This is a genomic window from Variovorax glacialis, assembly GCF_051216375.1.
GTDB lineage: Bacteria > Pseudomonadota > Gammaproteobacteria > Burkholderiales > Burkholderiaceae_C > Variovorax.
The window spans coordinates 1-56160 of sequence record NZ_JBPJZT010000024.1 but is presented as its reverse complement, the minus strand read 5'-3'; the positions used below and the strand labels follow the sequence as shown (position 1 = coordinate 56160).

Sequence of the window (56160 nt, the reverse complement as noted above, 5' to 3'; positions counted from 1 at the left end):
GACCAGCGCATCCGCGATCTCAAGGCGTTGCGCCTCGCGCTGCAGCGCTACCAGGACCCGCTCTCCCGCGCGATGAGCGACGACTTCGGCCGCCGCTCGGCGTTCGAATGCAAGATGCTGGACGTGCTGGGGCCTGCGGTCCAGATCGACCACGCGCTGTCGCACCTGAAGCGCTGGATGAAGCCCCAGCGCCGCAGCGTGGACTGGATGTTCCTCACCAACCGCGCCAAGGTCGTGTACCAGCCGAAGGGCATCGTCGGCGTGATCGCCGCGTGGAACTTCCCGGTGATCGAATCCATCGGCCCGCTCGTGACGGCGCTGGCCGCGGGCAACCGCGTGATGATCAAGATGTCGGAGTTCTCGCCGCGCTGCACCGCGGTCCTGCGCCGCATGCTGGCGGAGGTCTTTCCGGAAGAGCAGGTCGCGATCTTCGGCGGCGGCGTCGAGATCGGGCAGGCTTTCGCGGGCCTGCCGCTCGACCACATCGTCTTCACCGGCTCGCCGGAAATCGGCCGGCACATCATGCGCGCCGCATCGGCGAACCTGACGCCGGTCACGCTGGAGCTCGGCGGCAAGTCCCCGGCGATCGTCGGTCGCTCGGCCTCGATGGCAACGGCCGCGCGGTCGATCGCGCACGGCAAGGCCTTCAACAGCGGACAGGCCTGCGTGGCACCCGACTACGTGCTGGTGCCGGGCGAGCGCATCGACGAATTCGTCGCTGCCACTGCGCGTGCCTTCGCACGCATGTACCCCGATCCGGTCGCGGACCCGAACTACACCAGCATGGCCTCTGACCGGCATGCGGACCGTACGCGCGAACTGCTGGCCGATGCCGTGGCCAAGGGCGCGAAGGTGACTTCCTGCGGCACGGGCGATGGCGCACGCATCATTCCGCTGCAGATCGTGACCGGCGTGACGCCTGCCATGCGCATCATGCAGGAGGAGCTCTTCAACCCAATCCTGCCGGTGCTGGCCTGCGATTCGATGGACCAGGCTGTCTCGTTCGTCGCATCGCGACCGCGTCCGCTGGCGCTCTACTACTTCGGCACGGAGCCCCCCGAACTGCGGCGCTTGACGCGCGACGTGCATGCCGGCGGCATGACGGTCAACGACTGGGCCTGGCACGTCTTCCAGTGCGACCTGCCTTTCGGCGGCACCGGCAATTCGGGCATCGGAAGCTGGCGCGGTCCGGAGGGATTCCGGTCGCTGTCGCATGCGAAGGCTGTCTTCGCGGTGCATCGCTTCTTTCCCATCCAGCTGTTCCATCCGCCGTACGGGTCGTGGGTCCAGCGGCTGACGCTGAAGCTCTTCCTTGGCCGAGGCCAGCACAGTTCGACATCCGCCGAGGCCACGCCGAGTACGGGGAGTGCGACGACATGATCGCGGCAGACATCCATGCGGCGCCCTCCGGCGACGAGGCGACACGGTCGGCCGGCGCCTATGCGTGGACCGTGTTCGCGCTGACCTTCGGGCTGATGCTCTCGGACTACCTCTCGCGCCAGGTCATCGGTGCCGTGTTCCCGTTCCTGAAATCGGACTGGGGCGTGTCGGACTCCCAACTCGGTGCGCTGGTCAGCATCGTCTCGGTGGTGGTCGGCGTGCTGACCCTGCCGATGTCCATGGTCGCCGACCGCTGGGGCCGGGTGAAGAGCATCACGCTGATGGCCTTCGTGTGGTGCCTGGCGACCATCGCCTGCGGACTGGCCACCAGCTACACGCAACTGCTGGTCGCACGCGCCATGGTCGGCGTGGGCGAGGCCGCCTACGCGGCCGCGGGCGCAGCGCTGCTGGCGCATACCTTCCCGATCGGCAGGCGCGCCGCGATCCAGGGCGCATTCCAGTCGGCGGGGTTGTTCGGCTCGGTCCTGGGCGTGGTGATCGGCGGGGCCGTCGCAAGCCAGTTCGGCTGGCGCACCGCGTTTTTCGTGGTCGGCGCGCCGGGCCTGCTGTTGGCGCTGCTGTATCCCTTCGTCGTGCGCGACTACCAGCCGCCGAAGCTCGTGGCAGGCGATCGCGGCAGTGCGGCGCTCCCGCTGGGCCAATTGGTGCGGCAGGTGTTCGTCTCCCGCTCCGGCAACCTCACCTTCCTCGCATTCGGCCTGCAGATGGCCATCCCGTCCATCCTGATCGCGTGGATGCCGACCTTCCTGGTTCGCTCCTATGCGTTCGATCCGCGCAAGGCGGCGCTCATGGCAGCGGTGGTGGTGCTGGCTGCTGGCATCGGCGTGCTTTTCGGCGGCGGCATCGCGGATCGGCTGAGCAAAGGTCGCCCCCGGTACCGGGCCATCGTCCCCGCCGCCTACACGCTGATCTGCGGCGTGATGCTGGCAGCGGGCTTCGCGTTGCCGCCGGGTCCGCTCGCGCTGGGGCTGATCCTGGCGGGCGCCGTGTTCGCCGTGGCGCACGGCGGCTGTGCGGTGGCCATCGTCATGGACGTCACGCACCCGGCCGTGCGTGCCACCGTGACCGCCACCGCGGTGCTGGGCGCGAGCCTGCTCGGGCTGGCGCCCGGGCCCTTCGTGGTGGGCCTGATCTCCGACATGAGCGACCTGAAGACGGCACTCACGGTCGCGCCGCTGGTGTCGCTGGTCGCGGCGGGGCTCTTCCTTCTCGCCTCGCGCACCTACGAACGCGATGCCGCCAGGTTCAGCCGCGTGGCGGCGCCCGACCCCTCTTCGTCGGTGCCTCGCGCGTCGATGAAGACGGCGACCCCCTAGCGTCGCAACGCCTGCCTGCCCGGTCGGCATGTTCGACCGGACCGGCGAAACCTCTGCAATGACCTGTCGCCGAAGGGTGCGACTTCTAGCATCCCTTCATCGACTTCAGGACCACTTCGCCGTGCGTCCCGACCCCCGCCGAAAGCGGACCCAAGAGAGACATCATGAAAGACGACATCCTGCTCATCGAAGCGCTCGGCCCCGTTGCGCGCATCACGCTGAACCGCCCCAGGGCCATGAACGCCCTGAACCTGGCGACCCTCGCCGAACTGGAGCGCGGTCTTGCCGACATCGCGCGCAACGACGAAATCCGCGTGCTGGTGATCACCGGCAACGGTCCCGCCTTCTGCGCCGGCGCCGACCTCAAGGAAGTGCTGGCCGGTGCGAATCTCGCGCCCGGTGAAGCCGACTTCCTCGATCGCGCCAACGTCGTGTTCGGCGCCCTGCGTGCCTTTCCCAAGCCCGTCATTGCAGCGCTCAACGGCGTGACGATGGCCGGCGGGCTCGAACTGGCCATGTGCGCCGATATCGTCGTGGCCGGCGAGAGCGCCAGCATCGCCGACGCGCACGCCAACTTCGGCGTCTTCCCGGGTGCGGGCGGCGCCGCCATCCTTCCGCGGCTGATCCCGCTGAACATGGCGATGTACCTGCTGATGACCGGCAAGGCGCTCTCGGCCGCGGAGATGAAGGCTTGCGGCCTGGTGTGCGAGGTTCATCCCGACGCGAGCCTCGCCGAAGCCACGCTCACGCTGGCCCGCCACATCGCGCAGAAGAGCCCGATCGCCCTGCGCCGCATGAAGCAGGTGGCGCGTGCAGCGGCAGACAAGACAGGCGCCGATGCGCTCCTGCACGAGCAGGTGATGCTGCGCCAGCACATGCGAACCGCCGACTTCCACGAAGGCCTCACCGCCTTCGCCGAGAAGCGCGCACCGAATTTCCCGGGCCGCTGAGCTGCCCGATCACACGAGGACTCAAGCAATGAACGATATCTACGTGGTTGGCGTGGGCATGACGCCCTTTGGCCGCCTTCTGGACCGCACGGTCTACGACATGGTCGAAGAGGCCGTGCTGCTGGCCCTGACCGACGCGGGCTGCGTCATCGAGGACATCGGCTCGGCCTTCTACGCCACGCTGACCAACGGCCAGTTCCAGGGGCAGACCGCCATCCCCGGGCCTATCGCGATGCGTCGGCTGGGGCTGGAGGGAGTGCCCGTGTTCAGCGTCGAGAACGCCTGCGCCTCGGGCTCGTCGGCATTCAACCTGGCGACGATGGCCTTGCGCTCGGGCAGCTGCGACATCGCGCTGGCCGTGGGCGCCGAGAAGATGAACATCGCCGACAAGGCCAAGATGTTCAGCGCCTTCGACGGCGGCTGGGACGTGTCGACCGCGGACCAGAACAAGGCGACATTGATGGCGATGGGGCACCGCGTGGTGCCGCCGCCCGGCACCATGTCCGAGAAGCCCTACAGCGTCTTCATGGACGTGTACGCCGCGTTCTGCCGCCAGCACATGCAGACCTATGGCACCACGCAGCGGCAGATCGCCGCCGTCGCGGCCAAGAATCACCAGCACTCGGTGCACAACCCGCTCGCGCAGTACCGCGAGCCCTGCAGCATCGAGCAGGTGCTGGCGGCGCCGCCGATCACCTATCCGCTGACGCTGCCGATGTGCTCGCCCATCAGCGACGGCGCCGCGGCAGTCATCCTCTGCAACGCCGAAGGCCTGAAGCGCCTGAAGGGTGCAGGCGGCCGCGCGGTGCGCGTGCTGGCCAGCGTCGTGCAGACCGGCAGCACGCGCGGCATCGACGAGCCGCACAAGATCGTGGCCCACCTCGGCGCGAAGAAGGCCTACGAGCAGGCCGGCGTGTCGCCCGGCGATGTCGACGTGGCCGAGGTGCATGACGCCACCGCCATGGGCGAGATCCTGAACGCGGAGTCGCTGATGCTGGTCGGATTCGGCGAAGGCGGCCCGGCTGCCGAACGCGGCGACTTCATGGTCGGCGGGCGCATCCCGATCAACCCGTCGGGCGGCCTGGAATCCAAGGGCCATCCGATCGGCGCCACCGGCCTCGGCCAGTTGCATGAACTGGTCACGCAGTTGCGCGGCGAGGCCGGCAAGCGCCAGGTCGACGGTGCCCGCATCGCGATCCAGGAAAACGGCGGCGGCCTCTACGGCATCGAGGAAGCCGTCGTGGCGATCACGATCCTGGCCCGGCAGTAACTCACAGAACAGATACGGAGCAATCAATGGGACATGTCATCAGAACCGAAGAGCAACAGGCAGCCATCGACGGCCTGAAGCGCTTTCTCGACGCCGAGATCGAACCGATCTTCAGCAAGGAATACCGCGACAAGTTCGTGCCGAAGGAGCAGATGCGCACGATCATGCGCGAGCTCTCCCGCTTCGGCCTGATCTCGGGCACGGTCGACGAAGCCCACGGCGGCATGGGCCTCGACTGGCTCACGATGATCATGCTGTTCGAGGAAGTCGCCACCACCTCGGCCGACCTGTCGGTGCCGGTGCTGATCAATTCGTTCGGCGCCTACATGCTCCAGCAGCTGGCTCCCGCGCACCTGCGCGAGCGCTACCTGCCGGGCCTGGTCAGCGGTGAACTGTTCTGCAGCATCGGCATCTCGGAGCCGGATGTCGGCTCCAACGTGCTCGAGATCAAGACGCGTGCGCGCCGCGATGGCGACCACTTCGTCCTCAATGGCGAGAAGACCTGGATCAGCAACGGCTCGTACTCCGACTTCCTGATCTGCACCTGCCGCACCGGCGATGATCCGCGCCGCGGCCTCACGCACTTCCTGCTCGACCGCAAGGAGCATCCGTACGAGGTCCGCGACATCCACAAGATCGCGTGGAACAGCCAGTCGACCGCGCAGATCTTCCTGAACGACGTGCGCGTGCCGGCGAGCAACATGATCGGCAACGAAGGCGAGGCACTGAAGAACACGCTGTCGATGTTCGAGCGCTCGCGCGTGTTCGTCGCGGCGCAGGGCCTGGGCATCGGCCGGCGCGCGCTCGAGGAATCGGTGCGCTACGCCACGGAGCGCAAGCAGCACGGCAAGGTCATCGCGGGCCATCAACTGATCGCCGCGATGCTGGCCGAGATGGCGACCCAGGTCGATGCATCGCGCCTGCTGGTCTACCGCGCCGCTTCGATGATCGAGGCCGGCGTGCCCGCGGAGATGGAAGCCGCGATGGCCAAGTACTTCGCCTGCGAAGCCGCAGTGACGATCGCCCGCCAGGCCGTGCAGATCCACGGCGGCAACGGCGTGACCCGGGAATTCCTGGTCGAGAAGCTGGCCCGCGAGGCCATCGTCGCGCCGATTCCCGAAGGCACCACGCAGATCCAGCAACTCCTCATTGCGCGCGCGCTCACCGGCGTCAACGCGTTCTAAGCCTCCCACAGGACACACGTCATGCGAATCAAGGACAAAGTCATCGTCATCACCGGCGGTGCATCGGGCCTCGGCCTGGCAACGGCCAGCTACATGGTCAAGGAAAAGGGCGCGAAAGTCGCGATCTTCGACGTGAACCTCGATGCCGGCCAGTCGGCCGTGGCGGACCTCGGCGCCGACAGCGCGATGTTCGTGCAGACCGACGTCAGCGACGAGACCTCCGTGCAAAGGGCCGTCGATGCCGTGATGGACCGCTTCGGCGCCATCCACGTCTGCATCAACGGCGCGGCCATTCCGACCGGCTTCAAGGTGCTGGGCAAGGACGGCAAGGCGGCACCGCTGGCCCGCTTCGCGCAGACCACCGCGGTCAACATCAACGGCGTCTTCAACGTGATGTCGAAGTGCGCCGAGCAGATGGCGAAGAACGAGGCGGAAGTCGGCGAGGAGCGCGGCGTCGTCATCAATGTGTCCTCGGGTGCCGCCTACGAAGGCCAGATCGGCCAGGCCGCCTATGCCGCGTCCAAGGCCGCCATCATCGGCATGAACATGCCGGCCGCCCGCGAGCTGGGCGCCATCGGCGTGCGCGTCAACGCCATCGCCCCCGGACTCTTCCTGACCACGATGGTCGCCGGCCTCGACGAAAAGGTGCTCGCGTCGCTCAAGGAGCAGATGGAAGCGCCCCGACGCCTGGGCGACATGCGCGAGTTCGCGCATTGCTGCGCGTTCATCGTCGAGAACGCCTACGTCAACGCCGAAACGATCCGCCTGGACGGCGCGGCACGCCTGCGTTCGAAGTAGGGCGTCGCCTCGACGGCGGCAGGCCCATCAATCCATAACGAGAGACATACACCATGAGAATCGCTGACTACTTCGACGGCGCCGCTGCGCAGTACCCTGACAACCTGGCCTTCGTCGATGGCGAGATGCGTATGGACTTTGCGCAGGCGCAGAAGACCTCGCATGCCATCGCGAACGCGCTCAGCCGCGAGAAGCAGGCCGGCGCCGGTCCGCACGTGGCGATCTACAGCCCCAACGACTACCGCGTCACGCTGCTGCACCTGGGCATCAACCTCGCGGACATGGCGTGGCTGTCGGTGCACATCAAGAACGCCGTCGAGACCAACGCGGAAGTGCTGGACTACTTCGATGCCGACATCGTCTTCTTCCACAGCCACTTCGAAAGCAGCGTGCCGCTGCTGAAAGCCAGGTTGTCGAAGGCCAGGCTCTACATCTGCATCGACCGTGCCTCCGAGCATGGCCGCTCGATGGACGAATGGATGGCGGATTGCTGGCATTCGTTCCGCAACGAACAGGAAGATCCCGAGACGGTGGCCTTCCTCCAGCCCACCGGCGGCACCACCGGCCCGTCGAAGGGCGCGGTGCACACGCATCGCACGCTCGAGATGATGGGCCTCGCGGTGTCGATGGAGTTCGAAGTGAATGCCGAGTCGCGGCACCTGGTGATCGCGCCCCTGACGCATGCCGCCGGGTTGATCGTGCTCGGGTTGGCCGTCCGTGGCTGCGCGACCATCATCCTGCCCGGATTCGACGCCGAGGCCGTTCTGGGCCTGATCGAGAAGGAGCGGGTGACGCATCTCTTCCTGCCGCCCACCGCGGTCTATGCGCTGATGGCCCACCCCAGGACGAAGACGACGGACTTCTCCTCGCTGAAGTGCTTCATCGTGGGTGCGGCACCGATTGCGCCGGAGAAGTTCAAGGAGGCCGTGCGCGTGTTCGGCCCGGTCATGTACGAAGGCTTCGGCCAGACCGAGACGCTGATCCCGATCCTCGTGAAGCGTCCCTCGGACTACCTCCTCGGCGACGGCAGCTTCGATGAAGACGCGGTGCGCGCGGCGGGCAAGCCGGTCCGTGTCGTGCGCGTCGGCATCATGGACGCGGAAGGCAAGCTCCTGCCTGCCGGCGAGCGCGGGGAGATCGTGGTGCGTTCGTCGATGACCATGCAGGGCTACTACAAGAAACCCGAGGACACCGCGGCCGCCTCCACCTTCGGCTGGCACCACACGAGCGATGTGGGTGTCATCGACGAGCGTGGCTTCGTCACCATCGTCGACCGCATGAAGGACATGATCGTCTCCGGCGGCTTCAACATCTTCCCGGTCGAGATCGAGAAGCTGATCCAGGGCCACCCGGCGGTGCTCGACTGCATCGTCGTCGGCGTGCCGGACGAGAAGTGGGGCGAGGCGGTCAAGGCGGTCGTGCAGCTCAAGCCCGAGCAGACGCTCGACGAGGCCGAACTGATCGCCCTCTGCAAGGACCAACTGGGCAGCGTCAAGGCGCCGAAGACGGTGGAGTTCTGGGACACGCTGCCGCGCAGCGCGGTCGGCAAGCTGCTGAAGAAGGACGTCCGGGCGAAATACTGGGGTGACCAGTGGCGGGCGGTCTGATGGGGGATTGCGCCGCGAGACCTGTCGCGGCGGTCGATCCGGCCGAGGTGGTCGATGAGGCCATGCGAGGGCGCCGATCGGTTCGTGCCTTCGCGTCGACACCGGTCTCGCAGCAGACGGTGGCCGAGATCCTCGACGTCGCGGCGTCCGCGCCCAGCGGCACCAACACCCAGCCATGGCACGTCATCGCGCTGGCGGGCGCCCCCAGGGATGCGCTCTGCGAGCGCGTGCTGCACGCCTTCCACCACGAGCCGGGCCAGCACGCGCCCGAGTACGACATCTATCCACCCGAGTTCGTGGAACCCTACCTCGGCCGGCGTCGAAGGAACGGCTTCGAGCTCTATGCCTTGCTCGGCATCGCCAAGGGCGACAAGGCCGCGATGCAGCGACAGCACGCACGCAATTTCACCTTCTTCGACGCGCCGGTCGGGCTCATCTTCACGGTCGACAGGCGAATGGCCCGCAGCAGCTGGGTCGACTACGGCATGTTCATGCAGAACATCATGCTGGCGGCTCGCGCGCGCGGCCTCGACACCTGTCCCCAGATGGCGTGGGCCATGTATCCCCGCATCCTCGGCGACGTCCTGGAACTGCCGGAGCACCACATGGTGGTATGCGGCATGGCGCTCGGCCACGCCGACACGGCCGCGGTGGAGAACCGCCTGCGTGCCGAGCGCGAGCCGATGGAAAGCTTCAGCCGGTTCTTCGGCTTCTAGGCGACGCCGGTCACGGCCGGTTGGCTGCCGAGATCACGATCTCGACGCGACGGTTCTTCGCCTTGCCCTGCGGCGTGGCGTTGCTCGCCACCGGGCGCGCATCGCCGAAGCCCTGGGCCGAGATCGAGTTCTGCGGCACGCCCTTCGAGGTGAGGTAGCGCGCGACGCTGTCCGCCCGTGCCGACGAAAGCTCCAGGTTGGACGGGAAGCGGGCCCGCAATGCCGGCCCGATCGGCTCGTTGTCGGTGAAGCCCTGGACGATGATCTGCTGGCCCGGCAGGTTCGACAGCGTCGGCGCGATCTTGCCCAGCGTCTCTTCGCCCTTCGGGCTGAGCGTCCAGCCGCCTTCGGGGAAGAGGATCTCGTTGACCATCGTCACCTTGAGTTCGTTCTGCATCTGGGTGATCTGCGCCTGGTCGGCGCTCAATTCACCCGAGAGCTTCTGGTTGAGCGCTGCGTAGGTGTTGGCCTTGCTGACTTCGGTGTTGTAGGTCTTGTCCGTTACGCAACCCGCGGCCATCAGGGCGGCGCAGAGCACCAGGCTGAGCTTGATTGATTTCATGCTTTTTCTCCACTTGGTTGAACAAACACGATGCGACCCCCGGAGGGGCCTCGACCGGCCCTGTCCTATGCCCGGGCACCCGGTATCCGCATCGGATCTTTACGCGATCTGCGGCCCTTGAGAATGGGGTCCTGGGGCAAAGCCGTTGCCCTAAAGGGCAAGTGGACTTGCGGGAGCGTTGCGTGGATCATGCAAAGTCCGACACTTGCGGCGCGATCGAACGATGGGCAGTCAGACAGCGGAGGCTTCACGGGGCGATCCTTGCGCAGGGCGCACGGCCGCACCGAATCGGGGCAGACGCTGGCATGGGTGGCTTGTCGCCATTTGTTGCGTTCTGGTCGCCCCGGCGGCGGCCGCCGCCGACGCCCGGAACGTGCTGGTGCTCTATTCCAATGGCCGCCTCGTGCCGGCCAACGTCGACGTCGAGCGCGGGTTGAGGGGCGCGATCCTCGATACCGCCGACCGGCCGGTGGAGATCTTCACCGAGTTCCTCGACTACCCCGAATTCGCCGGCGAAGACTACGACGACACCATTGCGACCTACCTGCAGCGCAAATACGCGGGAAGGCCGCCCGATGTCGTCATCGCCGTGGCAAGGCAATCGCTCGACTTCGTTCTGCGCCACCGCGCGCACCTTTTCCCCGGGGCTCCCGTCGTCCACACGGCCGCGTTCAGGGCGTATCCCGATCCGTTCCCCACACTCCCCGCCGATGTGATCGGCGTGCCGGTCGAGTACGACCCTGCCGGCACGGTCGAGCAGGCGTTGCGCTGGCATCCAAAGGCGCACCACCTTCTGGTCGTGACCGGCGCGGTCCCGCGCGACCGCGAATGGGAGGTGGTGCTGCGCGACGCCTTCGCCCGTTTCGAAGGCCGGGTGGCGATCGAGTACCTGGCAGGGGCGTCGACCGACAAGATCCAGGAGCGCCTTCGCGGACTCGACGAAGACTGGATCGTGTTCACGCCCGGCTTCTACCAGGGCAGCGACACGCTCAAGTACACGGCGCGCGAATCGGTCGAGATGATCGCCAAGGCGTCCAGGGCCCCTGTCTACGGAACCTACAGCACCTTCATCGGCACCGGGGCCGTGGGCGGTCGCGTCCCGAGCTTCGAGGCCACGGGCCGGCAGGCGGGGCAGATCGTCAACAGCCTGCTCGACGGCGTGTCGCCCGCTGCGCTGCACCTGCCCAAGGCCATGCCCAACGAGTTGAATGTCGACCTGCGGCAGACGCGCCGATGGGGCATCGCCGACAAGGACATACCTTCGGACGCGGTGGTGCAGTTCAGGCAGCCCACGTTCTGGGAGGCGTACCGGTCGGTCGCCCTCGTTGGCGGCACGATCATCCTGCTGCAGGCCGGGCTCATCGCCTCACTCCTGATCGAGCACCACCGTCGCCGCAAAGCCGAGACGGCGCTGGTGCAGCGCGGCAGCGAACTCGCGCACGCCTCGCGCCTGGCGATGGCCGGCGAACTGACGGCTTCGATCGCGCATGAGATCAATCAGCCGCTGGCGGCCATCCTGACCAATGCCGATACCGCTGAACTGATCCTCCAGTCCGGCACGGATCGGCGCGAGGACCTGCGCATGATCCTGAGCGACATCCGGCGCGACGACCTGCGCGCCAGCGATGTCATTCGCCGCCTGCGCACGCTCCTGTCCAACAAGGAGATCGAACGCCAGGCCTTCGATCTCGGCGGGGTCGTGAGCGATGCGTGCGGCATCCTCCAGGCCGAAGCGCGGCGCAGGGAGGTGAATCTCGTGGTGCGGGATTCCGCGGCGTCGGGCCGCGTCTTCGGCGACCCGGTCCAGATCCAGCAAGTGCTCATCAACCTCGTGCTCAATGCAATGGATGCTGTCGCCGGACTGCCCGGGGACCGGCGCACGGTCACCGTGTCGGTCGAGTCGCGGGCCGGGGGACTGGCCATGACCGTGCGCGACCGGGGCCCGGGCATCGCGCCCGAACATCTTCCCAGGCTCTTCGATTCGTTCTTCAGCACCAAGCGCCGCGGCATGGGGCTAGGGCTGTCGATCGCCCGGACCATCGTCGAAGCGCACAAGGGCGGCATCCGCGTGGAGAGCGATCCCGACCACGGCACCGTCTTCACCGTCTCGTTGCCCGTGCACGATGAGAGCAGCATTCCGACCACCGCCCCTGCATGACCACTTCACCGCTCATTCATGTCGTCGATGACGACGAGTCGCTGCGCATCGCGTTGCTGCGCCTGCTCGAAGCGGCGGGCTTCGAGGCGCGCGGGTATGCGTCGGCTGGCGAGTTCCTCCTGCATCGACCGCCCGATCGTCCGAGTTGCCTCTTGCTCGATGTGCGCATGCCCGGTCCTTCGGGCCTCGACCTTCAGGGCGCGCTGGAGGAAAGCGGCATCGCGCTGCCGATCGTCTTCCTGACAGGGCATGCGGACGTGCCTTCCACCGTGCAGGCCCTGAAGGGCGGGGCGGTGGACTTCCTGGAAAAGCCGATCCAGCGCGATGCCCTGCTTGCGGCACTCGGGCGCGCACTCGAGCGCGATGCGGCGCGGCGGGCTGTGAGCGCCGAGGCCGCGCGTCTGCGCGCCCTGTTCGCCACGCTCTCGACGCGCGAGCGCGAGGTCTTCGACCGCATCGTCGCAGGCAAGCTCAACAAGCAGATCGCCGACGAACTCGGCATCAGCGAACGCACGATCAAGACGCAGCGCGCGCAGTTGATGGTCAAGCTCGGCGTGGACTCGGCGGCCGAACTCGGCGCCCTGGCCGAAAGGCTGAGCCGCAGCGCTCCCTGATGCAGGAACCGAGTGCCGGCTGCCCTTTCGGGCAGTCAAACTGCCCCTTTCCCGGATGGTCGTCCATCGGGTCCAAGGCGACGATCGTGAAGGCGCCTCGCGCCGACGCTCGCCGCACCGAAGGAACTCGATGACACCGCTCTTCCGCCGAACCTTGCCCAGCGCCTGCATCGCAGCGGCGCTGGTCCTTCTCGCGTCAGGCTGCGCGACGCCCGGATCGGGCAACGCCGGCATCACCGCCTCGGACCACCTCGCCAAGGTCTCCAACGTCGGCTTCCTGTCGGAGCCCGACAAGCTGAAGGCCCAGCCCGCGAACGGCGGCTTCCTGTGCTGGCGGCAGGCCGGCGTCAACTGGAGAAGCTACGACAAAGTGATGTTCGAGCGTATCCAGGTCTACGTCACGCCGGCCACGGAACAGAGCCCGATCGACCCCAGCGATCTCAAGGCGCTGGTCGACTACTTCCACAGTGCGATGGTCAAGAGCCTGGCGCCCGACGTGCAGGTCGTCAACGCGGCCGGCCCGGGCGTGCTGCGGGTCCGGCTTGCATTGACCTCGCTGGTGCCGACGAACACGCTGGCGAGCATGGCCGGCACGGCGGTGCCCTATGGCTTCGTTGCCGAGATGGGCTCCGGGGCAGCGACCGGCCGCCCCGCCGGCTCGACGCCCTACCTGGGCAGGACCGGCCTCGAGGCACAGTTCCGCGACGGTGCGTCGGGCGCGGTGCTGGCCGAGTGCGCGGACACCCAGATCGGGCTCAAGTACGCGGCCGACCTCGACAAGGGGGCCACCACCGCCGCGGAGGCCTGGATGAACGGCTACGTGAGTTCCTTCACAAGTTGGAGCTACGCGCAGGACGCCTTCAACAAATGGTCGGCCGCCTTCGCCCGGCGATTTGCCGAACTGCGCGCCCAATCACCGCAATGAAAGCGTTGTCCACCGCCTTCTGCAGCCTCGCCGCCGCGACGGGCTGCCTGTCCGCGGCGGCGCAGACGAATATGCCTGCCGCCAACGAGTGGCAGTTCGAATTCGTTCCCTATCTCTGGCTGGCGGGCATCCGCTCGGATCTCAAGCTGGGGCCGTTTCCCGGGAATACGGTGTCGGTCAGTTCCAAGAGCATCCTGGAGGCGCTTGACTTCGGCGCCATGGGGACGCTCGAAGCCCGCAAGGGCCCATGGGGCGGATGGCTCGACGTGCAATACGTGAAGCTCGGCGTGTCGAACCAGTTGGCCGGCGGCCTGCTGGGCGGCTACAACGTCAAGTTCGACCAGACCATCGCGACGCTGGCCGGCTTCTACCGCGTGGTCGACGGCCCGGTGGCGGTCGACGTGCTTGGCGGCGTGCGCTATGTCGACGCCAAGACCACCGTCGACATTGCGCCCAGCCTGCGCGGCCTCGGTGCGCAGCTCGGGGAGAAGGCCGGCTCGACCGACGGCATCGTCGGCGTGCGCACGATCGTGCCGCTCGGCGACAAGTGGTCGCTGCTGGGCTATCTGGACGTCGGGGAGGGCGGCTCGAGCTCGAGCTGGCAGGCGATCGCCGGCGCCAGCTACCAATATTCCCCGACCACCTCCTTCAAGCTCGGCTATCGTTACCTGGCGTACAAGCGCGACGATGGGCTGCTCAACAAGGTGGCCATGGGCGGCCTCTACTTCGGCGCCGGATTCAAGTTCTGAACGAAAGCATGACGACTGAAACTTCCGCATCGATCGATGTCGTCCAGGCGCCGCCTCCGGGCATGGTGTGGATTCCGGGCGGCACCTTCCGCATGGGCTCGGACCACCACTACCCCGAGGAGAAGCCGTCGCACCGCGTGACGGTCGACGGCTTCTGGATGGATGCGACGCCGGTCACCAACGCGCAGTTCAGCGCCTTCGTCGAGGCCACCGGCCACGTGACCTTCTGCGAACTCCCGCCCGATCCCAAGGACTATCCGGGCGCGCTGCCCGAGATGCTCAGGGCCGCCTCGTCGGTGTTCGTGGCGCCGCCGGGCCGCGTGAGCCTGCGCGACCACTTCCAGTGGTGGGGCTTCGTCGCCGACGCCAACTGGCGCCAGCCGCAAGGTCCGGGCAGCACCATCGCCGGCAAGGACGACCATCCCGTGGTGCACCTGGCCTGGAGCGATGTCGAGGCCTATGCGAAGTGGGCCGGCAAGGAGATCGCGACCGAAGCCGAGTGGGAGTTCGCGGCACGCGGCGGACTGGAAGGAACCGAATACGCCTGGGGCAGCGAACTCGCGCCGGGAGGCGTTCACCAGGCCAACACGTGGCAGGGCGAGTTCCCGTGGCAGAACCTGGCCGAGGACGGCTTCACGGGCACCTCGCCCGTGCGCAGCTTCGCGCCCAACGGCTACGGCCTCCACGACATGATCGGCAACGTCTGGGAGTGGACCCAGACCTGGTATTCGCCGAGGCATCCGGACGAGAAACTCAAGGCCTGCTGCATCCCGGTGAACCCGCGCGGCGCCGCGAAGGAGCAGAGCTTCGATCCCGGCATGCCGCAGATCCCGATCCCGCGCAAGGTCATGAAGGGCGGCTCGCACCTCTGTGCGCCGAACTATTGCCGGCGCTACCGGCCGGCCGCGCGCATGCCGCAGCCAGTGGACACGTCGACCTCGCACCTGGGGTTCCGATGCATCGTGCGCTTGCAGGGACAGCCATGACACTGGCAAACGACGCGGTCCCCGCCAGGCTCGGGCGGATCCTCGCCTTCGCCGCGGTCGTCGAAGGCGTCACCGGCCTCGCCTCGCTCATGGTGCCCGCACTCGTCGTCCGCGGGCTGTTCGGTGTCGAGGTCCAGGGTGCGTCGCTGGCGCTCGGCCGCGTCTGCGGCATTGCGCTGATGGCCCTCGGCTGGGCCTGCTGGCCGGGCGGGCGCGGCCTGCAGGGCACCATGAAGCCCTCGCGCGCCATGCTGGCCTACAACGCATTGATCGCGCTCTACCTCGCCTGGGTCGGCCTGGGGCATCCGCCGGTGGGCCTTCTGCTGTGGCCGGCGGTCGTCCTGCATGCGATCGTGGCGGGGCTTCTGGTCCACGCGGCGCGAACGGACGCCTGAGCCTCCGGCGGCTTCGATCCGGGCCGGCGGCCTCCGCCCTGCAGGCGTCTCACGGCGCCATGTCGCACTCGATCATCTTGTTCAGGACGGGGGCGGCAATTCGATCGATGAAGGCCACGCGGGCCTTTTCGTTGTCACGAAGCAGCGCGATGGCTGCCTTCTTCGCCATGGTGGGCGGCTCGTCCTTCCGGGCCTTGATCTGCTCGCAGGTCGCGCCCTCGAACTTCCTGATCACCTCGGCGGCAGCGAGGTCCACGGCCTTGCCCTCGACCTCGCCGAGTTCCGAGGCGTTGCCGCGCCCCGGCCAGCCGCCCAGCACGAGCACCGCGACGGCAGCGGTGACGAACGTGCCCAACCTGCTCGATTTCTTCATCATGTGCTCCTCGCCCGGCGTCACGGAATCATTCCGCACGTGAACATCTTGTTGAGCACGGGCGCGGCCACCTTGTCCACGAAGGCGGCCCGGGCTTGTGCATCGTTCTGCAGGAAGGCCTTGACCTCTTTCTGCTTGTCGGTCTGCGGCGCGTCCTTCTGCGCCTTCAGCTGCTCGCAACTGGCGGCCTGGAACTTCTGAACCATCTGGCTGGCCGCGTAGTCCAGCAGCATGTTCTGCTGGGCGGAGGCCATGCCCGCGCCGAGCAGGCCGCATGCACAGATGAAAGCGGGGATTCGTCTCATGTCGTGCGCTCCTTTCAGTCCTTGGCCCTGGCAACGGCTTCCTGAACCTTCTTCTCCTCGGCGGCGACAAGCTGCGACCGCCCGAGGTTGAACGTCAGCTTGTCGATCTTCCCGTTGAAGCGGAACGGCACCTTGTAGTCGAGCTCGTTCACGCTCGTTCGTGTGTCGACCCCGACGTCGAAGGTCTCGTCGGCCGGCATCAGGAAGGGCACCGTCTTCGGCACCGACAGGGTGCGGGTGGTCTTGCCGTCCACGGACAACACACCCGTGCCGCCCTTCGCGATGCCGGGGCCGTCGTACGTGAAGTCGAACACGATGGTGTGCTTGCCGGGCGTGAGCGGCGGCTGGTCGCCCGCCCAGCGGGCCGTCAGCAGCGTGAGCATGTTGTAGGTGAACACCGGCTGCCCCTTGAGCAGGTACAACCCGTAGCCCCCGAAACGCCCACCGAGGGTCACGAGCATGCCGTCGCCGCCCCCTTGCGGCACGTCGACGTCGGCCGTGATCTTGAACGACTTGTTCAGGATGTTCGGCGCGTTGCCGAGCGGGATGCCCCAGTTCTCGCCCGTGTAGGTGAACACGGTCTTGCCCGCGACCGCACTCGGGCGAGGCGCGATGGCCCTCGCGAACTGCGAGTTGTCCAGCGGCAGCACCTGGTACTTGGCGGCCTCCTGGTCGAAGATGGCCTGCATCTGCTTGACCTTCTCGGGCATCTTCTCGGCGAGGTCGTTCGACTGCGAGTAGTCCTCGGCGAGGTTGTACAGCTCCCACTTGTATTCGTTCACGGGCGGCATCGGCGCGTTCAGCACCCAGGGCGCGACCGGCGGTGTCGTGTTGGCGTACCAACCCTCGTGGTAGATGCCGCGGTTGGCGATCAGCTCGAAGTACTGGGTGGTGCGCTTCGAGGCCACCGTGGCGTTCGCCTTGTCGAAGGTGTAGGCCATGCTGATCCCCTCGATCGGGCTCTGCTTGATGCCATCCACCACGTCCGGCGCCTTCACGCCGGCCGCTTCGAGGATCGTCGGAACGATGTCGATGATGTGGTGGAACTGGTTGCGCACGCCGCCCACGTCCTTGATGCGTGCGGGCCACGAGATGGCCATGCCCTGGCGGGTGCCGCCGAAGTGCGAGGCGACCTGCTTGGTCCACTTGAAGGGCGTGTCGAAGGCCCACGACCACGCGACCGCCATGTGCGGGTAGGTCGCCGACGAACCCCAGGCGTCGTAGAACCGGAGTTGTTCCTGCACCGGCACGTCGAGGATGCCGTTGTAGGCGGTGTACTGGTTGGGCGTGCCGATCGTGGTGCCCTCGGGACTGGTGCCGTTGTCGCCGCTGATGTAGATGACCAGCGTGTTGTCGAGCTTGCCCATGTCCTGCACCTGCTGAATGACGCGGCCGATCTCGTAGTCGGTGTAGGCCGTGTACGCCGCGAAGACCTCCGCCTGGCGCGCGAAGAGCTTCTTCTCGTCGGCCGAGAGCGTCTCCCATTTCGGCAGGCTGTCGGGCCAGTCGGTGAGCTTGGCGTCCGCGGGAATGACGCCCAGCCGCTTCTGGTTGGCGAAGATCTGCTCGCGCATGACATTCCAGCCCATGTCGAACTTGCCCTTGAACTTGTCGATCCACTCCTTCGTCGGCTGGTGCGGCGAGTGGCTTCCGCCGGGCACGTAGTAGACGAAGAAAGGTTGCTCCGGCGATGCGGCGTCGAGGTTCTTGATATGGGAGATCGCCTCGTCCGCCATGTCGGTGGTCAGGTTGTAGCTGCCCTCCTTGCCGACCCAGGGGAAGATCTGCGAGTGATCGCGGAACAGGTACGGCTCCCACTGATCGGTCTCGCCGCCCATGAAGCCGTAGAAGTAGTCGAAGCCCATGCCCGAGGGCCACTGATCGAAGGGGCCCGCCGCGCTGTACTGGAAGCCGGGCGTGTTGTGGTTCTTGCCGAACCACGACGTCGCGTAGCCGTTGCCCTTGAGGATCGTGCCGATCGTCGCCTTGTCCGGCGTGATGATCGAGTCGTAGCCCGGGTAGCCGGTCGAGAGCTCGGTGATGACGCCGAAGCCGGCCGAATGGTGGTTGCGCCCGGTGATCAGCGCCGCACGCGTCGGCGAGCACAGCGCGGTGGAACAGAACTGCGTGTAGCGCAGGCCGGCCTTCGCGACGCGGTCCAGGGTGGGCGTCGGAATGACGCCGCCGAAGGTGCCGCTCACCCCGTAGCCCTGGTCGTCCGTCATGATCAGGAGCACATTGGGCGCGCCCTTGGGCGGCACGACGCGAGGCGGCCACCAGGTCTTCGAGTCCTTGGCGCTTTCCTTGATCACGCCGCCGAACTTCGGCGGCTGCGGCGGGATCTGCGCGCCTTCGATGGTCGTCGTGGCGCTCGGCGTGCCCAGCACGCCGTTGACCTGCTGGCCCGCGGCCGGGCCGACGGCCACCATCGCGGCGACAAGAATTGCCATCGCGTTCACGGCGCCGCGCGATCTGGTTGCTTCCTTCTTCATGGAATGCCCCTTTCGAAAGTGCAGGCCCGGCCGCAATTGGGAGGGCCTGCGGGACATGATCCCGGTCGCGGGTCGACGCGTAAATCCGGTCGAGGGGCAACTACGTTGCCCGAAAGACGCAGCGCTCGATGAAGAGGAGCGTCCCGCTTCCCTTTCGGGCAATGGATCTGCCCTTCGACCCAGTTACCTTTCGCGCGCCGACGCGCAATGATCACTCCGAACCGAACGCAGCTCGCCGATCGGTCGCCCGGCGGCGCGAGCTCGCGCATCACCACGCAACGGAGAGAAGGAGTCGCGCGCATGAATACCGCCCCGCTGCACTTCTCGCGAGGACGCGGCCACCGGCGATGTGCCTTCCCGCAATGACGTCAAACCCGACTCGCGTGGTGCTTGTGGTGGAAGACGACGACAGCATGCGCCAGGCGATCGAGCGCCTTCTCCAGGCAGCCGGACTGAAGACCGAGACCTATGCATCGGCGGAAGCCTTGCTGGCGAGCGGCCCGAACGCGATCGCGGATTGCATCGTGAGCGATTTCCATCTGCCCTGCATGTCCGGCCTGGACTTGCTGACCGAGTTGCGCAGGCGCGGGAGCGGGCCGCCGGTCATCGTGATCACCGCACACGACGCCCCGCAGCTGCGCGACGAGGCGACGCGACGCGGCGCCTCGGGCTATCTCGCGAAGCCGTTCCACGGCAAAGACCTGCTGGCTGCCATCGAGCTTGCGGTACAGGCTGGCTCGACGCCGTGAGACGCGGCGCGCCTGGGCGCCTTCCCTTTCGGGCAGGTGACTTGCCCTCGGACCCCATTCCCACCGGCGTCCGATCGCGCGATGATGCACCCCACCACAGCCGCCAGTTCGTCGGCATCACCCAAGGAGTCACCATGAAGCGCTACCTTCTCGCCGCGACAACGGCGCTCGGCATTCTCGGACTCGTTCCGTCCGCATCCTGGGCGGTCACTTGCGCCGCCGGCGTGTACCGCGCCGGCTGCGCCGGGCCCAACGGCGCCGCGGTGGTCAAGAAGCCGCCGCCTGCACAAGTCACGTGCGCCAAGGGTGTCTATCGGGAAGGCTGCGCCGGGCCCAACGGCGCGGTGGTTCGCAGGCGCTACTAGCGGCCGGCGGCTAGGGGCCGCGGTCCTTCGCGGGCGGTCTGTTCTCGCCCGCATGGCGGTCCCACAGGAACATGGCGATCAGCCTGCGTTCGCCCAGCGCTTCGGTGAGCACCTGGAACGCGAAATAGGGAATGAGCACCAGCACCAGGATGAATATGCCGGCGAGCACTTCGGGCAGACGCGTCACGAACATGTCGGCCAGGGAGTCACCCATGGAACGCCGGTGAATCCACCCGACCACGACCTCCTCGATGACCGTCAGGACGATCAGCAACGCCGCGAAGGAAAAGGCCTTTCGCAGCGTCGGCCAGATCAGCGGGCTTTCGGGGTTGTGTTCGCCGACCTTCAGGGCCTTGCCGACCATCACGAACTTGGCGAGCAGCAGGGCCTTCACGATGGCAACGCCCCAGTACCCCAGGTCGATGCCGTGATCGCGAAGGACCGCGGCCTTCATCAGGTTCACCGCGGCGATCGTGATGAAGAGGTAGGCCGTGAGGACCGCGATTTCGAGGAGCTCGTCGATCACCCGCTGCTTGGCGGGCAACTTGGGCTTGGTGACGGATCCCATCGCGGACGCTCGCTTCGCCTCAGGTGCCGCTGCCCCGGCTTCCCGCCTGCAACATGCTCAGGGCCTTCTCGACGCTCAGCGTCATGGACACCTGGCTCGGCGGATAGTCCTTGAAGGTGGTCAGGAACTTGCCGACGATCCCGACGGCCGGGATCATGGTCCAGAGCTTCTCGCCCCACCAGCGGCCATACAGCAGGCTTTCGTCTTGGTATCGCTCCCACGGGTCCTGCCGCAGGTTGGTCACCAGCGGCACGTTGGTGCTCTCCGGCTTCCCATTGAAGAGATTCCCCTCGATAGTCTTGAAGCTGACCTTCCAGGCGTTGTAGCGCACGGCCATCAGGTCGCCGTTGTCGCTGAAATAGAAGAACTCGTGCCGGGGTGCCGGAATTTCGCCCTTGAAGTAGGGCATGAAGTTGTAGCCGTCGAGGTGGTTCTTGAAGGTCTTCTCGCCCGCCTTGTGGCCTGTCAGCAGCTTTTCCTTGATCTGGGGATCGCCCGCGGCGGCCAGGAGGGTCGGCATCCAGTCCTCGGCCGCCACGATGTCATTGACGATCGTACCGGGCTTGATCACGCCGGGCCACTTGGCCACCATCGGCACGCGGAAGCCGCCTTCGAAGACCGTTCCCTTCTCGCCGCGGAAGGGATGGTTGCCGCCATCGGGCCAGCTGAAGATCTCCGCGCCGTTGTCGCTGGTGAACATCACGATGGTGTTGTCGGCGATGCCTTCGTCGTCGAGCTTCTTGAGGATCTCGCCGACGATCCAGTCCATTTCCATCATCGCGTCGGCGAAGATGCCGAAGCCGCTCTTGTCCTTCCACTTCGGGCCCAGGTGGGTCCACACATGGCAGCGCGTGGAGTTGTGCCAGAGGAAGAAGGGCTTGTCCGCCTTCACCGAGCGATCGATGAAGTCGATCGAGCGTCGCACGAGTTCGGCGTCGACGTCCTCCATGTTGAACTTGGCTGCCGGGTCCATGCCCGGGCCCGGAGGCAAGGGACCGGCATCGATGATCTTCTGCTTGCCGACGCGGCCCCAGCGCGGCTCTTCGGTCGGATCGTCGACATCGGTCGCGTAGCTTTCAATGACGTTGCGCGGCCCGAACTGCTCATGAAAGCCGGCCATCTTCGGATACTCGCCGTCGTAGGGCTCTTCCATCGCATTGAGGTGATAGAGGATGCCGTAGAACTCGTCGAAGCCATGCACCGTAGGCAGGTATTCGTTGCGGTCGCCCAGGTGGTTCTTGCCGATCTGCGCCGTGGCGTAGCCGAGGGGCTTGAGCAGCTCGGCAATGGTCGGATCGCCATCCTGCAGGCCTTGCTTCGCGGCCGGCATGCCGACTTTCAGCAGTCCGGTGCGGAATGGCGTCTGCCCGAGGATGAAGGCAGCGCGGCCGGCCGTGCACGACTGCTGGCCGTAGTAGTCCGTGAAGAGCGCCCCTTCCTTCGCGATGCGATCGATGTTCGGCGTGCTGCCGCCCATCATGCCGCGGTGGTAGCAGCTGAGATTCCAGATGCCGACGTCGTCGGACATGATCATCACGATGTTGGGAGCCTTGGTGGCCATGCGTCTCTCCAGTTCTGCGGTTGCGTGCAGCCCATCCTGACAGGGCAGGCGAAGGCTGGAAATACGGACAAAGGGCAGCCGGCTTGCCCCAAAGGGCAACCCGGCTCAGACGTGCACGCCCTTCATTCGGGCAGCGCGTTCAGCACGTAGGCAGCCTCAATCAACGGCGACGGCGTGGTGCCGGCCGGGAAGCTCTGCCTGAACACCTTGGCGATCTCGCCGCTGCGGTAGGTCTCGGCCAGGGCACGGTTGACCGCGAGCCGCATGTCCGGGTCGCGGCGCATCATCAGCGCATAGGTCTCCATCGACAGGTAGTCGTCGCTGAGCCGCAGTGTCGCGCCTGCCGGGCCGCCCAGGACTTCGCCGACGAGGATCAGGCGATCGCTCGCGTAGGCATCGGCCCTGCCGTCACGCACCGCGGCGATGCCGTCGGAGGTCGTCTGCACCGTCACCAGGACGGGCACGACGCCGCGCGCGGCAAGTCCCTTCAGAACCTGCTCGGTGGTGGTGCCGGGAATGACGCCGACGCGCTTTCCGTTCAGGTCGACCGCGCGCCCGATGGGCGAGGAGGCGAGCGAGACGAAGGACGCGCCCTCGACCCAGATGGTGTTGCTGAAGTCGACCTGCTGCTCCCGGCTCAAGGTGCGCGTGGTGCTGCCGCACTCGATGTCGACGCTGCCGTCGTTGACGGCCTGCATCCGCGACGTCGCGGTGACGGGCACCCATTGCACATCGAGCTTGGCCAGCTTGAGTTGCGCTTGTAGCGAGGCGGCCACGCGCTTGCACAGTTCCACCGAATAGCCCGTCGGCGCGCCGTCGGCGCCCTTGGACGCGAACGGCTTCGCATCCTCGCGATAGCCGAGCTTGAGCGTCTGGGTCTGTCCGATGCGGGCAAGGGAGTCCTTGGGCGGCCCCCCTGGCGCGCTGGCACAGGCACCCAGGAGGGTCGAGATCAAGAGCGGCGCTACCAGCGACAGAATGCGCGAATCCATGCGGAGTCCTTTGGGATTGAACCGTTCCGGTGTTGACGAGGTCGGGCAGGCCGGCCACTGCGCAGAGCTCACCGAAACGGCGCCGCGAAGCCGGCGCATTGTGCGGCCCACTCCCACCGCTTGGCAATTACGATTGGCGGACGCCCCCTCCTGGAAAGGGCGCCAGCCTCAGCAGGGCATCGTCTTGCCGAAGGACAGCCGTTCGCGCAGGCTCAGCGCGGAAGCTCCAGCGCCTCCCACTGGCGCAGCATCGTGACCTGCCGGCGAAGGTAGTCCGTCGGAATGGCCTGCGAGCCCCAGACCGGAATACGCCCTGCGTACTCCCCCAGCAGCCAGAACTGCCGCACCGCCATGAAGCGTGCGATGGCGGCGACGTCGACATCGGCGACGGGCCTCGTCGCGCGATAGGCGCAGATGAAATGCCGCCACTGCGTCTTCGCCTTGTCGCTGGGCACGCCGTCCGGCGCGCGCGGGTACAGGTTCCATGGATAGACCGCCAGCTCATAGGCCAGGTAGCCCGGTCCCGCCTCGTCGAAGTCGAAGAACACGGCCTCGCGCTGGTCCTGCGCGCCGGTCACGATGAAGTTGTTGCTGCCATGCGCGTCGCCGTGGCACAGCACCTGGGCAAGCTCGCCCAGTGCCACGATGTCGTCATGCAGGCGACGGCCCAGCGCCTCGAACTGCGGGCGCAGCGCGGCAGTCATGGTCGGGGCGCGCAGCAGGCCTTCGAGCGGCCGCACCAGGAGGTAGTCCAGATCCAGGCGATAGGCGCTGGCCGGGCCCTCGTAGCTTTCGCCCGCGATGTGCAGCGCGGCCAACCCGCGCGCAAAGGCCTCGATGTCTTCAGCCGAATCGCTCGTGAACTCACCGTCCAGATGCTCGAAGAGCGCCAGTGCACGGAGGCCCTCGGGCAGCGGCACCTGGATGGCAACCTCACCGGTCGCGCTCGGCAGGCATCGCGAGACTCGGCATCCGGCCTCTGCCAGATGCGCCAGCGCAAAGGATTCGAACAGGACATTGGGGCCCCCCCGCGGACGCTCGGCGCAGAGTCGCGCCACGGCACGTTGCCCACTGGCAAAGCCCAGCCGATAGACCTGGTTGAAGCTGCGCCGCAGGAACTCGCTCTCGACGACTTCGCCCAGGTCGTAGTGCGCCTGAACGATCGCCGCGATGCTGGCCGCTGTCGGCGTGGATTGCGCGATTTCCAACTGCATCGTGCCCCCAAGTAAAAAGGGGCGCGATTATGCCGCCAGGCAAACGGCCGTCGCGCGCGCACCACCCAAATGATTGCCAGGGTTGCAACCGACGACAAACTGCCTATTTAATCCCGGACGACCGAATCGACTTTCCTCACTCACCTGGAGACGCCTCGCATGAGCCCCACCCGCCGCAAACATGGCGCACACCTCATCCTTGCAGCCGCGATGCTGCCTGCCATGTTCACTGCGCAAGATGCGCTGGCCCAGGCGCGGCTCGAGCAGGCGACCGACGAAAGCTGGCGTTTTTCCGCGGGGCTGGGCGCCTTCAGTCGGCCCAAGTACCCGGGCAGCGGCGAGTCGCAGGTCGTGGCGCTGCCGCTCGTCAGCGCCAACTACGGGCGCTATTTCATCGGAGGCACGCCCGGGGCCGGCTTCCCTTTCGGCGTCGGCGTCAATCTCATCCAGGACGACAACTGGCGCTTCGGCGTGGCACTGGGAGGTGAACTCACCAAGCCGCGAAAGGCGTCGGACGCGCCGATCCTCCGTGGCTGGGGCGATATCTCGCAGACGGCGCTCGGCAGCGTGTTCGCTGCCTACACGCTCGACTGGCTGACCGTTCGAGGCTTTCTCGTCTCCGACATCGGAGGCAACGACCAGGGCACCCGATTCGCCGTCGACCTCGAAGGGAAGTACCAGGCCAGCGAACGGCTCATCCTGACGGCCGGACCCGGCGTCACCTGGGCGAACGGGAAGTACGCGCAGACCTACTTCGGCATCAACCCCACGCAGAGCCTCATCGCCGGCGTTGCCCCCTACGCGGCCGGAAGCGGCGTCAACTCCCTGCGCTTCTCCGTCGGCGCCCTGTATCTGTTGAATGCACAGTGGAGTGTCGGCGCCAGCGTCACGGCCTCGTGGTTGCAAGGCGATGCCAAGGACAGCCCGATCACCGAGGACAAGTCGCAGAACGTCTACGGGATCTTCGCCTCGTACAGGTTCTGACGATGTGAGCGCGGGCGATCCCCGCTGCTCGTTCAGAATGCCGGAGGCTCGCGCATCGACGCGATGGTGGCGAGAGCGGTCTGCGCGCGACGCTGGCACTCGGCGTCGATGAAGTCGATGAGTGCTTCGACTTCGCGGAAGTCGAAGTGGCGCTTGTCCTTGGGCAGGCTGTGCACTTGCAGAAGCAGTTCGTGCACGCATGTGACTGCGCGATACGCCTCTCTCAGCTCTTCGATCTGGGCGACGGCTCGCGCCGACAGTGCGGCGAGATCACTACCGGATGGCATCGAGGGCAGCTTTGAATTCGTCTTGCTGGCTCTAGCGAGAGCGGACGTCGTTTGCGCAATGCTGGACTTCGGCAGCCGGCCATAACCTGATGTTCTTTTCGCTTTCTCAAAGCGGACGAGGATCAGTTTCTCCGCCTTACGGGAGGTGGCGTCCACGACCCGTCCATGGCCGCAGCCTTTGGCCAGTACGCGCGGACGTAGAGCGAGAAGTCCCCCATCGGCGCGGGCAGCCAGTTGGCGCGTTGCGCCGGATCGCCGGGCTCTCCCGGCTGCACGAAAATCGTCAGCGAGCCGTCGGCATCGAGTTTGAGATCCTTGTTCTTCGTGCCTACCGAGTAGCGGTGGATCGGGTTGGCGACAAAGAAATGGTGCTCGTTGTAGATCGAAAGTGACCAGAAGCCGTGGACCGGCGGCGTGCCATCCTTGGGGAAGGTGACCGTGTACTTTTTGTCGCTGTGGAGCCTTGTGCCTGCTTCGTCCAGGTCCTGGTAAAAGTATTTCGTCTCGTCGGGAGAGTTGACCAGGATGTTCGACTTCGCAACGGCGGTCCGCGTGAAGTAGTCGGTGCCGAAGGCCGACTCATTCGAGATCGTGGTCCAGTGATTGGGCAACCGCTGGCCGTAGTTGCGGAACTGGAACAACGGATTCACCAGTTCTTCCTCGGCCTGCGTTGCGGCCTCGATCATTGCCTGCTTCAGGTCCGGTTCGTCCTTGGCAGCCGCCAGCACGGCGAGGACCTGCGCGTAGCGGGCTTCTTCGCCCGGCAGCGGCGGCGCATCCGCCAGGACCTCCGCGAGTTCATCGAAGAACTTTTCAGGCAGGACCCATCGAGTCTCTTCCTCGCCATGCGGCGCGGCGGGTGCCTTCAGAATCCGGCTCCAGTCCGTCGCCTTCATTTGCCCGTCGTACTCGGCCAGCGGATACATCACGACGCCGGTCAGTGCCGCTTGGATGGCCTGCTTGTCTTGCGCCGTGTCGTCCTGAAAGATGCGCGGTGCGACGAGACCGGTCTTGCTCGATGCGCGAAACACGCGGGTGATGCCCGCTGGAACTTCTCCGTGCCAATCGGGGCCGACGAGCAGGTAGAAGCCTGTCGTGCTGCCATGCATCTTTCCCAGTTGCACGAAGCTGTCGGTGCGCAGATCGACGATCTGATAGACCCAGAAGCGGTCCCCGAAGTCTGGCACCTGAATGACGACCGGCGACACATCCAGTGCAAGCATGCCGAGGCCATAGACCACGTCCTGGTTCGGACAGGCGACATTGCGTTCCTCCGGATCGACGTAGTCCATGAGCATGGTCAGTCGGTTGAGCGGGGCTTCGAGCAGCGGGCCGACATGCCTTTGCTCATTCATCGTCGAGAAGGCGATGCGTCGGTTGTAGAGGTTGACCAGCGGCCACGCCCAGAAAAACACATCGCGGGCGACGTGCGCCGCGTATGCCTTGGTGATGCTGACCCGCACATCGGGTGTTGGCGGCAGGGAGCGAGCCCACGAAGGGGACAGCCGCGGGGTGATCTTCGCGCTCGCGCCCTCTGCAGCAGCAACGGGATTTCTCATTTCGTGCTTCCTTTTCGCTCGCGATCAATTGCAAGGAAGACGCAGCTTACGCCGCGATTCCCTCGATCAGGCCGCGATGTGCCAAGGTCTGCTTCGGCAAAACCTGGACAGCAGCAAAGGGGCCCGTAGCAGACTTCCGGCAGGTCCAGCCAATGTCGTCATAGCCGCCGCCTAGTGCACCCTGGGGTGCTGGCTGCGTGCACCACGGCACTCCGCTGCACCAAGGCTGCAAGTTTCAGCATCGACCAGGTCGTCGAGAAGTTGATGCCGAAAGAGTTGAGGCGTTCGCCACGGCCCGAAGCTCGATGCGAGCGTCCAAAGAAAAACCCGCCGGAGCGGGTCAAGTGCAGCCCTTGAGGGAGGGAGGAGGATAGCGGGCTGCGGGGGAAAGTATCGGGCGCAATACTTAGCGGAGGGTTAGCGAAAGCGGCGTTTGCAGCCGATGTTCCATCACGGGCCGACAGTGGGTGAAGAAGCGCTGCCCTTCAGAACGTCCACTTGGCACTGACGCGCGCACTCCTTGGTTCCATGGGGTGCACGTGACGCCCCTCGATACCCGCGCCGCAGGCGCCGCTCGCGATTTCTCCGGCCGTGCAGGACGCGTAGAAGTACTCGATGTCGTAGCCCTTCTTGCCCGCAAGATTGAAGACGTCGAGCCCCAGCGTCAGGTGCCGGTTGACGGCGTAGCGTGTGCCCAGGTTCAGCAGCGTGTTGCTGCGCGAACGCACCGCGTTCAACGTGTCCAGCGCACGGGGGCCGAGGTAGCGCAGCCACAGTGAGGCGGTCCAAGGTCCTTCGATGTATGTCAGGCCGGTGGCGAGCACGCTTTCGACGGCGTTGTCGACGTAGTTGCCTTCGCCTTCCGGGGCGACGCCGCGGAATCTGGCGCGTGAATACGCAGCGTCGACGTCGAGCCGAAAACCGTTGGGCAGTTTCCAGCGCAGGGTGGCCTCGATCCCCCGCCGATTGCTCGCCCGGCCCGGTTCGGTGGAACCCGCGTCGCCGACGTACACCAGTTCCGAATCGAGCTTGAGCTGCCACAAGGCGACGGTGGCCATGACATCCTCGTTCGGCTGAAACCGCCAGCCGACTTCTGCGCCATTGCCCTTGGCCAGCGCCGGCACGCGGTCGGCCGGCAGGCCGGTCTGGGGGTCGACCGTGATGGTGGCGCCGCGCACGTCGTTGCTGTGGAAGCCGACGCCGGCGTTCAGGTAGAACTCCTGCTGCGGCGAGAGCGTGAAGATCAGCCCGGCCTTCGGGCTGGCCAGGGAATCGTGGCCGCTGCCGCTGTTCAGCGGTCCGTAGACCGGCTCGCGTCCCTGGACGTCGTAGCGCAGCAAGTCGCCGCGCAGGCCGACATAGCCGCGCCAGCGGTCGTTGAAGTAGACATCCTGCTGCGCATACAGGGACAGGAGATCCTGCGACACCTTGTCGTTGCGCACGGTGGACAGCCGCTCGCGCGCCTCGGTGTTGAAGAGGCCCACCTCGCCGATGCGGTCGCCGCGCCACTGCGCGCCGAAGCTCAATACGCCGTCCAGTGCGCCGAGCTTGTCGGGCATCTGGTGCGATGCCTGCGCGCCGAAGACGTTTCGCCGGTCGGTCTGTTCGAACTGATCGCCGTTGACCGGGTTGTTGAGGAAGTAGGTGAAGTCGGAGAACAGGTCGAAGCGGTAGGCCATCGCGTAGGCATTGATGTTCGTCTCGCCGGTGGCGCTCTTGTCGAACCATCTGCCTGACAGGCTGTACCGCTGGCTCTCGCCGCCATCGGTGGCGTTGAGCGAGCCGAAGCGCGGCAACTCGCCGCTGTCGATCAACCGCTCGGGGACCTGGTCGGTCGCGTTCCAGCGGGCCTTGTAGGCCATGCCCGTGATGCTGAAGCCGTGCGTGGGCGAGCCCTGCGAATAGCGCAGTACGGCGTTGGCCTTCTTGAGATTCTCCGGAACCTCCCAGGGGCCATCGTTGCCCACCAGTTCCAAGGCGCCCATCCAGGTCTGATCCTCGACCGTGCGCGAACCGGCCGCCAGCAGGCGGCGATAGTTGTTGGAGCCATAGGTGATCTCCGCGAAAGGCGCATCGAGCACGCTGAAGTAGTTGATCGCCGCGCTGCCGGCCAGGGCGAAGTCGCTGTTGTCGGCAAAGTAGGGCCCCTTGCGATAGGCGACGCCCGAGACCAGTTCCGGTATCAGGAAATTGAGGTCCGCATAGCCCTGGCCGTGGCCGTGCGTCGGCATGTTGACCGGCATGCCGTCGACCTTCATCGAGAAGTCGGTGCCGTGGTCGAGGTTGAAGCCGCGCAGGAAGTACTGGTTGGCCTTGCCGTCACCGGAGTGCTGCGTCGCCACGACGCCCGGCACGGCCTCGATGATGTCCCCCGGGCGCAGCTTGGGCCGGGCCTGGAACACCTCGCGTTCGGCCGCGCCCTCGCTGGCACTGTCGGCCGAGCCGATGGTCGCATCGCGGGGACCGCGCACTTCGACCTCGGGGAGATGGCCCTCCTGGGCCCAGGCGCCGCCGCTCAGCAATGCTGCCACGGAGAGGAAGTGCGGCAGGCGGCGAGAAGAATGCATTGGGCGGCGATGTAGGAAGACTCGCGAATTCCAGGTGAGTGTGCGAACTGGCAATGACGAGGTCGTGAAGCGTTGCATGAGGCTCGCCTGGCGCGGGCGAGCGGATGATCATGGTTCCTCTTGTACGGCGCGACATGTAGCCTTGGTTCACTCGAATATTTCGATTCCGGCCGAAGTTCTCCGCAGGCTTGATCCGCGAAAGACATCGGCGCCAGGTGCGCGGCGCGACTTGACTTCTTTTTGCAACCGCAAGTAGGCTCCGGTACTGAAAAAGACTATGGGTCCAGAACCCGGCAGGAGCGAGGAATGCATCCGAGGAGATCGCCGAAGCGCCGGTGCGTACGCTTCGGAACGGTTCGCGCGGGCGCGCGCGCGTCGTGCGCAGCCCATGGCACAGGAGCCCGATGAGCTGGGTGACCTTCCTGTGGGCAATGGTCGCCTCCGCCTGCCTGACCCTCGCCGCGGTGCACCTGCCGGTCTGGCTGCGGGATCGCACAGCCTGGCCGAGTCTGTTCTTTGCCATGCAGTGCGCATCGACCGCATGGTTCGCGTACTGCGAACTCGCACTGATGCACGCGCAGACCATCGATGCCTATGCGTCGGCGATGCGGCTGGCCCACGTGGCGGTGCTGGGCTTCAACATTGCGGCCATCGGCTTTGTCCTGCTTGGGCCAGCGAATGCGTATCAGGGCGCCCGAATCACATCGGAGGTGACGCCGTTCTCGTTGACCGAACAATTGAAGGGCCGCGACTGCCCGGCCACGCTCAACGTGACCACGTAGTAGCCGTCCTGCATCGCCTGCTGGTCGCTGATCGGCGTGACGGTGTCGCGTGGAACCTTGAGGTAACGCGCGACCGCGTCGATGCAGCCGGTGCGGGACACCTGCGGCGACAGGAAGCCGGCGAAGATGGCCGGCGGCTTGTAGCCGCCGATGGTGTCCGGCGGGGCCTGCGCTGCGCACGCGACGACGAGCAGGCTGGCGCAGACGATGGTGGGTGTGTGGAGTCGGCGAACTCCCTTGGCGGTGCAGCTTCCGAATGACTTCATGTTGAATGCCTCGATTGCCTCGGCGCGAGGATAGGAGCAATCGCTCGCCTGCACACCTTCCCTAAAGGGCAGTAGACGCTCAGTATCGGCAGACCCACAGTGGGCGGAATCCGTCGATGAACGATCGCCAACCCCTTCATGTCGCCGTCGTGGACGACGACCCAAGCCTCTGCCGTTCGCTGGGCCGGTTCCTGCGTGCCTCGGGAATAGAGTCGCGGGTCTACGATTCGGCTGAAAGCTTTCTTGCAGATTCGGATTCGCGCTTCGATTGCCTGCTGCTCGACGTCCAACTCGGCGGCCTGTCCGGGCTCGACCTGGCTAGGCAGCTTCGCGTGCAGGGAGACGGGGTACCGTTCATCTTCGTCACCGCGTACAACGATGACGACACGAAGGCTTCGGCGCGCGAACTGGGCTGCGCCGGCTATCTCCTGAAAAACGGGCCGGGCGCCGAGGTGATCGAAGCCATTCGCCGGGCAGTCTCCGGCGTCGGGCCCCCGTAACGATCGTGCCGGCGCGAGGTGCCTGGGCTATAAAGCGCATGTCGGATGAACGCCGACGCCAAGCCCGGGGGGAGACAACCGTGAGAGACAACGCCATTGCCGCCCTGGCAACAGCCCCGCTGGGTCGGCACCAAACCCTCCAGGCCGGGCTGGACCTGCTCGACCAGGGGCTCTCGATCTTCGACGCCGACCTGCGGCTCGTGGCATGGAATCGCGCCTACGAGCGGCTGCTCGATTTTCCGGAGGGCATGGCGCACCTCGGCACACCCTTCGAGACCTTCATCCGCTACAACGCGCGGCGCGGCGAATACGGTCCGGGCGAGCCGGAGGCGTTGGTGGCCGATCGCGTGGCCGCGGCGCGCACCTTCGAGGCGCATGACATCGAACGCACCCGCCCCGACGGCCGCGTGCTGCACATCCACGGGGAGCCGCTGCCCGGCCACGGGTTCGTGACGCTGTATTCCGACGTCACCGCGCAGCGCCGCGCCGAGCGCACGATCCGCGAGCAGAACGCCGATCTCGAAAATCGTGTCGCGGCCCGTACCGCCGAACTGGTGAGCAGCGAGCAGCGGGTGCGGCTGGTGATGGATTCGATTCCGGCGATGGTGGCCTATTTCGATCGGCGCCGCGTCTACGGCTATCTCAACCGGGGCTACCACGACTGGTTTCGCGTCGACACCTCCCGCCCCGAGGGCGTCAGCGCGCGCGCCTTCCTGGGCGACGAGGTCTATGGGCTGGTCAGGCCGCACGTGCTGCGGGCGGTGACGGGCGAGTCGGTGAGCTTCGAGTACGAGCTGGTCGTTCACACCGGCGAGCGACGGACGGTGCGCACCTCGCTGGTCCCCGAGCGCGCCGGCGACGGGACGGTGGCCGGCTGCTTCGAACTCACCTTCGACATCACCGAGCAACGGCGTTCACAGGAGCTGATCGCGCGCGCCCAGAAGCTGGAGGCCTTGGGCCACCTGACCGGCGGCCTGGCGCACGACTTCAACAACATCCTGACGGTGGTGATCGGGAATCTCGCCGCATTGAAGCAGGCGCAGCCGGACGATCCGCTCGTGCCCGAATACATCCAGCCGGCGCTGGACGCGGCGCGCCGCGGCGCAGGGCTGGTGAACGGACTGATGCACTTCGCGCGACGCCAGCCGCTGCAGGCTGGCGCCGTGGACGTCAGGCCGTGTTGCGTGGGGTCGAAAGCCTGCTCAGGCACTCCCTGCCCGAGCGCGTGCAGCTCGTGGTCGATGCCAAGGGCGCCGGCGCGCAGCCGTTGACGACCTGGATCGATGCCGCGCAGCTCGAGCAGGCGCTCATCAACATGATCCTCAATGCGCGCGACGCCATCCCCTCGCAAGGCCGCATCACGCTGCGCGCGTGCCCGGCCGTGCTGGATGCCGACGCGGCCACGGCGCTGCAGACCTCGCCCGGCGACTGCGTGCGCATCGACGTACAGGACGACGGCGACGGCATGGACGAGCACACGCTGACGCACATGTTCGAGCCCTTCTTCACCACCAAGCAGCCGGGCAGCGGCACCGGTCTCGGCATGGCGATGGTCTATGGCTTCATCAAGCAGTCGGGCGGCGCGATCGACGTGCGAAGCGCGCCGGGCCGCGGCACGACCCTGTCGCTGTGGCTGCCCGCGGCGGCGCGTGCCGGCGACCGGCCGACGCCCGCCGCCGCGCCGGTGGCATCGGGCCGGCGCGGCCTTGCGCTGCTGGTGGACGACGACGGGCAGGTGCGGCATGTCGTCCGCCGCGACCTGCTCGACCTGGGCTATGCCGTGCTCGAAGCCGGCGACGGCGTGGAGGCGCTGGCCTTGCTCAGGCAGACGCCCGACATCGCGCTGCTGGTGTCGGATGTGTCCATGCCGGGCGGCGTCGACGGCTACGAGCTTGCGTCGACGGCACGCCAGCAGCATCTGGCCCGGGCCGTGGTGCTGATGAGCGGCAATGCGGACGGCAAGCGCGCGGTGGCCGGCGTGCCGTGGCTGGCGAAGCCCTTCTCGGCGACTCAGCTGGCGGCTGCGATCGAGGTGGCACGCTCATGAACACGCACGCTTTTCCCTCGGCGGACGAGAGCGCACCGCGTTCCCTGATCTTCCTGGTGGAGGACGATCCGGCCGTGACGAAGCTCGTCCTGAACGCGCTGCACGAATTCGGATTCGCGGCCGAGGGCTTCCAGACCGGGGCCGCGGTGCTGCGCCGCATGCAGACCGAGAAGCCCGACCTGTGCATCGTCGATCTCGGGCTTCCGGACATGGACGGCATCGACCTGATGCGTCGCATCACTGCGCATTGCAGCGCGGGCGTGCTGATCCTCACCGGCCGCGGCCACACGGCCGATCGCGTGAAGGGCCTCGAACTCGGCGGCGACGACTACATGACCAAGCCTTTCGAGTCGCGGGAGCTGGTGGCCCGGGTGCGCAGCATCCTGCGCAGGCGCATGGCCGCACCGGGCGCGACCGCCGGGCGGCCACGCCGTTGTGCCTCGTTCCTCGGCTGGCGCATCGATTGCGAGACCCACATCCTGCGCGCGCCCGACGGCGAGGAACACCTGCTCGGCACGGCCGAGACGCAGGTGCTGCGCTGCTTCGTGGAGCGCCCGCACCAGATCCTCACGCGCGAGCAATTGATCGGCGCGCGGGACCTGCTGCCGACCGACCGCAGCATCGACGTGCGCATCTCGCGCCTGCGTCGCAAGCTGGAGGCCGATCCTCACGACCCGGTCATCATCAAGACCGTCTATGGCGCGGGCTACATGTTCGCCGCCTCCGTCACCTGGGACTGACCCGCCGGCACTGCAATGTGACGAATGTTTGCATGCGCCCCCGCGGCGCGATGCAGCGGTCAAGAATCGTTCCGACCCCACCCTGACGAAGTGCTTTCTTGGTGTGCTAGCGCACAGACTCGAACCCACGGCGCGCGCAGGGTAGGGCAGTTGCTGCACGCAAAGGAGATATCAGTGAGCGAAGAAGCGATCATCTACCCGGTACCCGACGCCGTCATGAAGGAGGCGTACGTATCCGGCATGCCCGCCTACCAGAAACTGGTGGCCGAGGCCGACGCCGACAACAGCGCCTACTGGGCGCGCCTGGCCCGCGAGTTCGTGAGCTGGCGGACGCCCTTCACGAAGTCGCTCGACGAAAGTGGCGCGCCCTTCTTCAAGTGGTTCGAGGACGGCACCTTGAATGCGTCCTACAACTGCCTCGATCGCCATGTGGAGCGGGGCCGGGGTGACAAGGCGGCCATCCTCTTCGAGGCCGACGATGGCCGTGTCAGCCGCGTCACTTACAGCGAACTGCTGGCGCAGACCTGCCGCCTGGCCAATGCGCTGAAGGCGCGCGGCGTGAAGAAGGGTGATCGCGTCGTCATCTACATGTCGATGAGTGTCGAGGGCATCGTGGCGATGCAGGCCTGTGCGCGAATCGGCGCCACGCATTCGGTCGTGTTCGGCGGCTTCTCGGCGCAGAGCCTTCGCGACCGCATTGCAGGGGCGGGCGCGGTGATGGTGATCACGGCCGACGAACAACTCCGCGGCGGCAAGCAACTGCCGCTCAAGGCCATCGTCGAGGAAGCCATGGCGCTGGGTGGCTGCGAGTCGGTCAAGGACGTGATCGTCTACCGGCGCACGGGCGGCCAGATTGCCTGGGATGCGTCGCGCGACCGCTGGATGCACGAGGAGACGCAGGCGCAATCCGATACTTGCGAGCCCGAATGGGTGGGTGCCGAGCATCCGCTGTTTCTGCTCTACACCTCCGGATCGACGGGCAAGCCGAAAGGCGTGCAGCACTCGACGGGCGGCTACCTGGTGCAGGCGGCGGTAAGTACGACCTGGACCTTCGACCTGAAGGACGAGGACGTCTTCTGGTGCACGGCCGACATCGGCTGGGTCACCGGCCACACCTACATCAGCTATGGCCCGCTGGCAATCGGCGCCACGCAGGTGGTGTTCGAGGGCGTGCCCACGTACCCTGATGCAGGACGCTTCTGGAAGATGATCCAGGACCACAAGGTCAGCGTGTTCTACACCGCGCCCACTGCCATCCGCTCGCTCATCAAGGCGGCCGAATCCAACGAAGCGGTGCATCCGCGCAGCTACGACCTGGGCAGCCTGCGCATCCTGGGTTCGGTCGGCGAGCCGATCAATCCGGCCGCGTGGGAGTGGTATCACCAGCACGTGGGCGGTGGCCGGTGCCCGATCGTCGACACCTTCTGGCAGACCGAGACCGGCGGCCACATGATCACGCCCCTGCCCGGCGCGACGCCGCTGGTGCCAGGTTCCTGCACGCTGCCTTTCCCGGGCATCGCGGCTGCCGTCGTCGACGAGATGGGCAACGACGTCCCCAACGGACAAGGCGGACTGCTGGTGGTGAAGAAGCCATGGCCCGGCATGATCCGTAACATCTGGGGCGATCCCGAGCGCTTCAAGGCCAGCTACTTCCCTGAGGAGCTCAAGGGCTACTACCTGGCGGGCGACGGATCGATCCGCGACGCCGGGACCGGCTACTTCACCATCACCGGCCGCATCGACGACGTGCTCAACGTCTCGGGCCACCGCATGGGAACGATGGAGATCGAGTCGGCACTCGTGTCCTGCACGGCGCTGGTGGCCGAGGCCGCCGTCGTCGGGCGCCCGGACGAGACGACCGGCGAGACGATCTGCGCCTTCGTCGTGCTGAAGGGTGTGCGGCCGACCGGCGACGAAGCCAGGAAGGTCGCGACGGAATTGCGCAACTGGGTCGCAAAGGAGATCGGGCCCATTGCCAAGCCCAAGGACATCCGTTTCGGCGACAACCTGCCCAAGACCCGCAGCGGCAAGATCATGCGCCGCCTGCTGCGCTCGATCGCCAAGGACGAGGCCATCACGCAGGACATTTCCACGCTGGAGAACCCGGCCGTCCTCGAGCAACTCATGGAAAGGAACTGACCATGGAAAACGATCTGACATCGAGGATCCTGCGCGACCCGAACTACCAGGCGCTCAAGTCGAAGCGTTCGCGCTTTGGCTGGTGGCTGGCCGCGGCGATGATGGTTGTCTACTACGGCTTCATCCTGCTGGTTGCCTTCGACAAGCCCTTTCTCGCAACTCGGATGGGCAGCGGCGTCATGACCATCGGCATGCCGATCGGCCTGGGCGTCATCGTCTTCACCATCGTCATCACGGGCATCTACGTGCACCGGGCCAATGGCGAATACGACAGGCTGACCGAAGAGATCGCCAGGGCGGTCCTGAAATGAGCCGCTCACGCCTTGCGAAAACGCTGGGCCTGGTGGCCCTGATGGCGGCAGCCGGTGCCGCACAGGCCGCCGGCGCCGATCTCGGGCAGCTCGAGAAGCAGCCCACCAACTGGACAGCCATCGGCATGTTCGCCGCCTTCGTCGTCGGCACGCTTTTCATCACCAAGTGGGCCGCGGCCAAGACCAAGAGCGCCGCAGACTTCTACACCGCGGGCGGCGGCATCACCGGCTTCCAGAACGGCATGGCGATCGCCGGCGACTACATGTCGGCCGCCTCCTTCCTCGGCATCTCGGCAGCGGTGATGGTCGGCGGCTTCGACGGGCTGATCTACTCGATCGGCTTCCTGGTGGGCTGGCCGGTGGTGACCTTCCTGCTCGCCGAACGGCTGCGCAACCTGGGCAAGTTCACCTTTGCCGACGTTGCGGCCTTCCGCTTCGAGCAGACGCCGGTGCGCGTGTTCGCCGCGTCCGGCACGCTGGTGGTCGTGGCCTTCTACCTGATCGCGCAGATGGTCGGCGCGGGTCAGCTCATCAAGCTGCTTTTCGGGCTGGAGTACTGGATCGCAGTCGTCATCGTCGGCGCGCTGATGATGGTGTACGTCCTCTTCGGCGGCATGACGGCGACCACCTGGGTGCAGATCATCAAGGCCTGCCTGCTGCTGGCGGGTGCGACCTTCATGGCCTTCATGGTGCTGTGGAACTTCGGCTTCAGCCCCGAGGCGATGTTCGCGAAGGCGGTCGAAGTCAAGACCGCCATCGCGACCGCCGCAGGCAAGCCGCCTGCTGCCGCTGCCGCGGAAGGCTTCTCGATCATGGGTCCTGGGAGCTTCATCAAGGACCCGATCTCGGCGATCAGCTTCGGCATGGCGCTGATGTTCGGCACCGCGGGGCTGCCCCACATCCTGATGCGCTTCTTCACCGTGCCCAACGCCAAGGAAGCGCGCAAGTCGGTGCTGTGGGCGACCACCTGGATCGGCTACTTCTACGTGCTGACCTTCATCATCGGCTTCGGCGCCATCACCTTCGTGCTGACCGATCCGCAGTTCCTCGATGCGAAGGGCGGGCTGCTCGGCGGCGGGAACATGGCGGCGGTACACCTGGCGAAAGCGGTCGGTGGCAACGTGTTCCTCGGCTTCATCTCGGCGGTGGCCTTCGCGACCATCCTGGCCGTGGTGGCGGGGCTGACCTTGTCCGGTGCCTCGGCGGTGTCGCACGACATCTATGCGACGGTGCTCAAGAAGGGGAAGGCCGACAGCGTGGCCGAGCTCAAGGTGTCGCGCATCACCACGGTGGCGCTGGGCATCGTCGCGGTCGTGCTGGGGATCGTGTTCGAGAAGCAGAACATCGCCTTCATGGTGAGCCTGGCCTTCGCGATTGCGGCCTCCGCCAACTTTCCCGTGTTGCTGATGTCGGTGCTGTGGAAAGACTGCACCACCCGCGGTGCGGTCATCGGCGGCTTTCTCGGGCTCGCCTCGTCGGTGGTGCTGACAGTGGTGTCGCCGGCCGTGTGGGAGGCGACGCTCGGCAATCCACCGGGCTCCGCGCTGTTCCCCTACCAGTCGCCGGCGCTGTTCTCCATGACCATCGGTTTCGTCGGGATCTGGCTGTTCTCCATTCTCGACAGGAGCCCGCGCGCGGCCAAAGACCGGGCGGGCTTCCTGGCGCAGCAGGTGCGTTCGGAGACGGGTATCGGCGCGGAGGGCGCGTCCGGGCACTGAGGCCCTTCATTCCTCGCGGTCATGCCCAATGCCTTCGACTTCTCGGCCTCGCCGTTCGACTGTCTGGACGAGGCCGAGCGGAAGATAGTCCGGGACAGCGTCGACATCGCCTACTTCCGGGAAGGCGAAGCGATCCTGGAGCCGGGTGCGGAGCCGGCGCACCTGTTCATCATCATCAAGGGGCACGTCTCGCAGTTCGACGGCGGCGAGGCGGTGGCGGGCTTCGGACCCAACGACTGCTTCGACGGCCGCTCGCTGATGGCGGGCTTCGCCAGCAGCCGCTTCGTCGCTGCCGAGGAAGTGGTGGCCTACCTGCTGGCCAAGGCGGCAGTGCATGCCCTCATCGCGCGCAATGCGACCTTTGGCGCCTTGCTGTTCTCGGACCTGTCCAACAAGCTGGGCGCGCTGGCGCAACGCCACGAGCAGCGCGAGATGCATGCGCTCACGATGTCGCGGGTCGAAGAGGCCTTCCTGCGGCCGGCGCACGTGGTCGAGGGCGCCGCCGACATCGTGAGCGTCGCCCGCCTGATGCAGGCCGAGCACGCCAGCAGCGTGCTGGTGCGCGACGGTGAACGGCTCGGCATCTTCACCAACACCGGCCTGCAGCGCGCGGTCGTCGATGGCCAGCCGCTGGCGATGCGGCCGGTGCGCGATCTCGCGACCTTCTCGCTGGTGAGCATCGCGCCGGACGCGCCGCTGTTCGACGCTCTGGCATTGATGATCCGGCATCAGGTCCACCGGCTGGTTGTGGCGGACGGGCCACGCGTCGTCGGCCTGCTCGAACAGCTCGACCTGTTGAGCTTCCTGTCGAACCATTCCTACCTGATCACGGTGCGGATCGTGCGGGCGCAGAGCCTCGATGCGCTGAGGTCCGAAGCCGGAAAGATCACCGGCTTCATCGCGCTGCTGTACCGCAGCGGGACGCGCGTCGGCCAGATCGGCAAGCTGGTGCAGGCGCTGAACGCCAAGCTGTTCGAGCGCACCTGGCAACTGGTCGCGCCGCCCGAGTTGCTGGCCGACAGCTGCCTGTTCGTGATGGGCAGCGAAGGACGCGGCGAGCAGTTGCTCAAGACGGATCAGGACAACGGGCTCGTCCTGCGGGACGGCACGACGGTCGGCGATGTCGTCGTGGCGTCGACCTGCCAGCGCTTCTCCGACGCGCTGCGCGACTTCGGCTACCCCGACTGCCCCGGCGGGATCATGGTCAGCAACCCGGACTGGCGGCACCGCGCGAGCGACTTCCGCGACCGGGTTCGCCGATGGCTCCTGCTCCCCGACCCCGAAGGGCTGATCGCCCTGGCCACGTTCATCGACGCCCATGCTGTCGCCGGCGATGCCTCGCTGCTGGGCGAGGTGCGCGCCGAAGTCGACCGACTCGTGACGGCCGACGATGCGCTGCTCGGACGCTTTGCCGCGCCCATCGATCTGTTCCCCGATGCCCCGAGCGGATGGTGGAACCGGCTCCTGCTCTTCGGCGAGCACGAACGGCAGGCGATCGACCTGAAAAGAGGGGGCATCTTCCCGATCGTCCACGGCGTCCGCAGCCTGGCCTTGCGCGACCACGTGCGCGCCACCAGCACCACCGCGCGGCTCGATGCGCTGGTGGCCAGCGGCCGGCTGCCGATCGAATTGGCGAACGACCTGGCCGACAGCCTTCACTACTTGATGGGGCTCAAGCTGAAGGCCGGCCTGGCTGAACTGGAGGGCGGGCGTGCGGTCAGCGGCAATGTCCAGGTCGAGCGGCTGAGCAGTCTGGAGCGCGACCTGTTGAAGGATGCGCTCGCGGTGGTCAAGCGATTCAAGGCGCTGGTGCGATTCCAGTTCCACCTGGAGCGCGGATGAGGGCTCGCTGGCTGGGCGCGCTGCGGCGCAGGTGGATGCTCCATCACCTGGCCGATCCGCACTTTGCCTTCATGTACGACGCGCCGCCCGACGACGAGTGGGTAACGATCGACTGCGAGACCACGGGCCTGGACGTGCGCCAGGATCGCATCATCTCGATCGCAGCCGTGCGCATCGTGGGCAACCGGCTACTGACCAGCGAGCGGCTCGAACTGCTGGTGCGGCCCGAGCGCGCGATGTCGGCCGAGAACGTGCGAGTCCATCGGCTGCGGGAGCAGGATGTCGCCCACGGCATCGATGCAGCGCAGGCGATGCGCCTGCTGATGGAGTTCATCGGCAGCCGTCCCTTGGTGGGCTACTACCTGGAGTTCGACGTCGCGATGCTCAACCGCGAGATCCGGCCCATGCTCGGCCTGCGGCTGCCGCAGCCGAAGATCGAGGTATCGGCGATGTACTACGACTACAGGAACCGCCAACTCCCCGCCCACTTGCGCGGCGGCACCATCGACCTGCGCTTCGCGACGATGATGAACGACCTCGGGTTGCCGCTTCGCGCCGCGCACGACGCGCTGGACGATGCCGTCATGGCGGGCCTGGCCTTCGTGAAATTGCGAAGCCTGGTCTAGGCCCTGGGGACGGCGTCCCGGTCGCCTATACGTTGCTTTTGCCCGCCGGCTCGCGCAGGTCGTAGTCGCGCAGCATCACCGGCTCGACCGAGCCACCAGCCACGCGCCTGCGCACGGCTGCCTCGATCTCGTGCGCATGGAGCTGGTAAGTCTCCAGCGGCTGGTCGTCCGTGGCGGTCGGGCGATAGCAGTAGTGCAGTGTCTCCTTGCCGATGCTCGCTCCGACGAGCTGGCCATCGATGGGCACCCAGAAGTGGACGGCGCCGGAGGCGTCATGAAAGAAGGGGGGATTCGACATTGGGGGTCCTGGGATGGGTTTCGCGGTCGTCGATCCAGAGCGAGGCCTTGACTTCGATGGCATGGATGGCATCGCGGCCCTCGGCGAACTGCCTGCACGAGATGATGTGGCACTGGCATGCCTCCTGGAAGTACAGCATCGCGCCGGCCGCCACGGTGCCGTCGAACGAAACGTTGGTGAGGTGGCTGCGTATCTCCCAGCCGTGGTAGGAGATGCGCCTGGAATCGCGGTCGTAGTCCATGGTGTCTTGCTCGAAAAGCCGGAGCCGATGTTTTCCGTTCTACACCGGGCATCGCCCCAAGTCGGTTCGGCAGCGCACACATCGGCTCAAGGCAACCCGGTATGTGCGCCAGCGTACAGACGTGCCGTCAACGAGAAGCCTAAAAGTAGTGCCCGATCGACACGGACCAAGGCCCGCCATGCAAGACCTCGCAAAACCCTTCGTCAAGCTTTCCACAGCGAACGCCGAACTCATCACGCGATTCGCGCAGTCCCAGGACATGACCGACCTGGTCAACACGAGCGCGCAGAAGTACCTGGAGTTGGCACAGAAGGCCTTTGGTGGCGCGCCCGCGTCCGGTGCCCAGGCCGATCTGGTCCGCAGTCTCGCGGAAAACTATGCGACCTTTGCGCGAGAACATGCCGAGAGCCTCATGGGCCTGGCGGCCGCAGCACAGGCGCAGATGACGCAGCAGGTGGCGGATGCATCCAAGATGATGAACCCGGCAGGGCCCAAGTAAGGCCCATCCAACCGTCTAGATGGCAATCCTGTCCGGAAGCAGCCGGTCGTATTCCTTCTTGACCACCGCATAGCACTCGCAGGAGCGCCCCTCCAGCCCTTGACGGTCCAGCACGGAGATGCGACCTCGCGAATAGCTGATCAGTCCTGCCCTCTGCAGCTTGAGGGCGCCTTCGGTGACGCCTTCGCGGCGTACGCCGAGCATGTTGGCGATCAGTTCCTGCGTCATCACGAGTTCATTGCCCTGCAACCGGTCGAGGCTCAGCAGCAGCCAGCGGCACAGCTGCTGGTCCAGCGAGTGATGCCGGTTGCAGACCGCTGTCTGCGCCATCTGCGTGATCAGGGCCTGGGTGTAGCGCAGCAGCAGGTGAAGGACAGGGGCCCGGTTGAACTCGTCCTTGATCGCCTGTGCCTTCAGCCGGAAGCCCTGGCCGGCGCTCTGCACGACCGCGCGGCTGGGCGTCGACTCGCCGCCCATGAACAGCGAGATCCCGACGATGCCTTCGTTGCCGACCACGGCAATCTCCGCGGACGAACCGTTCTCCATGACGTACAGCAGGGAGACGATGGCGGTGGTCGGAAAATAGACGTGGCTCAGCGTGGTGCCCGACTCATACAGCACTTGGCCCAGCGGCATCTCGACCGCTTCCAGCTGGGGCAGCCAGCGCTGCCATTCGCCATCGGGGAGGGCGCTCAGCAGGCGATTCGTTCTCGGTTCGGGCTGAGGGGCCATCGCTACCTCCGATGTGTGGGCTTCGAGGATGACCTGGGGCGTGCACGTGCGCGCCCGCCTTCTTTGCAGTATAGGCACTTGGCGTGCGATCTGTCCGCTACCGCACAGACGTTCCTGCGGCCCCGGCCCGACCGTGCGTCGGCGCACAGACGCGAGCCGTCGATCGTCCGATGCTTGGAGTGACGGTCATCCGGCGCTGGTAGAGGTTGCTTCGGCGCCCTCCTGTCATGGGAGGTTCCTCGATGCCGGTGACTGTCCCTTCCAACAGCCGTGCCGCACGCACATCGACGTCCTCAGCAACAACCCGCCATGCTGCGACGCCATTGCCCAAGATAGGCGCCGCCCGGCGTGGTTCGTTGCAGGTCGGCGAACAGCTGGCCTCGGCGGTCGCCGCTCGTTGCCCACAGTGTCCGGTAGCTCCGCAGATCGTCCTCGCCCAGCGCCGGCGGCGCGGTGGGCTGGCTTTCGCCGACCGTGCGGGGTGCGGCACCCAGCGCGATCGTGCTGCCCAGCCCGGCGTAGAGGCAGCGTTCGCCGAAGGCCTTTCGCAGGGCGCCGAAAGTCGGTTCGCCCGTGCAATGGCCTGGGGCGACGTAGGCGACCTTGTACGTATCGCGCAGCGTCGTGATGATGGCCTCGATGTCCGGGTCCTTCGCGACGACGAGATGCAGGCCGCCGACGACGCACTGGACCTTCGGCTGGATCGCCGCAGCGGCCTTGACGATGTTGTCGATGCCCGTGTGCGAACAGCCGACCACGACCACCATGCCGTCGGGTGTCTCCAGCGCCAGCGAGAGTTCGCGCAGTTCGAGCGTGCCGGGCTTGTCGGACACCAGAGAGATCAGATGGATGTCCGGCGCGATCATCGTGGGCTTGTCTACCAGCACGATGTTGGCCTGCGGCCATGCGCTGCCGAAGCGCATCACCTCGGGCGGCCTCCCTTCGAAGTAGCGCTGCTCGGGCGGCAGGGCGTCGTCCTTTCGGTAGAACGCGCTCGGCAGGTCGGAGCCGTAGACACCGAAGCCTTCCTTCGGCGCGTAGATCCTGACCTTCGGGTTGACGCCGAACAGATAGCTCATGCCGCCCATGTGGTCGCCATGCCGATGCGACATCACGACGAAGTCGAGCTTCGTGAGATCGGCTTTCATGGCTACCACGTTCTTCGCCAGGACGTCGGCGTTGTTGCCGGTATCGAAAAGGATCCGCTTGCCGCCGACTTCGACCAATGCGGCGTAGCCCCAGTCCCTCTGCAACGCCGGATTGCGGCCGAATGCGTCGTAGAGCACCGTGACCTGCGCCTGCGCAGGGTTGGGGCTTCCGGTAGCGCCGGGTGAGGTCGGGCTGGCGCAACCTGCAATCAGGAGTTGGGGCGCAGACAGGGCAGCGGTGATCAGGTTTCGGCGCTTCACGATGGCCTCCCTTTCACGCCGGCGTGCTCGACAGGCTTCCAGGCAGGCGGCGCGGCTCACCATTTGGCGCTTCGATGCGGCTCGAATCAAGAGGTGGAATTGCTTCTATTCGGGCACCTTCCCGACCACCTTGGCCGCCCGCAGGAAATCGAAGTCGACACCCTTGTCCGCCTGCATGACAGTCTCCAGGAACAGCTTTCGATACCCCCGCTCGGCGGTCGGCGTGATGACAGGTGCTGCTTCTGCGCGTCGCGCCAGTTCCTCGTCCGGCACCAGCAACGCGATCTCCCGATCCCGCACGCTCAGCCGGATTCGATCGCCATTGCGCACGTGGGCGAGCGGCCCGCCCACGGCCGACTCCGGCGTCACGTGCAGCACGATGGTCCCGAACGCGGTTCCGCTCATGCGCCCGTCCGAGATGCGCACGATGTCCTTCACCCCCGCGCGTGCCAGCTTGCGCGGAATGGGGATGTAGCCCGCCTCCGGCATGCCGGGCGCGCCCTTGGGACCGATGTTCTTCAGCACCAGCATGTCCTCCGCGATGACATCCAGGTCGTCGCTGTCGATGCGATTCGCCAGGTCCTCGACGTTCTCGAACACGACCGCGCGGCCTTCATGCTCCATGAGTCGAGGGTCCGCCGCGGACTGCTTGATGATGGCGCCACCCGGCGCCAGGTTGCCGCGCAGCACCGCGATGCCGCCCTGCGGATAGATGGGGTTCGCAATGGGCCGGACGACGTCCTGCGCAAAGCCGGCGCCGCTACGTTCGATCTCCTCGCCGAGGGTGCGGCCGGTCACCGTCATCGCGTCGAGGCGCAACAGCGGCTTGAGTTCGCGCAGGAGCGTCGCCATGCCGCCCGCATGATGGAAGTCCTCCATGTAGTGCTGGCCGGACGGCTTGAGGTCGAGCAGCACCGGTGTGTCGCGGCCCATGCGGTCGAGTGCGGCGAGGTCGATCTCCAGGCCCATCCGCCCCGCAATGGCCGTCAGGTGCACGATGCCGTTGGTCGATCCGCCGATCGCGAGGAGCACGCGCATGGCGTTCTCGAAGGCGGCGGGTGTCAGCACCTTGTCGATGGTCAGGCCGTCGCGCGCCATCTGCACGGCCTGCGTTCCGGTCTGTTCGGCGATGCGAATGCGGTCGGCCGTGACGGCCGGCGGCGATGCGCCGCCCGGCATCGTCATGCCCAGCGCCTCGGCGATACAGGCCATGGTGCTGGCCGTGCCCATCACCGAACAGGTGCCGACGCTGGCGACGAGCTGGTTGTTCACCTCGGCGACTTCGTCCTCGTCGATCTCGCTGGCGCGAAACCGGCCCCAGTAGCGGCGGCAGTCGGTGCAGGCACCGACCCGCTCGCTGCGGTGGCTGCCGGTCAGCATCGATCCGGTGATGAGCTGGATCGAGGGGATGCCCGCCGACGCCGCACCCATCAGCTGCGCGGGCACGGTCTTGTCGCAGCCGCCGATGAGCACCACGGCGTCCATCGGCTGGCCGCGCACCATTTCCTCGGTGTCCATCGACATGAGGTTGCGCAGGTACATGCTGGTCGGCGCGGCGAAGCTCTCGTGGATGGAGATGGTCGGGAACTCCATGGGCAAGCCGCCGGCCAGCATCACGCCGCGCTTGACGGCCTCGATGAGCTGGGGCGCGTTTCCGTGGCAGGGGTTGTAGGCGCTGCCTGTGTTGGCGATGCCCACCACGGGCCGGTCGAGTGCGCTGTCGGTGTAGCCCGCGCCCTTGATGAAGGCCTTGCGCAGGAAGAGGGAGAAACCCTGGTCGCCGTAGCTGGTCAGGCCCGTCTTGAGGCCGGTTGGCTTGTCCATCGCTCAGCTGCGCGTGACTTCGATGCTGTACAGGCCCCAGGGGCACAGCGCGAAGCGCTCCTTGAGCGGCTTGTCCTTGAAGGCGGCAAGCGTGTCGGCCTCGTAGATCGCCCACTGCGGACCCAGGCCGCCCAGCGCCAGCGGCGTGCCGTCGATCTCGGTGGCCACGATCATCCGGTACGCGCGCGCGTTCGCCATGCTCAGCGGCACGACGTAGCCGTCAACTGCGCGGAGGGCGATCGTCACTTCGCTGGTCGGGGGGATGCCCGCCGCCTCCAGCACGCTGGTCAACAGCGGGCCGGCGAGTGCGTGCATCCTGGCGTCGTACTCCAGGGTGGCCTTGATGCCGGTGGCGGGGAGGCGCAGCAAAGCGTCGGAGTCGAACACGTAGGCCTTGTCGAACTTGACACCGTGCTTGACCAGCAACTGGTCGAGCGCCGGATCGACCGGGCCCCGGTTCGACTTGCCGATGGCCCCGCTGACCGTAAGGAGGCCCGGGCCCTTGCGGGCCGGGTCCGCAGCCAGTGCGTCGACTGCGGGCCACAGTCCGGCGATCGTTGCCGTGCCCAGGAAGCGTCGTTTGTTCATCCAGCCATTGTCTACTTCGCGTTGAGCCTTGCGGCGGTGTCGCCCGTTCCGATCCAGCGGCTGATCTTGGTGCTGCCGTCTTTCCAGCTGAAGACCTGGACCCATTCGGATTCATGGACCTTGCCATCCGGCAGCGCCCGGCCCTTGATGCGGCCCAGGACCGTCACATGGTTAGGGCCCTCGAGGAACTCGCGGGGCTCGAACTCGAGGATCTCGTCGGCCTTGCCCAGCGTGCCGAAGAATTCGGCGACCTGCTGCTTGCCCTTGCAGGTACCGCCATAGGGTGTGCCGGTTGCGGGGCTGCCGAAGAAGCGCCATTCGACGTCATCCGCCAACAGTTCGAGCAGCGCCGGAATATCGCGCTTGCCGAATGCTGCATAGCCTTGCCTTGCGATCTCGGTCGGGGTTCCCATGGCGCGTCTCCTGTGGATTGAGGGGCGAACAGTTTGCGCGCGGATCGCAGCCCGCGTGGGCGTTTCCGGGGTGCGCAAATGTAAGTTTTCGCGAATGCGGCGACGCCTTGTAGTGAACGTCCGACGCGGAAAACTCATCAATGTCTTCTTGGGAAATCCGCAGTTGTTTTCCATACTCCAGTCGCAAGGCAAAGGAGCAACGGCATGAAGCAGACACTGACCCCGGCCGCCGAACTGGCGAAAAAGGCGAAGAGGCCATTCCCAGGCGCGTCGGCCGAGTACGCTGCTGCGCGGCAGGCGCTGCTGGCGGAAGAGATCGAGTTTCGGCGCCATATGACGCGCATGGTCGAGCAGCGCCAGGCGCTGCCGCCCGGTCCCGTGATCGAGAAGGACTACCGCTTCAAGGACGAGCAGGGTTTCGACACGGGGCTGGTCGATCTCTTCGGGGACAAGGACACGCTGGTCACCTACTTCTGGATGTACGGCCCGCAACGTGAGCGGCCGTGTCCGATGTGCACCAACCTGCTCGGCGCGCTGAACGGCAACGCGGCCGACATCAAGCAGCGCGTGGCGCTCAAGGTGCTGGGGCGCTCGCCGGTCGGGCGGCAGTACGCCTTCGCGCAGGAACGCGGCTGGCGCGATCTAAATTTTGTGCAGACCGTCGGCGACGACTACGCGAAGGACATCGGCGTGCTGCAGCCGGACGGAAGCGAATACCCGGCGCTGATCGTGTTCAAGCGCGATGGCGACAAGGTCCGCCTGTTCTGGGCGGGCGAGATGACGGGCGAGATGGCCGACCCCGGCCAGGATCCGCGCGGCGCGCCGGACATCGCCCCGCTCTGGTTGATCCTCGACCTGACGCCGGGCGGGCGCGGCACGGACTGGTATCCGAAGCTCCAGTACTGACCGCACGGCGGGCTTGCCCGCTCAATCGGGCCGGCCACCCCCGGCGCTCAGTTCCGCCCAGTCGAGTTCCTGCACGAGCACGCGGTAGGCGTCGTCGCCGATCACGTCGTCGCGGCGCAGCTCGAACGCGCGCTGGCGCGCCACGGTGATCGCATGCCGGCGAAGCGGTCCGCCCGGCACTTCGTCGACCCGCCCCTCGGGCGTATGGCCGGTGTTCAGTTCGACCACGGCGCCGTACTCCTTGCGCAGCAGTTTCGCCGGCAGCGTGTCGTCGTCCTTGATCGCATCGAGAAGCGCGCCGTACGCGTGCGTGCGGCCCAGGCGGATCTCCCGGCCGACCGGGTCGTCATCGGTCAGGCCCATGGCGCGGATCAGCGGCGCCATCGTCAGCCCCTGCAGCACCAGCGTGCCGAGCACCACCGCAAAGGCGCAGAGCAGGATCAGGTCGCGGAACGGGAAGGGCGTACCGTCGGACAGCGTCTCGGGAATGGCGAAGGCCGCGGCGAGCGTGACGATGCCGCGCATTCCGGCCCAGGACAGCACGATGCCGCTGCCGAGCGTCGGCTTCGAGTGCGCTTCGTCGCCGGCTCTTGCCAACCGGCGACGCTTCATCGCCTGATAGATCATCACCCACAGGAAGCGCGCAAGGATGGTCACGGCCAGGACGACCGCCGCCGTGGTCAGCGCATGGGCCTGTCCGCCGCTGGCTTCGAGCCGCGTCCAGATCGGCCGCAGCTGCATGCCGATCAGCACGAACGCAAAGGCGTTCAGCACGAAGACGACGGTCTCCCACACGGCGAAGATCGGAACGCGCATCCGCGCCGGCATCTGCGTGCCGCGCCGGGCGACCGTCATCGCATAGGCGACGAGGGTGAGGATGCCCGAGAGCCCGATCGCCTCGGCAGCGATCCACACGCCGAAGGTGAGGGCGAACATCACGATCAGCGAGATCGGCACATCGCCGATGCGGGTGGCCAGCGGGCCCAGCACATGGGCGCAGGCAATGCCGGCCGCCACGCTGCCGAACACGGTCAGCAGGAACACCGGCGCGAAGCTGCCGAAGCCGAGGTGCCCGGCCATCATGCTCATGATGGCGAGCCGGTAGACCAGCAAGGCGCTCGCATCATTCAGGAGGCTTTCGCCTTCGAGGATCTTCAGCAGCTTGTGCGGCAGCTTTACCTGGCGCATCACCGCGGTCGCGGCCGCGGCATCGGGCGGGGCGACGATGGCGCCGAGCGCGATCGCGACCGGCCATGGCATCCCGGGCACCAGCCAGCGGGCGGTGAAGGCGACCGCCAGCACCGTGGTGCCGACCGCCGCGATGACGAGGCCGGCGACCGGCCTCCAGTTGGCCCGCAGGTCGCGCAGGGAGGTGTCGTAGGCGGCATCGACCAGCACCGGTGCGACGAAGAGCGTCAGGGCGAGATGCGGGTCGAGCGTCCAGTTCGGGCTGTCGGGCACGAAGGCGAGCAGCGTGCCGCCGAGCGCGAGGAAGGTCGGATAGGGCGCGCCGACCCTGCGCGCCAGCGCCGCCAGCAGTGCTGCGCCGAGCAGCAGCACGATGATCCATTCGAACGTGGCCATGTCGGGGTGTCCTTCTCCGCAAGGACGACATTGTGGGCGCGCGAAAGGCGACCTTGAACAGCTGCAGGCCTCGACTCGCAGGTGAATAGAGTTGCGGAAGCTGGCTTGTCAATAGAATCCACCCGTCCGCTTCCACGGGGGTTCCCAGTGAGTAGTCTGTTCGATTCGATGGATCTGAACTTGCTGCGTGTCTACGAGGCCTTGATGAGCGAAGGCAACGTAACGCGGGCGGCAATCAAGCTGAACCGCACGCAGCCGGCCATCAGCAATTCGCTGGCGCGACTGCGCGAAATGCTGGGTGATCCGCTGTTCGACACGACTGCCACCGGCGTACGGCCGACCGTACGCGGGCGCGAACTCTGGGCGCAGCTCGAACCTCACTGCCGAGGCATCGAGGAAGCGCTCTCGCCAGACGGCTTCGATGCGTTCCGGTACGAGGGGCGCTTCCTCGTCTCGACGACCGACTACGCACTGGTGCGCCTCATGCCGCGCCTCCTGCCGGTTCTGCAGACGCAAGCCCCAGGCATGAGCATCGACGTCATACCGTTTACCCGCACCGAACTGGAGTGGCTGTTTGAACGGGGCGGTCTCGACATGGCCGTGGGAACGCGCCCCGGCGATTCGGCAGACGTCGTGCGCGGCCTCAGGTTGCATGCACTCTGGCCTGTCGAATACTGCTGCCTGATGCGCCGGGACCATCCGCTGGCCACAGGGGTACTCACGCTGGAACGCTTTCTTCAGGCCCGCCACATGGATGTCCTGCTGCCCGGCATGCCCGGGCCGATTTACGACACCCTGCTGGCAGCCCATGGCGTACGTCGCCGCGTCGCGCTCACCGTCAACGACCACTTGCCGATCCCTGCCATCGTTGCCGAATCGGACCTTGTCGCCATCTTGCAGGCGCCAGTTGCGGATCTCGGCCATTACGCGTCCAGGGTTTGCGAGCGCGAGCTTCCGATTCCGCTCGCGGGTCGTCAGATCAATCTGATCTGGCACAGCCGCCAGGAGCGCAGTTCCGCCCATCGGTGGCTCAGGAACTGCATCGTCGACTTGTTTGAAGACACGAGCATGCCTGCCTGATGAATAGGTGTCTGTGCTCGCCGCGGGCTTTGCCGTGAACCATCCTGTTGATTCCCTGGACTTGAATTTGCTCCGTGTCTACGAGGCCTTGATAAGCGAAGGCAACGTGACGCGCGCGGCGATCAAGCTGAACCGCACCCAGCCTGCCATCAGCAATTCGCTGGCGCGGCTGCGGGAAATGCTGGGTGATCCGCTGTTCGAGAAGACTGCGACAGGCATCCGGCCGACGGTGCGCGGACGCGAATTGTGGGAGCGGCTGGAACCCCACTATCGAGGTCTCGCGCAAGCCCTTTCGCCGACAAGCTTCGACGCGACCCACTACGACGGGCGCATCCTGATCGCCATGTCCGACTACACGGTGGCGTTCGTCATGCCGCGCCTGTCACACGAGTTGCAGACGCTGGCTCCGGGCCTGACGATCGAGGTCGTACCCTATTCGGACTTCGACCTGGCAGCGCAATTCGAACGCGGCGGGATGGACATGGCTGTCGGGATGCACTCCGACGACGAAGCCATGACATTGACCGGGTTGAAAATGCGCGCGCTCTGGCCCGTTCGCCACCGCTGCCTGATGCGTCGGCAGCATCCGCTTGCGCGCGGAAAACTCACGCTGGAGCGCTATCTCCAGGCCCGCCACCTGGAGGTGATGCTGCCCGGCATGCCGAATGTGCTGCGTGCGGGGCGCCTGGCAGAGCTCGGCGCGGGTCGCCGCATCATGCTCACCATCAACGGCTTTGCTCCGGTTCTGCCCATCCTGGCTGGGTCGGATCTTGTCGCCGTGGTGCCTGCGCCGGTTCTGGATCTCGGGGACTATGCGCCCAGGCTTTGCGAGCGCGACCTTCCGATCGCGCTACCCGAGCGCCAACTCCGCGTGATCTGGCACGCTCGCAGCGAGGGGCATCGCGCGCATCAGTGGCTCAAGGACCTCATCGTGGAATCGTTCTCGGGAATGAATGCACCCGCCTAGCGCGACACACGCCCGTCAGGGTTGTGACGACCTACGCGATCGCGACGGATCATTGAAGTCAGTGATGGCCCGATTCCGCGAATCCATTGGACGGTATCGGGTCCGGGCTCGATAGTGCGGCCATGAACTCTCTTCACCCTTGGCTCTATCGCAGGACCTCACGTGCCCCGTTTGCAGCCTGTCTGCTTGCGGTCGTCTTGTTCGGCGGAACCGCCGGGTGAATGCCATGCAGCAAGCAAACGCCACCAGCGAGTTGAATCTTTACCTGCTGAAGTGCCTGGTCGCTCTCGTCGATCACTCGCAGGTCTCTCGTGCCGCGGCGGCGTTGTCCATGAGTCAGCCTGCGATGAGCCGGGCGATGGGCCAGTTGCGGGCGATCACGGCAGATCCGGTCCTGGTCAAGGGTGCCAGCGGACTCATTCCCAGTGCCAAGGCGATCCAGTTGCGCGAGTGCGCCGGCAGGATTCTCCGGGAGTTGGACCAGTTGGTGGCCCATGCGGTCGCCTTCGATCCGAAGCGCTCGCGCCAGGTCTTTCGCGTGGTGGCCTCGGACTACCTGGAACGCGTCTTCATCGACCGCCTGGTGCAGCGCTTCTGCGACGAGGAGATGAGCATCGAGCTGTCCTTGCGCCATCCGATCCATCCCACGGAGTTGAACATGGAGCTGGAGTCCGGCGCGGTGGATTTCAGCGTCGGCCTGCTGCCGCCATGCCTTCACGAACTGCGCTACCGGCCGCTCTTCCGCGACCGCATCGTCTGCGCGGCGCGTGCCGGGCACTGGGCCGTGGGCCGGCGCCTTTCGCCCGGGGAATTCGCCGCGCTCGAACACATGGTGATCGTGCCCAACACGGTCACTGCCTTTGGCGAAAGCGTCGATCGGGCGCTGGAGGCCCAACGCGTGCAGCGCAACCGCTGCTACTTGACGCCGAACTACCTGACCGCGCCCCATGTCCTGGGAGATTCGGACATGGTGGCGTTGCTGCCGCTGTCCCTGATGACGCGCTTCCGCGACCGCTTCGGCCTGGCCGAGATCGCGATGCCGGTCGACGTCCCGGATTTCGATGTCTGTCTTTGCTGGCACGACCGCACCCATCGCCATGCCGGCCACATGTGGTTTCGCGATCAGGTCATGAAGTTCGTCGAGGCAGCGCCCCGCGTCCGTGCGTCGGCTGACGCCAACTCCGTGAAGATCCTCCGGTCCGGCGAGACCGCTCGGGATGGCCGTCGCGTGGCATAGAAGCCAGCGAAAAAAGGCCCGCACGAGGCGGGCCTTAAGGGGGTCGGTCCTTGATGCCGCCCGGGAGAAACCAGGCCCCAACGCCCTGTGGGGCGCACGAAAGGCGACCTTGAACAGCAGCAGGCCTCGACTCGCAGGTGAATTGTTGCGGAAGCTGGCTTCAATAGATCCACCCGTCCGCTTTCACGGAGGTTCCCAGTGAGTAGTCTGTTCGATTCGATGGATCTGAACTTGCTGCGTGTCTACGAGGCCTTGATGAGCGAAGGCAACGTAACGCGCGCGGCGGTCAAGCTGAATCGCACGCAGTCTGCCATCAGCAATTCACTGGCGCGACTGCGCGAAACGCTCGGTGATCCGCTGTTCGAGACGACTGCCACCGGCATTCGGCCGACCACGCGCGGAAGCGAGCTGTGGCGGCGACTCGAACCCCATTGCCGAGGCATCGAGGAAGCGTTCTCCTCAGCCGGCTTCGATCCATCGCGATACCGTGGGCGCTTCCTGATCTCCATGTCCGACTATGAGTTGTTCTGGATGATGCCGCGCCTCGAGCGGAAACTGCAGACGATGGCACCGGGCGTGCGGATCGATGTCATGCCATACGCGGTCGTCGGTCTCGATGCGCTGTTCGAACGCGGCGGAGTTGACCTGGCCATCGGACTAGACCCCGACGGCTTGGCAGATGGCCTGAGCGGCTTCAGGACGCATCCACTGTGGCCGGTGGGTGTCAGGTGCGTGATCGGTCTGAAGAATCCACTGGCCAGCGGAAAGCTTACGCTGGAACGCTACCTCCAGGCCCGCCACGTCGAGGTGCTGGGATACGGCTTGACGCCTTCCTCGTACGGCTACGACGCCCTGCTGGCGGCGCACGGCGTGCATCGCAAGATCGCACTCACTATCAGCACCTTCATGCCGATCGCGGCCATCGTGGCTGAATCGGGTCTTGTCGCCACGGTGCCCACGCCCATCGCGGATTTCGGCGTCCATGCGTCCAGGGTCTGCGAGCGCGACCCTCCGATTCCCCTGCCTGCGAGAAAAATGAACTTGATCTGGCACCGCCGCAGCGAGGCTGATTCCGCGCATCGATGGCTCAGAAACCTCATCGTTGAAGCGTTTGCAGGAGAGAATGCAACCGCCTGATGTGACTCGATGATCGTCCGCGCTTGGGGGTGGTGTCGCCGTGAACAGTCAATTCGCTTCCCTGGACCTGAATTTGCTGCGTGTCTACGAAGCGCTGATGAGCGAAGGCAGCGTGACGCGAGCGGCAGTCAAGCTGAGTCGCACGCAGCCTGCCATCAGCAATTCGTTGGCGCGATTGCGCGAAACGCTGGGTGACCCGGTCTTCGAAAAGACTGCCACTGGCATCCGGCCCACAGCCCGGGGGCGCGAATCGTGGGCACAACTCGAACCTCATTGGCGAGGGCTCGAAGAAGCCCTTTCGTCACGCGGCTTCGATCCATCCCTGTACGGCGGGCGCTTCCGGGTCGCCATGGCCGACTATATTTTGTACTGGATGATGCCGCGCCTCGCATCGAAGCTGGAGACGGTCGCTCCGGGCGTGAGGATCGATGCAATCCCAAGCAGGGTCGTCGGTATGGAGGCCCAGTTCGAACGCGGCGGACTCGACATGTATGTCGGACCGCACTCCCCTACCACCGGAGACATCGTGTTGAGGCTTCATGCGCTCTGGCACTTCAATTTCCGCTGCCTGATGCGACGGGGACATCCATTGGCCAGCGGAAAGCTCACGCTGAAACGCTACCTCCAGGCCCGTCACATGGATGTGCTGACGCAGGGCTCCGCTTCGCCGCTCTACGAGACCGTGCTGGAGGCGCGCGGTGTGCGTCGCCAGATCGCGCTCACTATCAACTCCTGGCTACCGATCGCGGCTGTCGTTGCCGAATCAGACCTTGTCGCCACAGTGCCCATTCCAATCGTGGATCTCGGCAGCTATGCATCTCGGGTCTGCGAGCGCGACCTGCCGATTCCCATACCCACGAAGCAAGTCAACTTGATCTGGCACCGTCGCAATGACGCCGACCCCGCCCATCAATGGCTAAGGAATCTCATCATCGAGATGTTCGCGGAAGAAAAATCGCCTGGGTGACACGCCCGATCGGCAGACAAGCGCCGACCTCGCGAATGACCCTCAAGCCAGCGGCTGGACTTGCGCCCGGTAGCTCAAGGACCTCATCGTCGAATCGTTCTCGGGAAGGAATGCCCCGCCATCGATATCAGTGATGACCTGATTCCGGGAATCCATTGGACGGTATCGAGCCCGCGGTCGATAGTGGAGCCATGACCACTCCAGCAAGCTCCTAGATGTTTGGCACTACCCCCCATGCCCCGTTTGCCCGCTGTCTGTTTGCAGCCGTCTTGATCTACGTCGAGGACTGGTTCGGGCGCATTGGAACTGCGAGATGAGGTGAACGCCATGCAGCAAGTCAACGCCACGAGCGAATTGAATCTCTACCTGTTGAAGTGCCTGGTCGCTCTCGTCGATCATTCGCAGGTCTCTCGCGCCGCGGCAGCTCTGTCCATCAGCCAGCCCGCGATGAGCCGGGCGATGAGCCAGCTGCGCGTGATCACGTCGGATCCCGTTCTGGTGAAGGGCTCCGGCGGACTGATTCCGAGCGCCAAGGCGATCCACATGCGCGAGTTCGCGGGGCGGATCCTGCGGGAGATGGATCAGCTGCTCGGCCATGCGGTCGCCTTCGATCCGAAGCGTACGCAGCACGTTTTCAGCATGGTGGCGTCGGACTACCTGGAATGCCTTTTCGTCGATCGTCTGGTGCAGCGTTTCGGCGCCGACTATCCGGGCATCGGGATGTCCCTGAGGCACCCGATCAGTCCGGCGCAGGTCAGCCAGGTGCTCGAGGCTGGCGAAGTCGACTTCTACATCGGACCTCTGCCGACATCGCTGCACGAACTGCGGTATCGGCCGCTCTTCCGCGATCGCATCGTCTGCGTCGCGCACGTCGGGCACTGGGCAATCGGCCGGAAGCTGTCGGTGGAAGAGTTCGCCGATCTCGAACACGTGGCGATCGTGCCAAATTCGACGAACTGCTTCGGCGAAGCCGTGGATGTTGCGCTGGAGGCGCGCGGATTGCGGCGCAATAGGCGCTTCGTGACGCCAAACTACCTCACCGCACCGCATCTCGTGGGGCAATCGAACATGGTGGCGCTGATGCCGCGGTCGCTCGCCATGCGCTACCGAGATCGCTACGCGCCCGACGAAATTGCGATGCCCTTCGACGCCTTCGAGTTCGAGGTCTGCCTCTTCTGGCACGACCGCACCCATCGCCACGCCGCCCACATGTGGTTCCGCGATCAGGTCATGAAGTTCGTCGAGGCAGCGCCCCCGGTCCCGGTCCCGGCGATGGCCGACGCCTGCTCCGTGAAGATCCTCCGGTCGGGCGGCGACACCGTTCGGGATGAGCGTCGCGTGGCATAGAAGGAGCCTGCGAAAAAAAGGCCCGCACGAGGCGGGCCTTAAGGGGGTCGGTCCTTGATGCCGCCCGGGAGAAACCAGGCCCGACATTAGTAGGAGCCTTCCTACAACGCAAGTCGACCGAAAGTACGCGCGTTACAAGGCGGGGCTTTGGCTGCCGCGCCCCAACGCGCATCCTAGGAGGCCCATCGACTTGATGGGAGATGCTATGGATGCCTCTCTCCCGAAGGGGATCAGAAGACTGGAGTTGAGGTGGCGCCGAAGGCGGCAACAGCCGTTCAATCTCAGCAAGAGTGGGGGACCCTCTGCTGGATAC

General features: G+C 66.1%; 55 protein-coding genes (1 of these 55 only partly in view). 35 read left to right on the top strand and 20 right to left on the bottom strand.

Annotated features, from left to right (window positions below; all coding sequences use genetic code 11):
• From ACSFBL_RS32645 to ACSFBL_RS32610, 8 genes are all read left to right on the top strand, one after another.
• A protein-coding gene (locus ACSFBL_RS32645) for a coniferyl aldehyde dehydrogenase (protein ID WP_435519971.1) crosses the window boundary here: on the top strand, nt 1-1380 show its 3' portion. Its footprint begins 87 nt before the window's first position; the window shows 1380 of its 1467 coding nt (coding positions 88-1467); its start codon lies beyond the left edge, outside the window; the stop codon is at nt 1378-1380.
• Complete coding sequence (locus ACSFBL_RS32640; RefSeq protein ID WP_435519970.1) at nt 1377-2717, top strand: MFS transporter; 1341 nt, start codon at nt 1377-1379, stop codon at nt 2715-2717. The genes ACSFBL_RS32645 and ACSFBL_RS32640 overlap by 4 nt, the downstream gene beginning before the upstream one ends.
• Nucleotides 2718-2881: 164 nt before the next feature.
• Nucleotides 2882-3667 carry an enoyl-CoA hydratase/isomerase family protein gene (locus tag ACSFBL_RS32635; RefSeq protein WP_435519969.1) on the top strand — a complete coding sequence of 262 codons (786 nt, stop codon included), beginning with the start codon at nt 2882-2884 and terminating at the stop codon, nt 3665-3667.
• A 28-nt stretch (nt 3668-3695) separates the two neighbouring features.
• Entirely contained in the window at nt 3696-4937 is a 1242-nt protein-coding gene (locus tag ACSFBL_RS32630; RefSeq protein ID WP_435519968.1) for a thiolase family protein, read from the top strand.
• A gap of 26 nt (nt 4938-4963) precedes the next feature.
• Nucleotides 4964-6121, top strand: a complete 1158-nt coding sequence (locus ACSFBL_RS32625) for an acyl-CoA dehydrogenase family protein (protein ID WP_435519967.1) — start codon at nt 4964-4966, stop codon at nt 6119-6121.
• Nucleotides 6122-6142: 21 nt separating this feature from the next.
• Entirely contained in the window at nt 6143-6919 is a 777-nt protein-coding gene (locus ACSFBL_RS32620) for an SDR family NAD(P)-dependent oxidoreductase (RefSeq protein WP_435519966.1), read from the top strand.
• A 53-nt stretch (nt 6920-6972) separates the two neighbouring features.
• Nucleotides 6973-8526 (top strand): class I adenylate-forming enzyme family protein, encoded by a 1554-nt coding sequence (locus ACSFBL_RS32615; RefSeq protein ID WP_435519965.1) that lies wholly within the window; start codon nt 6973-6975, stop codon nt 8524-8526.
• On the top strand, nt 8526-9242 hold the full coding sequence (locus ACSFBL_RS32610) for a nitroreductase (RefSeq protein WP_435519964.1): 717 nt from the start codon (nt 8526-8528) through the stop codon (nt 9240-9242). Before ACSFBL_RS32615 ends, ACSFBL_RS32610 begins: the two co-directional genes overlap by 1 nt.
• 10 nt (nt 9243-9252) lie before the next feature.
• Here the strand turns inward: ACSFBL_RS32610 and ACSFBL_RS32605 are convergent, their stop codons facing one another.
• Nucleotides 9253-9804, bottom strand: coding sequence for an OmpA/MotB family protein (locus tag ACSFBL_RS32605; RefSeq protein ID WP_435519963.1), 552 nt, complete (start codon nt 9802-9804; stop codon nt 9253-9255).
• A 379-nt stretch (nt 9805-10183) separates the two neighbouring features.
• Here ACSFBL_RS32605 and ACSFBL_RS32600 point away from each other — a divergent pair, with 379 nt between their 5' ends.
• From ACSFBL_RS32600 to ACSFBL_RS32575, 6 genes are all read left to right on the top strand, one after another.
• Complete coding sequence (locus ACSFBL_RS32600) at nt 10184-11962, top strand: sensor histidine kinase (protein WP_435519962.1); 1779 nt, start codon at nt 10184-10186, stop codon at nt 11960-11962.
• The gene (locus ACSFBL_RS32595) at nt 11959-12576 is read left to right on the top strand and encodes a response regulator transcription factor (protein ID WP_435519961.1); all 618 of its coding nucleotides are present in this window, start codon (nt 11959-11961) and stop codon (nt 12574-12576) included. The genes ACSFBL_RS32600 and ACSFBL_RS32595 overlap by 4 nt, the downstream gene beginning before the upstream one ends.
• Before the next feature lie 130 nt (nt 12577-12706).
• Complete coding sequence (locus tag ACSFBL_RS32590) at nt 12707-13501, top strand: DUF3313 domain-containing protein (protein ID WP_435519960.1); 795 nt, start codon at nt 12707-12709, stop codon at nt 13499-13501.
• Complete coding sequence (locus ACSFBL_RS32585; RefSeq protein ID WP_435519959.1) at nt 13498-14250, top strand: YfaZ family protein; 753 nt, start codon at nt 13498-13500, stop codon at nt 14248-14250. The genes ACSFBL_RS32590 and ACSFBL_RS32585 overlap by 4 nt, the downstream gene beginning before the upstream one ends.
• 8 nt (nt 14251-14258) lie before the next feature.
• On the top strand, nt 14259-15236 hold the full coding sequence (locus ACSFBL_RS32580; RefSeq protein WP_435519958.1) for a formylglycine-generating enzyme family protein: 978 nt from the start codon (nt 14259-14261) through the stop codon (nt 15234-15236).
• Complete coding sequence (locus ACSFBL_RS32575) at nt 15233-15631, top strand: hypothetical protein (RefSeq protein ID WP_435519957.1); 399 nt, start codon at nt 15233-15235, stop codon at nt 15629-15631. Before ACSFBL_RS32580 ends, ACSFBL_RS32575 begins: the two co-directional genes overlap by 4 nt.
• 49 nt (nt 15632-15680) lie before the next feature.
• On the opposite strand, the gene ACSFBL_RS32570 is transcribed toward ACSFBL_RS32575, so the two are convergent.
• Genes ACSFBL_RS32570 through ACSFBL_RS32560 form a run of 3 tightly spaced genes read right to left on the bottom strand, consistent with a single transcriptional unit; the run spans nt 15681 to nt 18801 of the window.
• Nucleotides 15681-16043 carry a hypothetical protein gene (locus tag ACSFBL_RS32570; RefSeq protein ID WP_435519956.1) on the bottom strand — a complete coding sequence of 121 codons (363 nt, stop codon included), beginning with the start codon at nt 16041-16043 and terminating at the stop codon, nt 15681-15683.
• Nucleotides 16025-16309 (bottom strand): hypothetical protein, encoded by a 285-nt coding sequence (locus ACSFBL_RS32565; RefSeq protein ID WP_435519955.1) that lies wholly within the window; start codon nt 16307-16309, stop codon nt 16025-16027. The genes ACSFBL_RS32570 and ACSFBL_RS32565 overlap by 19 nt, the downstream gene beginning before the upstream one ends.
• A gap of 14 nt (nt 16310-16323) precedes the next feature.
• Nucleotides 16324-18801 carry an arylsulfatase gene (locus tag ACSFBL_RS32560; protein ID WP_435519954.1) on the bottom strand — a complete coding sequence of 826 codons (2478 nt, stop codon included), beginning with the start codon at nt 18799-18801 and terminating at the stop codon, nt 16324-16326.
• Between the two features lie 395 nt (nt 18802-19196).
• Between ACSFBL_RS32560 and ACSFBL_RS32555 the strand changes: the two genes are divergently transcribed.
• Together ACSFBL_RS32555 and ACSFBL_RS32550 are read left to right on the top strand one after the other, a co-directional pair.
• Nucleotides 19197-19550 carry a response regulator transcription factor gene (locus ACSFBL_RS32555; RefSeq protein WP_435519953.1) on the top strand — a complete coding sequence of 118 codons (354 nt, stop codon included), beginning with the start codon at nt 19197-19199 and terminating at the stop codon, nt 19548-19550.
• 134 nt (nt 19551-19684) lie between these two features.
• Complete coding sequence (locus ACSFBL_RS32550; protein WP_435519952.1) at nt 19685-19915, top strand: hypothetical protein; 231 nt, start codon at nt 19685-19687, stop codon at nt 19913-19915.
• A gap of 10 nt (nt 19916-19925) precedes the next feature.
• Here ACSFBL_RS32550 and ACSFBL_RS32545 read toward each other — a convergent pair whose 3' ends face one another.
• The 4 genes from ACSFBL_RS32545 to ACSFBL_RS32530 form a co-directional block, all read right to left on the bottom strand.
• Nucleotides 19926-20483: a hypothetical protein gene (locus ACSFBL_RS32545; RefSeq protein WP_435519951.1), complete on the bottom strand. Its 558-nt coding sequence runs from the start codon at nt 20481-20483 to the stop codon at nt 19926-19928.
• A gap of 19 nt (nt 20484-20502) precedes the next feature.
• Nucleotides 20503-22044: an arylsulfatase gene (locus ACSFBL_RS32540; protein ID WP_435519950.1), complete on the bottom strand. Its 1542-nt coding sequence runs from the start codon at nt 22042-22044 to the stop codon at nt 20503-20505.
• 122 nt (nt 22045-22166) lie between these two features.
• Nucleotides 22167-23036: an amino acid ABC transporter substrate-binding protein gene (locus ACSFBL_RS32535; RefSeq protein ID WP_435519949.1), complete on the bottom strand. Its 870-nt coding sequence runs from the start codon at nt 23034-23036 to the stop codon at nt 22167-22169.
• A gap of 212 nt (nt 23037-23248) precedes the next feature.
• Nucleotides 23249-24250, bottom strand: coding sequence for a phosphotransferase enzyme family protein (locus tag ACSFBL_RS32530; protein WP_435519948.1), 1002 nt, complete (start codon nt 24248-24250; stop codon nt 23249-23251).
• A 159-nt stretch (nt 24251-24409) separates the two neighbouring features.
• On the opposite strand from ACSFBL_RS32530, the gene ACSFBL_RS32525 reads away from it, so the two are divergent.
• Nucleotides 24410-25234, top strand: a complete 825-nt coding sequence (locus ACSFBL_RS32525) for a MipA/OmpV family protein (protein ID WP_435519947.1) — start codon at nt 24410-24412, stop codon at nt 25232-25234.
• Nucleotides 25235-25266: 32 nt separating this feature from the next.
• Here the strand turns inward: ACSFBL_RS32525 and ACSFBL_RS32520 are convergent, their stop codons facing one another.
• From ACSFBL_RS32520 to ACSFBL_RS32510, 3 genes are all read right to left on the bottom strand, one after another.
• Nucleotides 25267-25677, bottom strand: a complete 411-nt coding sequence (locus tag ACSFBL_RS32520) for a hypothetical protein (RefSeq protein ID WP_435519946.1) — start codon at nt 25675-25677, stop codon at nt 25267-25269.
• A complete protein-coding gene (locus tag ACSFBL_RS32515; RefSeq protein WP_435519945.1) occupies nt 25644-27080 on the bottom strand; it encodes a DUF1254 domain-containing protein in 1437 nt (478 codons plus the stop codon). Before ACSFBL_RS32515 ends, ACSFBL_RS32520 begins: the two co-directional genes overlap by 34 nt.
• A 485-nt stretch (nt 27081-27565) precedes the next feature.
• Entirely contained in the window at nt 27566-29647 is a 2082-nt protein-coding gene (locus ACSFBL_RS32510) for a TonB-dependent receptor (RefSeq protein ID WP_435519944.1), read from the bottom strand.
• Nucleotides 29648-30051: 404 nt separating this feature from the next.
• Between ACSFBL_RS32510 and ACSFBL_RS32505 the strand changes: the two genes are divergently transcribed.
• Entirely contained in the window at nt 30052-30429 is a 378-nt protein-coding gene (locus tag ACSFBL_RS32505) for a hypothetical protein (protein WP_435519943.1), read from the top strand.
• Here ACSFBL_RS32505 and ACSFBL_RS32500 read toward each other — a convergent pair.
• The gene (locus ACSFBL_RS32500; protein WP_435519942.1) at nt 30333-30695 is read right to left on the bottom strand and encodes a hypothetical protein; all 363 of its coding nucleotides are present in this window, start codon (nt 30693-30695) and stop codon (nt 30333-30335) included. The genes ACSFBL_RS32505 and ACSFBL_RS32500 overlap by 97 nt on opposite strands.
• A gap of 116 nt (nt 30696-30811) precedes the next feature.
• On the opposite strand from ACSFBL_RS32500, the gene ACSFBL_RS32495 reads away from it, so the two are divergent.
• The 9 genes from ACSFBL_RS32495 (at nt 30812) to ACSFBL_RS32455 (ending at nt 40618) form a co-directional block, all read left to right on the top strand.
• Complete coding sequence (locus tag ACSFBL_RS32495) at nt 30812-31195, top strand: response regulator transcription factor (RefSeq protein WP_435519941.1); 384 nt, start codon at nt 30812-30814, stop codon at nt 31193-31195.
• A gap of 80 nt (nt 31196-31275) precedes the next feature.
• Entirely contained in the window at nt 31276-32466 is a 1191-nt protein-coding gene (locus ACSFBL_RS32490) for a PAS-domain containing protein (RefSeq protein ID WP_435519940.1), read from the top strand.
• Nucleotides 32421-33242, top strand: a complete 822-nt coding sequence (locus ACSFBL_RS32485; RefSeq protein WP_435519939.1) for an ATP-binding protein — start codon at nt 32421-32423, stop codon at nt 33240-33242. The genes ACSFBL_RS32490 and ACSFBL_RS32485 overlap by 46 nt, the downstream gene beginning before the upstream one ends.
• Entirely contained in the window at nt 33239-33982 is a 744-nt protein-coding gene (locus ACSFBL_RS32480) for a response regulator transcription factor (protein WP_435519938.1), read from the top strand. The genes ACSFBL_RS32485 and ACSFBL_RS32480 overlap by 4 nt, the downstream gene beginning before the upstream one ends.
• A 174-nt stretch (nt 33983-34156) precedes the next feature.
• Nucleotides 34157-36121 carry an acetate--CoA ligase gene (gene acs / locus ACSFBL_RS32475; protein WP_435519937.1) on the top strand — a complete coding sequence of 655 codons (1965 nt, stop codon included), beginning with the start codon at nt 34157-34159 and terminating at the stop codon, nt 36119-36121.
• Between the two features lie 2 nt (nt 36122-36123).
• A complete protein-coding gene (locus ACSFBL_RS32470; protein WP_435519936.1) occupies nt 36124-36432 on the top strand; it encodes a DUF485 domain-containing protein in 309 nt (102 codons plus the stop codon).
• A 41-nt stretch (nt 36433-36473) separates the two neighbouring features.
• Nucleotides 36474-38150, top strand: coding sequence for a cation acetate symporter (locus ACSFBL_RS32465; protein WP_435519976.1), 1677 nt, complete (start codon nt 36474-36476; stop codon nt 38148-38150).
• A 21-nt stretch (nt 38151-38171) separates the two neighbouring features.
• Nucleotides 38172-39992 carry a putative nucleotidyltransferase substrate binding domain-containing protein gene (locus ACSFBL_RS32460; RefSeq protein ID WP_435519935.1) on the top strand — a complete coding sequence of 607 codons (1821 nt, stop codon included), beginning with the start codon at nt 38172-38174 and terminating at the stop codon, nt 39990-39992.
• Nucleotides 39989-40618 (top strand): 3'-5' exonuclease, encoded by a 630-nt coding sequence (locus ACSFBL_RS32455; protein WP_435519934.1) that lies wholly within the window; start codon nt 39989-39991, stop codon nt 40616-40618. Before ACSFBL_RS32460 ends, ACSFBL_RS32455 begins: the two co-directional genes overlap by 4 nt.
• 25 nt (nt 40619-40643) lie before the next feature.
• Here ACSFBL_RS32455 and ACSFBL_RS32450 read toward each other — a convergent pair whose 3' ends face one another.
• Both ACSFBL_RS32450 and ACSFBL_RS32445 read right to left on the bottom strand, forming a co-directional pair.
• Nucleotides 40644-40916, bottom strand: coding sequence for a DUF1488 family protein (locus ACSFBL_RS32450; RefSeq protein WP_435519933.1), 273 nt, complete (start codon nt 40914-40916; stop codon nt 40644-40646).
• Nucleotides 40891-41157, bottom strand: coding sequence for a hypothetical protein (locus ACSFBL_RS32445; protein ID WP_435519932.1), 267 nt, complete (start codon nt 41155-41157; stop codon nt 40891-40893). The genes ACSFBL_RS32450 and ACSFBL_RS32445 overlap by 26 nt, the downstream gene beginning before the upstream one ends.
• Nucleotides 41158-41335: 178 nt before the next feature.
• Here ACSFBL_RS32445 and ACSFBL_RS32440 point away from each other — a divergent pair, with 178 nt between their 5' ends.
• The gene (locus ACSFBL_RS32440) at nt 41336-41656 is read left to right on the top strand and encodes a hypothetical protein (RefSeq protein ID WP_435519931.1); all 321 of its coding nucleotides are present in this window, start codon (nt 41336-41338) and stop codon (nt 41654-41656) included.
• Nucleotides 41657-41671: 15 nt separating this feature from the next.
• Here the strand turns inward: ACSFBL_RS32440 and ACSFBL_RS32435 are convergent, their stop codons facing one another.
• From ACSFBL_RS32435 to ACSFBL_RS32415, 5 genes are all read right to left on the bottom strand, one after another.
• Complete coding sequence (locus tag ACSFBL_RS32435) at nt 41672-42388, bottom strand: Crp/Fnr family transcriptional regulator (RefSeq protein WP_435519930.1); 717 nt, start codon at nt 42386-42388, stop codon at nt 41672-41674.
• A 293-nt stretch (nt 42389-42681) separates the two neighbouring features.
• The gene (locus ACSFBL_RS32430; protein ID WP_435519929.1) at nt 42682-43797 is read right to left on the bottom strand and encodes an MBL fold metallo-hydrolase; all 1116 of its coding nucleotides are present in this window, start codon (nt 43795-43797) and stop codon (nt 42682-42684) included.
• Nucleotides 43798-43902: 105 nt separating this feature from the next.
• Entirely contained in the window at nt 43903-45621 is a 1719-nt protein-coding gene (locus ACSFBL_RS32425; protein ID WP_435519928.1) for an IlvD/Edd family dehydratase, read from the bottom strand.
• Nucleotides 45622-45624: 3 nt separating this feature from the next.
• A complete protein-coding gene (locus ACSFBL_RS32420; protein WP_435519927.1) occupies nt 45625-46209 on the bottom strand; it encodes a putative pterin-binding protein in 585 nt (194 codons plus the stop codon).
• Nucleotides 46210-46220: 11 nt separating this feature from the next.
• Nucleotides 46221-46622, bottom strand: coding sequence for a nuclear transport factor 2 family protein (locus ACSFBL_RS32415; RefSeq protein ID WP_435519926.1), 402 nt, complete (start codon nt 46620-46622; stop codon nt 46221-46223).
• Nucleotides 46623-46826: 204 nt separating this feature from the next.
• On the opposite strand from ACSFBL_RS32415, the gene ACSFBL_RS32410 reads away from it, so the two are divergent.
• Nucleotides 46827-47528 carry a DUF899 family protein gene (locus ACSFBL_RS32410; RefSeq protein WP_435519925.1) on the top strand — a complete coding sequence of 234 codons (702 nt, stop codon included), beginning with the start codon at nt 46827-46829 and terminating at the stop codon, nt 47526-47528.
• A 21-nt stretch (nt 47529-47549) separates the two neighbouring features.
• Here the strand turns inward: ACSFBL_RS32410 and ACSFBL_RS32405 are convergent, their stop codons facing one another.
• Nucleotides 47550-49112, bottom strand: a complete 1563-nt coding sequence (locus ACSFBL_RS32405) for a Na+/H+ antiporter (protein WP_435519924.1) — start codon at nt 49110-49112, stop codon at nt 47550-47552.
• Between the two features lie 147 nt (nt 49113-49259).
• On the opposite strand from ACSFBL_RS32405, the gene ACSFBL_RS32400 reads away from it, so the two are divergent.
• The 6 genes from ACSFBL_RS32400 to ACSFBL_RS32375 all read left to right on the top strand — a co-directional run bounded on the left by ACSFBL_RS32400 (nt 49260) and on the right by ACSFBL_RS32375 (nt 55847).
• Nucleotides 49260-50192, top strand: a complete 933-nt coding sequence (locus tag ACSFBL_RS32400; RefSeq protein WP_435519923.1) for a LysR family transcriptional regulator — start codon at nt 49260-49262, stop codon at nt 50190-50192.
• A 13-nt stretch (nt 50193-50205) separates the two neighbouring features.
• Nucleotides 50206-51159 (top strand): LysR family transcriptional regulator, encoded by a 954-nt coding sequence (locus ACSFBL_RS32395; RefSeq protein ID WP_435519922.1) that lies wholly within the window; start codon nt 50206-50208, stop codon nt 51157-51159.
• Between the two features lie 226 nt (nt 51160-51385).
• Entirely contained in the window at nt 51386-52396 is a 1011-nt protein-coding gene (locus ACSFBL_RS32390; protein ID WP_435519921.1) for a LysR family transcriptional regulator, read from the top strand.
• 198 nt (nt 52397-52594) lie between these two features.
• Nucleotides 52595-53533, top strand: a complete 939-nt coding sequence (locus ACSFBL_RS32385; RefSeq protein WP_435519920.1) for a LysR family transcriptional regulator — start codon at nt 52595-52597, stop codon at nt 53531-53533.
• 73 nt (nt 53534-53606) lie between these two features.
• On the top strand, nt 53607-54500 hold the full coding sequence (locus ACSFBL_RS32380; protein WP_435519919.1) for a LysR family transcriptional regulator: 894 nt from the start codon (nt 53607-53609) through the stop codon (nt 54498-54500).
• 327 nt (nt 54501-54827) lie between these two features.
• Nucleotides 54828-55847, top strand: coding sequence for a LysR family transcriptional regulator (locus ACSFBL_RS32375; RefSeq protein ID WP_435519918.1), 1020 nt, complete (start codon nt 54828-54830; stop codon nt 55845-55847).
• Nucleotides 55848-56160: the final 313 nt, after the last annotated feature.

Excerpts from the sequence above, each read along its gene's own strand:
- ACSFBL_RS32640 (WP_435519970.1), top strand. The coding sequence starts at position 1,377 with ATGATCGCGGCAGACATCCATGCGGCGCCCTCCGGCGACGAGGCGACA.
- ACSFBL_RS32635 (WP_435519969.1), top strand. The coding sequence starts at position 2,882 with ATGAAAGACGACATCCTGCTCATCGAAGCGCTCGGCCCCGTTGCGCGC.
- ACSFBL_RS32630 (WP_435519968.1), top strand. The coding sequence starts at position 3,696 with ATGAACGATATCTACGTGGTTGGCGTGGGCATGACGCCCTTTGGCCGC.
- ACSFBL_RS32625 (WP_435519967.1), top strand. The coding sequence starts at position 4,964 with ATGGGACATGTCATCAGAACCGAAGAGCAACAGGCAGCCATCGACGGC.
- ACSFBL_RS32620 (WP_435519966.1), top strand. The coding sequence starts at position 6,143 with ATGCGAATCAAGGACAAAGTCATCGTCATCACCGGCGGTGCATCGGGC.
- ACSFBL_RS32615 (WP_435519965.1), top strand. The coding sequence starts at position 6,973 with ATGAGAATCGCTGACTACTTCGACGGCGCCGCTGCGCAGTACCCTGAC.
- ACSFBL_RS32610 (WP_435519964.1), top strand. The coding sequence starts at position 8,526 with ATGGGGGATTGCGCCGCGAGACCTGTCGCGGCGGTCGATCCGGCCGAG.
- ACSFBL_RS32605 (WP_435519963.1), bottom strand. The coding sequence starts at position 9,804 with ATGAAATCAATCAAGCTCAGCCTGGTGCTCTGCGCCGCCCTGATGGCC.
- ACSFBL_RS32595 (WP_435519961.1), top strand. The coding sequence starts at position 11,959 with ATGACCACTTCACCGCTCATTCATGTCGTCGATGACGACGAGTCGCTG.
- ACSFBL_RS32590 (WP_435519960.1), top strand. The coding sequence starts at position 12,707 with ATGACACCGCTCTTCCGCCGAACCTTGCCCAGCGCCTGCATCGCAGCG.
- ACSFBL_RS32585 (WP_435519959.1), top strand. The coding sequence starts at position 13,498 with ATGAAAGCGTTGTCCACCGCCTTCTGCAGCCTCGCCGCCGCGACGGGC.
- ACSFBL_RS32580 (WP_435519958.1), top strand. The coding sequence starts at position 14,259 with ATGACGACTGAAACTTCCGCATCGATCGATGTCGTCCAGGCGCCGCCT.
- ACSFBL_RS32575 (WP_435519957.1), top strand. The coding sequence starts at position 15,233 with ATGACACTGGCAAACGACGCGGTCCCCGCCAGGCTCGGGCGGATCCTC.
- ACSFBL_RS32565 (WP_435519955.1), bottom strand. The coding sequence starts at position 16,309 with ATGAGACGAATCCCCGCTTTCATCTGTGCATGCGGCCTGCTCGGCGCG.
- ACSFBL_RS32560 (WP_435519954.1), bottom strand. The coding sequence starts at position 18,801 with ATGAAGAAGGAAGCAACCAGATCGCGCGGCGCCGTGAACGCGATGGCA.
- ACSFBL_RS32550 (WP_435519952.1), top strand. The coding sequence starts at position 19,685 with ATGAAGCGCTACCTTCTCGCCGCGACAACGGCGCTCGGCATTCTCGGA.
- ACSFBL_RS32545 (WP_435519951.1), bottom strand. The coding sequence starts at position 20,483 with ATGGGATCCGTCACCAAGCCCAAGTTGCCCGCCAAGCAGCGGGTGATC.
- ACSFBL_RS32540 (WP_435519950.1), bottom strand. The coding sequence starts at position 22,044 with ATGGCCACCAAGGCTCCCAACATCGTGATGATCATGTCCGACGACGTC.
- ACSFBL_RS32535 (WP_435519949.1), bottom strand. The coding sequence starts at position 23,036 with ATGGATTCGCGCATTCTGTCGCTGGTAGCGCCGCTCTTGATCTCGACC.
- ACSFBL_RS32530 (WP_435519948.1), bottom strand. The coding sequence starts at position 24,250 with ATGCAGTTGGAAATCGCGCAATCCACGCCGACAGCGGCCAGCATCGCG.
- ACSFBL_RS32525 (WP_435519947.1), top strand. The coding sequence starts at position 24,410 with ATGAGCCCCACCCGCCGCAAACATGGCGCACACCTCATCCTTGCAGCC.
- ACSFBL_RS32515 (WP_435519945.1), bottom strand. The coding sequence starts at position 27,080 with ATGAGAAATCCCGTTGCTGCTGCAGAGGGCGCGAGCGCGAAGATCACC.
- ACSFBL_RS32510 (WP_435519944.1), bottom strand. The coding sequence starts at position 29,647 with ATGCATTCTTCTCGCCGCCTGCCGCACTTCCTCTCCGTGGCAGCATTG.
- ACSFBL_RS32505 (WP_435519943.1), top strand. The coding sequence starts at position 30,052 with ATGAGCTGGGTGACCTTCCTGTGGGCAATGGTCGCCTCCGCCTGCCTG.
- ACSFBL_RS32500 (WP_435519942.1), bottom strand. The coding sequence starts at position 30,695 with ATGAAGTCATTCGGAAGCTGCACCGCCAAGGGAGTTCGCCGACTCCAC.
- ACSFBL_RS32495 (WP_435519941.1), top strand. The coding sequence starts at position 30,812 with ATGAACGATCGCCAACCCCTTCATGTCGCCGTCGTGGACGACGACCCA.
- ACSFBL_RS32480 (WP_435519938.1), top strand. The coding sequence starts at position 33,239 with ATGAACACGCACGCTTTTCCCTCGGCGGACGAGAGCGCACCGCGTTCC.
- ACSFBL_RS32470 (WP_435519936.1), top strand. The coding sequence starts at position 36,124 with ATGGAAAACGATCTGACATCGAGGATCCTGCGCGACCCGAACTACCAG.
- ACSFBL_RS32465 (WP_435519976.1), top strand. The coding sequence starts at position 36,474 with ATGGCGGCAGCCGGTGCCGCACAGGCCGCCGGCGCCGATCTCGGGCAG.
- ACSFBL_RS32460 (WP_435519935.1), top strand. The coding sequence starts at position 38,172 with ATGCCCAATGCCTTCGACTTCTCGGCCTCGCCGTTCGACTGTCTGGAC.
- ACSFBL_RS32455 (WP_435519934.1), top strand. The coding sequence starts at position 39,989 with ATGAGGGCTCGCTGGCTGGGCGCGCTGCGGCGCAGGTGGATGCTCCAT.
- ACSFBL_RS32450 (WP_435519933.1), bottom strand. The coding sequence starts at position 40,916 with ATGTCGAATCCCCCCTTCTTTCATGACGCCTCCGGCGCCGTCCACTTC.
- ACSFBL_RS32445 (WP_435519932.1), bottom strand. The coding sequence starts at position 41,157 with ATGGACTACGACCGCGATTCCAGGCGCATCTCCTACCACGGCTGGGAG.
- ACSFBL_RS32440 (WP_435519931.1), top strand. The coding sequence starts at position 41,336 with ATGCAAGACCTCGCAAAACCCTTCGTCAAGCTTTCCACAGCGAACGCC.
- ACSFBL_RS32435 (WP_435519930.1), bottom strand. The coding sequence starts at position 42,388 with ATGGCCCCTCAGCCCGAACCGAGAACGAATCGCCTGCTGAGCGCCCTC.
- ACSFBL_RS32425 (WP_435519928.1), bottom strand. The coding sequence starts at position 45,621 with ATGGACAAGCCAACCGGCCTCAAGACGGGCCTGACCAGCTACGGCGAC.
- ACSFBL_RS32420 (WP_435519927.1), bottom strand. The coding sequence starts at position 46,209 with ATGAACAAACGACGCTTCCTGGGCACGGCAACGATCGCCGGACTGTGG.
- ACSFBL_RS32415 (WP_435519926.1), bottom strand. The coding sequence starts at position 46,622 with ATGGGAACCCCGACCGAGATCGCAAGGCAAGGCTATGCAGCATTCGGC.
- ACSFBL_RS32410 (WP_435519925.1), top strand. The coding sequence starts at position 46,827 with ATGAAGCAGACACTGACCCCGGCCGCCGAACTGGCGAAAAAGGCGAAG.
- ACSFBL_RS32405 (WP_435519924.1), bottom strand. The coding sequence starts at position 49,112 with ATGGCCACGTTCGAATGGATCATCGTGCTGCTGCTCGGCGCAGCACTG.
- ACSFBL_RS32390 (WP_435519921.1), top strand. The coding sequence starts at position 51,386 with ATGCAGCAAGCAAACGCCACCAGCGAGTTGAATCTTTACCTGCTGAAG.
- ACSFBL_RS32375 (WP_435519918.1), top strand. The coding sequence starts at position 54,828 with ATGCAGCAAGTCAACGCCACGAGCGAATTGAATCTCTACCTGTTGAAG.